Annotated in this window: 61 protein-coding genes (1 of these 61 running past the window's edge); 11 read left to right on the top strand and 50 right to left on the bottom strand. The window is 64.0% G+C overall.

The annotated features are described in order from the left end of the window. Positions 1–317, bottom strand: the 5' portion of a protein-coding gene (locus tag J1C49_RS06870) for an OsmC family protein (protein ID WP_227445074.1). The gene continues 109 nt to the left of window position 1, outside the view; 317 of the gene's 426 nt are visible here — the first part of the coding sequence; its start codon is at positions 315–317; the stop codon falls past the left edge of the window. Between the two features lie 211 nt (positions 318–528). Here J1C49_RS06870 and J1C49_RS06865 point away from each other — a divergent pair, with 211 nt between their 5' ends. Continuing rightward, the gene (locus J1C49_RS06865; protein WP_227445073.1) at positions 529–747 is read left to right on the top strand and encodes a tautomerase family protein; all 219 of its coding nucleotides are present in this window, start codon (positions 529–531) and stop codon (positions 745–747) included. A gap of 7 nt (positions 748–754) precedes the next feature. Here the strand turns inward: J1C49_RS06865 and J1C49_RS06860 are convergent, their stop codons facing one another. From J1C49_RS06860 to J1C49_RS06665, 41 genes are all read right to left on the bottom strand, one after another. Next, positions 755–2,422 (bottom strand): ribonuclease J, encoded by a 1,668-nt coding sequence (locus tag J1C49_RS06860; RefSeq protein WP_227445072.1) that lies wholly within the window; start codon positions 2,420–2,422, stop codon positions 755–757. Next, on the bottom strand, positions 2,419–3,198 hold the full coding sequence (locus J1C49_RS06855) for a type III pantothenate kinase (protein WP_227445071.1): 780 nt from the start codon (positions 3,196–3,198) through the stop codon (positions 2,419–2,421). The genes J1C49_RS06860 and J1C49_RS06855 overlap by 4 nt, the downstream gene beginning before the upstream one ends. Before the next feature lie 27 nt (positions 3,199–3,225). Next, positions 3,226–3,969, bottom strand: a complete 744-nt coding sequence (locus tag J1C49_RS06850) for a biotin--[acetyl-CoA-carboxylase] ligase (protein WP_227445070.1) — start codon at positions 3,967–3,969, stop codon at positions 3,226–3,228. 133 nt (positions 3,970–4,102) lie between these two features. Then, positions 4,103–5,548, bottom strand: a complete 1,446-nt coding sequence (gene nuoN, locus J1C49_RS06845; RefSeq protein ID WP_227445069.1) for an NADH-quinone oxidoreductase subunit NuoN — start codon at positions 5,546–5,548, stop codon at positions 4,103–4,105. Beyond that, positions 5,545–7,119 carry an NADH-quinone oxidoreductase subunit M gene (locus tag J1C49_RS06840; RefSeq protein ID WP_227445068.1) on the bottom strand — a complete coding sequence of 525 codons (1,575 nt, stop codon included), beginning with the start codon at positions 7,117–7,119 and terminating at the stop codon, positions 5,545–5,547. Before J1C49_RS06840 ends, nuoN begins: the two co-directional genes overlap by 4 nt. Before the next feature lies 1 nt (position 7,120). After that, positions 7,121–9,196: an NADH-quinone oxidoreductase subunit L gene (nuoL, locus tag J1C49_RS06835; protein ID WP_227445067.1), complete on the bottom strand. Its 2,076-nt coding sequence runs from the start codon at positions 9,194–9,196 to the stop codon at positions 7,121–7,123. 4 nt (positions 9,197–9,200) lie between these two features. Then, entirely contained in the window at positions 9,201–9,506 is a 306-nt protein-coding gene (nuoK, locus tag J1C49_RS06830) for an NADH-quinone oxidoreductase subunit NuoK (RefSeq protein ID WP_227445066.1), read from the bottom strand. Next, positions 9,503–9,982, bottom strand: a complete 480-nt coding sequence (locus tag J1C49_RS06825; protein ID WP_227445065.1) for a hypothetical protein — start codon at positions 9,980–9,982, stop codon at positions 9,503–9,505. Before J1C49_RS06825 ends, nuoK begins: the two co-directional genes overlap by 4 nt. Further along, positions 9,957–10,559 carry an NADH-quinone oxidoreductase subunit J gene (locus tag J1C49_RS06820; protein WP_227445064.1) on the bottom strand — a complete coding sequence of 201 codons (603 nt, stop codon included), beginning with the start codon at positions 10,557–10,559 and terminating at the stop codon, positions 9,957–9,959. The genes J1C49_RS06825 and J1C49_RS06820 overlap by 26 nt, the downstream gene beginning before the upstream one ends. Further along, positions 10,556–10,963 (bottom strand): carboxymuconolactone decarboxylase family protein, encoded by a 408-nt coding sequence (locus J1C49_RS06815; RefSeq protein WP_227445063.1) that lies wholly within the window; start codon positions 10,961–10,963, stop codon positions 10,556–10,558. The genes J1C49_RS06820 and J1C49_RS06815 overlap by 4 nt, the downstream gene beginning before the upstream one ends. Further along, entirely contained in the window at positions 10,960–11,454 is a 495-nt protein-coding gene (gene nuoI / locus J1C49_RS06810) for an NADH-quinone oxidoreductase subunit NuoI (RefSeq protein WP_227445062.1), read from the bottom strand. The genes J1C49_RS06815 and nuoI overlap by 4 nt, the downstream gene beginning before the upstream one ends. Further along, complete coding sequence (locus J1C49_RS06805) at positions 11,451–11,672, bottom strand: hypothetical protein (RefSeq protein ID WP_227445061.1); 222 nt, start codon at positions 11,670–11,672, stop codon at positions 11,451–11,453. The genes nuoI and J1C49_RS06805 overlap by 4 nt, the downstream gene beginning before the upstream one ends. 6 nt (positions 11,673–11,678) lie before the next feature. Continuing rightward, positions 11,679–12,716: an NADH-quinone oxidoreductase subunit NuoH gene (nuoH, locus tag J1C49_RS06800; protein ID WP_227445060.1), complete on the bottom strand. Its 1,038-nt coding sequence runs from the start codon at positions 12,714–12,716 to the stop codon at positions 11,679–11,681. A gap of 7 nt (positions 12,717–12,723) precedes the next feature. Further along, positions 12,724–13,113 carry a hypothetical protein gene (locus tag J1C49_RS06795; RefSeq protein WP_227445059.1) on the bottom strand — a complete coding sequence of 130 codons (390 nt, stop codon included), beginning with the start codon at positions 13,111–13,113 and terminating at the stop codon, positions 12,724–12,726. Between the two features lie 5 nt (positions 13,114–13,118). Continuing rightward, complete coding sequence (nuoG, locus tag J1C49_RS06790) at positions 13,119–15,161, bottom strand: NADH-quinone oxidoreductase subunit NuoG (protein ID WP_227445058.1); 2,043 nt, start codon at positions 15,159–15,161, stop codon at positions 13,119–13,121. Positions 15,162–15,569: 408 nt separating this feature from the next. Next, on the bottom strand, positions 15,570–15,962 hold the full coding sequence (locus tag J1C49_RS06785; RefSeq protein ID WP_227445057.1) for a DUF5333 domain-containing protein: 393 nt from the start codon (positions 15,960–15,962) through the stop codon (positions 15,570–15,572). Between the two features lie 176 nt (positions 15,963–16,138). Next, on the bottom strand, positions 16,139–16,483 hold the full coding sequence (locus J1C49_RS06780) for a hypothetical protein (RefSeq protein ID WP_227445056.1): 345 nt from the start codon (positions 16,481–16,483) through the stop codon (positions 16,139–16,141). Positions 16,484–16,680: 197 nt separating this feature from the next. After that, positions 16,681–17,979, bottom strand: coding sequence for an NADH-quinone oxidoreductase subunit NuoF (nuoF, locus tag J1C49_RS06775; protein WP_227445055.1), 1,299 nt, complete (start codon positions 17,977–17,979; stop codon positions 16,681–16,683). A gap of 15 nt (positions 17,980–17,994) precedes the next feature. After that, positions 17,995–18,216 carry a DUF5337 family protein gene (locus tag J1C49_RS06770; RefSeq protein ID WP_227445054.1) on the bottom strand — a complete coding sequence of 74 codons (222 nt, stop codon included), beginning with the start codon at positions 18,214–18,216 and terminating at the stop codon, positions 17,995–17,997. Between the two features lie 33 nt (positions 18,217–18,249). Further along, a complete protein-coding gene (locus J1C49_RS06765) occupies positions 18,250–19,173 on the bottom strand; it encodes a hypothetical protein (RefSeq protein WP_227445053.1) in 924 nt (307 codons plus the stop codon). Positions 19,174–19,590: 417 nt separating this feature from the next. After that, positions 19,591–20,427: an endonuclease gene (locus J1C49_RS06760; protein ID WP_227445052.1), complete on the bottom strand. Its 837-nt coding sequence runs from the start codon at positions 20,425–20,427 to the stop codon at positions 19,591–19,593. 83 nt (positions 20,428–20,510) lie between these two features. After that, positions 20,511–21,701: an NADH-quinone oxidoreductase subunit E gene (locus tag J1C49_RS06755; protein WP_227445051.1), complete on the bottom strand. Its 1,191-nt coding sequence runs from the start codon at positions 21,699–21,701 to the stop codon at positions 20,511–20,513. Between the two features lie 228 nt (positions 21,702–21,929). Next, positions 21,930–22,244 carry a hypothetical protein gene (locus tag J1C49_RS06750; RefSeq protein ID WP_227445050.1) on the bottom strand — a complete coding sequence of 105 codons (315 nt, stop codon included), beginning with the start codon at positions 22,242–22,244 and terminating at the stop codon, positions 21,930–21,932. Positions 22,245–22,299: 55 nt separating this feature from the next. Continuing rightward, positions 22,300–22,917, bottom strand: coding sequence for a hypothetical protein (locus J1C49_RS06745; RefSeq protein ID WP_227445049.1), 618 nt, complete (start codon positions 22,915–22,917; stop codon positions 22,300–22,302). Continuing rightward, positions 22,914–24,146 carry an NADH-quinone oxidoreductase subunit D gene (locus J1C49_RS06740; RefSeq protein WP_227445048.1) on the bottom strand — a complete coding sequence of 411 codons (1,233 nt, stop codon included), beginning with the start codon at positions 24,144–24,146 and terminating at the stop codon, positions 22,914–22,916. The genes J1C49_RS06745 and J1C49_RS06740 overlap by 4 nt, the downstream gene beginning before the upstream one ends. Then, positions 24,146–24,538, bottom strand: coding sequence for a nuclear transport factor 2 family protein (locus J1C49_RS06735; RefSeq protein ID WP_227445047.1), 393 nt, complete (start codon positions 24,536–24,538; stop codon positions 24,146–24,148). Before J1C49_RS06735 ends, J1C49_RS06740 begins: the two co-directional genes overlap by 1 nt. A gap of 9 nt (positions 24,539–24,547) precedes the next feature. Beyond that, positions 24,548–24,676, bottom strand: coding sequence for a hypothetical protein (locus tag J1C49_RS21705; protein ID WP_255670615.1), 129 nt, complete (start codon positions 24,674–24,676; stop codon positions 24,548–24,550). Then, positions 24,676–24,849, bottom strand: coding sequence for a hypothetical protein (locus tag J1C49_RS06730; protein WP_227445046.1), 174 nt, complete (start codon positions 24,847–24,849; stop codon positions 24,676–24,678). The genes J1C49_RS21705 and J1C49_RS06730 overlap by 1 nt, the downstream gene beginning before the upstream one ends. A 112-nt stretch (positions 24,850–24,961) precedes the next feature. Beyond that, complete coding sequence (locus J1C49_RS06725; protein ID WP_227445045.1) at positions 24,962–25,576, bottom strand: NADH-quinone oxidoreductase subunit C; 615 nt, start codon at positions 25,574–25,576, stop codon at positions 24,962–24,964. After that, a complete protein-coding gene (locus J1C49_RS06720) occupies positions 25,573–25,860 on the bottom strand; it encodes a hypothetical protein (protein WP_227445044.1) in 288 nt (95 codons plus the stop codon). The genes J1C49_RS06725 and J1C49_RS06720 overlap by 4 nt, the downstream gene beginning before the upstream one ends. A 32-nt stretch (positions 25,861–25,892) precedes the next feature. Further along, complete coding sequence (locus J1C49_RS06715) at positions 25,893–26,438, bottom strand: NADH-quinone oxidoreductase subunit B family protein (RefSeq protein WP_227445043.1); 546 nt, start codon at positions 26,436–26,438, stop codon at positions 25,893–25,895. Further along, a complete protein-coding gene (locus J1C49_RS06710; RefSeq protein ID WP_227445042.1) occupies positions 26,429–26,794 on the bottom strand; it encodes an NADH-quinone oxidoreductase subunit A in 366 nt (121 codons plus the stop codon). Before J1C49_RS06710 ends, J1C49_RS06715 begins: the two co-directional genes overlap by 10 nt. Positions 26,795–27,055: 261 nt before the next feature. After that, positions 27,056–27,439: a hypothetical protein gene (locus tag J1C49_RS06705; protein ID WP_227445041.1), complete on the bottom strand. Its 384-nt coding sequence runs from the start codon at positions 27,437–27,439 to the stop codon at positions 27,056–27,058. Then, the gene (locus tag J1C49_RS06700; protein WP_227445040.1) at positions 27,427–28,209 is read right to left on the bottom strand and encodes a crotonase/enoyl-CoA hydratase family protein; all 783 of its coding nucleotides are present in this window, start codon (positions 28,207–28,209) and stop codon (positions 27,427–27,429) included. The genes J1C49_RS06705 and J1C49_RS06700 overlap by 13 nt, the downstream gene beginning before the upstream one ends. Beyond that, on the bottom strand, positions 28,206–29,096 hold the full coding sequence (locus J1C49_RS06695) for a hydroxymethylglutaryl-CoA lyase (protein WP_227445039.1): 891 nt from the start codon (positions 29,094–29,096) through the stop codon (positions 28,206–28,208). Before J1C49_RS06695 ends, J1C49_RS06700 begins: the two co-directional genes overlap by 4 nt. Before the next feature lie 5 nt (positions 29,097–29,101). Next, positions 29,102–29,770, bottom strand: a complete 669-nt coding sequence (locus tag J1C49_RS06690; RefSeq protein WP_227445038.1) for a glutathione S-transferase family protein — start codon at positions 29,768–29,770, stop codon at positions 29,102–29,104. 112 nt (positions 29,771–29,882) lie between these two features. Beyond that, positions 29,883–31,823, bottom strand: coding sequence for a biotin carboxylase N-terminal domain-containing protein (locus J1C49_RS06685; RefSeq protein ID WP_227445037.1), 1,941 nt, complete (start codon positions 31,821–31,823; stop codon positions 29,883–29,885). A 196-nt stretch (positions 31,824–32,019) separates the two neighbouring features. Then, a complete protein-coding gene (locus J1C49_RS06680) occupies positions 32,020–33,618 on the bottom strand; it encodes a carboxyl transferase domain-containing protein (RefSeq protein ID WP_227445036.1) in 1,599 nt (532 codons plus the stop codon). A gap of 73 nt (positions 33,619–33,691) precedes the next feature. After that, positions 33,692–35,176, bottom strand: coding sequence for an AMP-binding protein (locus tag J1C49_RS06675; protein ID WP_227445035.1), 1,485 nt, complete (start codon positions 35,174–35,176; stop codon positions 33,692–33,694). After that, on the bottom strand, positions 35,173–35,538 hold the full coding sequence (locus J1C49_RS06670) for a hypothetical protein (RefSeq protein ID WP_227445034.1): 366 nt from the start codon (positions 35,536–35,538) through the stop codon (positions 35,173–35,175). Before J1C49_RS06670 ends, J1C49_RS06675 begins: the two co-directional genes overlap by 4 nt. Then, complete coding sequence (locus J1C49_RS06665; protein ID WP_227445033.1) at positions 35,538–36,701, bottom strand: isovaleryl-CoA dehydrogenase; 1,164 nt, start codon at positions 36,699–36,701, stop codon at positions 35,538–35,540. Before J1C49_RS06665 ends, J1C49_RS06670 begins: the two co-directional genes overlap by 1 nt. A 227-nt stretch (positions 36,702–36,928) precedes the next feature. Here J1C49_RS06665 and J1C49_RS06660 point away from each other — a divergent pair, with 227 nt between their 5' ends. Both J1C49_RS06660 and J1C49_RS06655 read left to right on the top strand, forming a co-directional pair. Beyond that, positions 36,929–37,411: a pyridoxamine 5'-phosphate oxidase family protein gene (locus J1C49_RS06660; protein ID WP_227445032.1), complete on the top strand. Its 483-nt coding sequence runs from the start codon at positions 36,929–36,931 to the stop codon at positions 37,409–37,411. Further along, positions 37,411–37,896, top strand: coding sequence for a CreA family protein (locus tag J1C49_RS06655; protein WP_227445031.1), 486 nt, complete (start codon positions 37,411–37,413; stop codon positions 37,894–37,896). The genes J1C49_RS06660 and J1C49_RS06655 overlap by 1 nt, the downstream gene beginning before the upstream one ends. Before the next feature lie 116 nt (positions 37,897–38,012). Here J1C49_RS06655 and J1C49_RS06650 read toward each other — a convergent pair whose 3' ends face one another. The 6 genes from J1C49_RS06650 to J1C49_RS06625 form a co-directional block, all read right to left on the bottom strand. Further along, complete coding sequence (locus tag J1C49_RS06650) at positions 38,013–38,747, bottom strand: alanyl-tRNA editing protein (protein WP_227445030.1); 735 nt, start codon at positions 38,745–38,747, stop codon at positions 38,013–38,015. Continuing rightward, entirely contained in the window at positions 38,747–41,173 is a 2,427-nt protein-coding gene (locus tag J1C49_RS06645) for a DUF3772 domain-containing protein (protein WP_227445126.1), read from the bottom strand. The genes J1C49_RS06650 and J1C49_RS06645 overlap by 1 nt, the downstream gene beginning before the upstream one ends. A 4-nt stretch (positions 41,174–41,177) precedes the next feature. Further along, the gene (locus J1C49_RS06640) at positions 41,178–42,212 is read right to left on the bottom strand and encodes a cysteine synthase A (protein ID WP_227445029.1); all 1,035 of its coding nucleotides are present in this window, start codon (positions 42,210–42,212) and stop codon (positions 41,178–41,180) included. 73 nt (positions 42,213–42,285) lie between these two features. Next, a complete protein-coding gene (locus J1C49_RS06635; RefSeq protein WP_227445028.1) occupies positions 42,286–43,422 on the bottom strand; it encodes an NUDIX domain-containing protein in 1,137 nt (378 codons plus the stop codon). After that, entirely contained in the window at positions 43,419–43,859 is a 441-nt protein-coding gene (locus J1C49_RS06630; protein ID WP_227445027.1) for a TrgA family protein, read from the bottom strand. Before J1C49_RS06630 ends, J1C49_RS06635 begins: the two co-directional genes overlap by 4 nt. Before the next feature lie 3 nt (positions 43,860–43,862). Next, positions 43,863–45,071 (bottom strand): cyclopropane-fatty-acyl-phospholipid synthase family protein, encoded by a 1,209-nt coding sequence (locus J1C49_RS06625; protein WP_227445026.1) that lies wholly within the window; start codon positions 45,069–45,071, stop codon positions 43,863–43,865. A gap of 125 nt (positions 45,072–45,196) precedes the next feature. Here J1C49_RS06625 and J1C49_RS06620 point away from each other — a divergent pair, with 125 nt between their 5' ends. After that, positions 45,197–45,718, top strand: coding sequence for a hypothetical protein (locus J1C49_RS06620; protein ID WP_227445025.1), 522 nt, complete (start codon positions 45,197–45,199; stop codon positions 45,716–45,718). Between the two features lie 273 nt (positions 45,719–45,991). Here J1C49_RS06620 and J1C49_RS06615 read toward each other — a convergent pair whose 3' ends face one another. Beyond that, positions 45,992–47,413 (bottom strand): deoxyribodipyrimidine photo-lyase, encoded by a 1,422-nt coding sequence (locus J1C49_RS06615; protein ID WP_227445024.1) that lies wholly within the window; start codon positions 47,411–47,413, stop codon positions 45,992–45,994. Positions 47,414–47,554: 141 nt separating this feature from the next. Between J1C49_RS06615 and J1C49_RS06610 the strand changes: the two genes are divergently transcribed. Continuing rightward, positions 47,555–48,058: a hypothetical protein gene (locus J1C49_RS06610; protein ID WP_227445023.1), complete on the top strand. Its 504-nt coding sequence runs from the start codon at positions 47,555–47,557 to the stop codon at positions 48,056–48,058. 63 nt (positions 48,059–48,121) lie between these two features. On the opposite strand, the gene J1C49_RS06605 is transcribed toward J1C49_RS06610, so the two are convergent. Then, entirely contained in the window at positions 48,122–49,354 is a 1,233-nt protein-coding gene (locus J1C49_RS06605; RefSeq protein ID WP_227445022.1) for an aminotransferase class V-fold PLP-dependent enzyme, read from the bottom strand. Between the two features lie 235 nt (positions 49,355–49,589). Here J1C49_RS06605 and J1C49_RS06600 point away from each other — a divergent pair, with 235 nt between their 5' ends. From J1C49_RS06600 to J1C49_RS06575, 6 genes are all read left to right on the top strand, one after another. Further along, complete coding sequence (locus J1C49_RS06600; RefSeq protein ID WP_227445021.1) at positions 49,590–50,030, top strand: TerB family tellurite resistance protein; 441 nt, start codon at positions 49,590–49,592, stop codon at positions 50,028–50,030. Beyond that, the gene (locus J1C49_RS06595) at positions 50,027–50,809 is read left to right on the top strand and encodes a PhnD/SsuA/transferrin family substrate-binding protein (protein ID WP_227445020.1); all 783 of its coding nucleotides are present in this window, start codon (positions 50,027–50,029) and stop codon (positions 50,807–50,809) included. The genes J1C49_RS06600 and J1C49_RS06595 overlap by 4 nt, the downstream gene beginning before the upstream one ends. 98 nt (positions 50,810–50,907) lie before the next feature. Then, positions 50,908–51,684, top strand: coding sequence for an amino acid ABC transporter ATP-binding protein (locus tag J1C49_RS06590; RefSeq protein WP_227445019.1), 777 nt, complete (start codon positions 50,908–50,910; stop codon positions 51,682–51,684). Between the two features lie 540 nt (positions 51,685–52,224). Beyond that, the gene (locus J1C49_RS06585; RefSeq protein WP_227445018.1) at positions 52,225–52,959 is read left to right on the top strand and encodes a transporter substrate-binding domain-containing protein; all 735 of its coding nucleotides are present in this window, start codon (positions 52,225–52,227) and stop codon (positions 52,957–52,959) included. Positions 52,960–53,146: 187 nt separating this feature from the next. Further along, positions 53,147–54,028: an ABC transporter permease subunit gene (locus J1C49_RS06580; RefSeq protein WP_227445125.1), complete on the top strand. Its 882-nt coding sequence runs from the start codon at positions 53,147–53,149 to the stop codon at positions 54,026–54,028. A 136-nt stretch (positions 54,029–54,164) separates the two neighbouring features. Further along, positions 54,165–54,971, top strand: a complete 807-nt coding sequence (locus J1C49_RS06575) for an ABC transporter permease (protein WP_227445017.1) — start codon at positions 54,165–54,167, stop codon at positions 54,969–54,971. The last annotated feature ends 816 nt before the right edge of the window (positions 54,972–55,787 follow it).

The following is a 55,787-nucleotide window of genomic DNA, read 5'->3' as shown; positions in this document are numbered from 1 at the left end:
GGCACCTGCGCCGTCACGGTCAGGTGGCTCTTTGTCACCGCAAACCCGCCATCCTTCTCTTCCAGCGTCACTTTCGCCTCGGTCGAAATATCGTCCGCGGTAAATCCGGCTTCACCGAGCACCATGGACAGCGCCATTGAGAAACACGACGCATGGGCCGCCGCAATGAGCTCCTCCGGATTGGTTCCCGGCTCATCTCCGAAGCGCTTGTTGAACCCGTAGTTCACTTGCTCAAGCACGCCGGACGGGGTGGAAATCGTGCCCGTGCCGTCTTTCAATCCACCCTTCCAGTTGGCTGATCCCTTGTTGGTTTTCATACTCCGGTCTCCCTATTGCCATGCTCATGCATGTTGGGAATGACCTAGCGCGTGAGACAGGTCGTGCCACCGGGCGTCACTTCCCCCACCCGTCCGTCCCCTGAGACAGACCGCGCCATGGTGGAAAGCCGGCCGGACGTCCGGTGATTTGAAACGTGGCTCCCCACGCCTTACGCTGCCCGCGCCGATACAAAACGGGAAAGGGGGCATCATGCCATCCATCGACATTCAGGTTCTGGACGGTGTTTTCACCGATGCGGAGAAAGCACAGATCCTCACACGGATCACCGAGGCCTTCGGCTCCGTTGCGGGCCAAACCATCGCTGCCGGCACCTCGGTCCGCATCCATGAAATCAGAAGCGGAAGCTGGTGCTACGCCGGGCAGGTCCTGACAACCGACATGGCCCGCGAGATGAAAGCACGCGGCTGAGCTGGGCTCAGGTCAGCCGCGAGACAACAACCGTCACTTCGGGCTTCTTGCCGATCTCGTTCTGCGATGTCTGCCGCACGATGCGCGTCAGCTCGTCCTCGAGCTTGGCATCGTCGCGCATCGTCTTTGCCTTGGCCCGGCCGAGGAATTGCCCCAGATCCGCTTCAAGCACCTCGACCAACCCGGCGCGGCTCCGCCCTGTTTCCGGCAAGCCCTTGATATCGCACCACGGATCGCCCAATGGCTCATCCTCTTCATCGAGGATCACGGTGACCGTCACATGCCCGTTCAGGGCCATGCGAATGCGGTCCCGCACAATCCCGTCAAGCGCACCGATCTGTACGGATCCATCAAGATAGGTCCGCCCGGTCTCGATGTAATCCACCACCTCCGGAGCATTTCCCGACAGCGACACCATCATGCCGTTGACCGCCAGAACCCCCTTGCGCCCCTTCTCGCCAGCGAGTTTCACATGCTCGCGCAGGTGCCGGTGCTCGCCATGCATCGGCACGACGATCTGCGGGTTCACAACCTCCTGCATGGTGACAAGATCGGGCCGGTTGGCGTGGCCCGAGACATGATACTCCCCGCTGGAATCGTCCACCACGTCGACGCCCTGCTCGGAGAACTGGTTGATGATCCGGATCACGCCACGCTCGTTGCCGGGGATGGTTTTCGAGGAAAACAGGAAGAGGTCACCCTCCTGCATCTCGATCCCGTGATACTTGCCGCGCGCCAGCTGCGCGCTCGCAGCGCGTCGCTCGCCCTGGCTTCCGGTCACCAGCAGCATCAGGTTTTCACGCGGGATCTGGCTCGCATCTTCCGGCCCGATCACCTTCGGAAACCCCTTGAGCACGCCGGTCTCCACCGAAGCCTCGATCATACGCCGCATCGCCCGCCCCATCAGGCAGATCGAGCGTCCCGCCCGCTCGCCCGCCTCTGCCAGGGTCTTCACCCGGGCGACGTTGGACGCAAAGGTGGTGGCAACCACCATCTGCTTCGCCTCGGCCACCAGCTTTTCCACCGCCGGGCCGACACTGGCTTCCGAGCGTCCGGGGGTGTGCGAAAAGACATTGGTCGAATCGCAGACCAAAGCCTTCACGCCGCCCTTCGATACCTCCGCCCAAAGCTCCGGATCCCACGGCTCGCCAACCAGCGGCGACGTATCAAGCTTGAAGTCGCCGGTATGGATGACCCGCCCATCGGGACTGTCGATCACCAAGGCAGAGCTTTCCGGGATTGAATGCGAAATCGGCAGGAACGAGACCGTGAACGGCCCTGCGGTTACCGTCTCGGGATACGCGGAGCAGGTCTGTACCGCGCCCGGTTCGATCCCATATTCGCTCAGCTTGCCGCGCGCGATATTGGCGGTGAAGGCCCGCGCATAGATCGGCGCGCCGAGATCCGCATAGGTGTGGCCCACCGCGCCCACGTGATCCTCATGCGCATGGGTGATGAACACCGCCTCGATCCGCGCCTTGTTCTGCTTGAGCCAGCCGATATCCGGCAGGATGAGATCGACCCCCGGGCTGCCATCCATGTCCGGAAAGGTGACGCCCAGATCGACAACGATCAGCCGCTCCTCTCCCGGCTGCCCATAGCCGTAAACATAGCAGTTCATGCCGATCTCGCCGGCGCCGCCAAGCGGCAGGTAAATCAGTCGGGACGTGCTCATGCTCTAACCTCGGTCTTGTTATGTTTGTGTATCACGGTCAGTCCGTGCATCGTCAGATCGTCTTGAAATGCGTCAAATAGGTCTGCGGATTGCTGAAACAACGGCGCCAGCCCGCCGGTCGAGATCACCTTCATCGGTCGCGCGCGCTCCTCCTTGATCCGCGCGCAGATCTCCCGGACAAGCCCCACGTAGCCCCAGAACACACCCGATTGCATACAGGCTACCGTGTTGGTGCCCACCACCCGCTGCGGGCGCGAAATGTCCACATGCGGCAAGGCCGCCGCCGCCTGGTGCAGCGCCTCGAGGCTCAGATTGACACCCGGTGCAATGACCCCGCCGATATAGGCGCCATCGGTGTCGACAACGTCAAAGGTGGTCGCGGTCCCGAAATCCACGACGATCAGGTCGCCCCCATAAAGATCATAGCCTGCAACCGTGTTGACGAGCCGGTCCGGACCAACCTGCGTGCCCGTGTCCACCCGGATATCCACCGGTAAAAGACAATCGGGCTTGCCCACCACGAAAGGCCGCGTGTCGAAATACCGATCCGCAAGAACCCGCAGGTTGAACACCACGCGCGGAACGGTCGAGGAGATGATCACGTCGGTGATCTCCGCATCGATCTTCTGAATTCCCATCAAGGTCGAAAGCCAGACGAAATACTGATCCGCCGTGCGCTGATGCTCCGTCGCCGTGCGCCATGTCGCAATGAAGCGCGCCCCGTCCCAGATGGAAAAGACCGTATTCGTGTTGCCGCAATCAATCGCAAGAAGCATGGGGGCTCCAGTCTCATGTCTATCGGGTTAGAAGAAGATATCCGCTGCGGTGACCGCCCGCCGCCCCGCATCCGTCTGTAGAACAAGGGCACCCTGCGGGTCCACCGTCTCGAAAATGCCGCTCAGGGTCTGATGGCCCATCCGGGCGGTGACCGGCGCGCCGATCCGCGCCGCCCGGTCGAGCCAGGCCGCCCGCACCGGTTCAAAACCATAGGTCACGAACCGCGCCTCCCACGCCGCATAGGCCGCCGCCAGCGCGTCGAGAAACGGTTCGGGCGCCACACGGATGCCTGTCTCCTCCAGCAGCGAAACCGGCTGCACCGCGCCGGTCTCCACCGCTTCCGGGTCCGGCGCAGCGATCAGGTTCACGCCCACACCGATGGCCAGCCCCCCGCCCGCGCCCTGCATGGCCTCCAGAAGGATCCCCGCCACCTTGCCCTCGTTCAGCAGCACGTCATTGGGCCATTTCAGCGCCAGCGCGGAGCGCGGCACGCCAACATGCTCAAACGCCTCATGAAGCGCAAGCGCCGCCACGAAGGACCGCAGCGCCACGCGCTCCGGTGCCTCGCCGTCAGGCCGCAACACCAGCGAGGCCGCAAAATTACCCGCCGGCGCCAGCCAGGGCCGTCCCCGCCGTCCCCGTGCCGCGGTCTGGCTGCGCGCAAGGATCCATTCCGGCCCGGCAAACCGCGCAAACCGCCGCGCCGCCTCCGCCTGTGTGCTGTCCACCGAAGCGAGCACCACCCGCCCATAGCCAACGGGCCAGGTCATGCCCACCCCACGCTTCTTCTGTCCGGAAATACTCCGGGGGTTTGGGGGTAGCACCCCCATGCCAAAACAAAAGCGACGCGCCCGTGGCGCGTCACCTCTGGATTGCCGGAAGCCTCTGTCCTGCGTGTTGCCGTCACTCGACCAGAACCGCCGCGGCGGCCTGTGCCGCCCCTTCGATACCGAAGAGGTTGACCACGCCGACAACCATGATGATCGCCGACGCCATCAGGAAGCCGTAGAGCACCGGCGGCGTGCCCGTATCCAGCGCATCCTCGCGATCCTCGCCGAAATACATGAAGTAGACAATCCGCAGGTAGTAGAACGCGCCAATCACCGACGCGATGACCCCGGCAACGGCCAGCCATGCCAGCCCGGCATCATAGGCCGCGCGCAGAACATAAAGCTTGCCGAAGAACCCGACCAGCGGCGGCACGCCCGCGAGGCTGAACATCAACACCAAGACCGCCAGCGCCTTGCCCGGCGCGCGCTTGGAATACATACCAAGGCTCTCGATATCCGTGACCGGCTGACCATCGCGCTCCATCGACAGGATGAAGGCGAAAGTGCCGATATTCATCGTCACGTAAATCGCCATGTAGATCAGCATCGCCTGCACACCCAGCACCGTGCCAGCGGCCAGCCCCATGAGCGCGTAGCCCATATGCGCAATCGACGAATAGGCCATCAGGCGCTTGATGTCGCGCTGCCCCATCGCGGCGACCGCCCCGAGGAACATCGACAGCAGCGAGATGAAAGCGATGACCTGGCTCCAATCCGAGACCACCCCGCCGAACGCATCATGCAGCACGCGCGCGAACAACCCCATCGCCGCAACCTTCGGCGCGGTGGCAAAGAAGGCGGTCACCGGGGTCGGCGAGCCCTCATAGACGTCCGGCGTCCACATATGGAACGGCACGGCCGACACCTTGAAGGCCAGACCGGAGATCACCAGCACAAGGCCGATGAGCAAGCCGATGGAGATCCCGTCCTCGTTGTTCGCCGCCTCGATGATGCCCGAAAACAGCGTCGTGCCGGAATAGCCATAAACCAACGACGCCCCGTAGAGGAGCAGACCGGAACTCAGCGCGCCGAGCACGAAATATTTCAGGCCGGCCTCGGTGGATTTTGCCGAGTCGCGACGCAGGGACGCCACCACGTAGAGCGCCAGTGATTGCAGCTCGAGCCCCATGTAAAGCGCCATTAGATCACCGGCGGAGACCATCATCATCATGCCGATGACCGCCAGCGCAATCAGGATGGGGAATTCGAACCGCAGCAGATCGCGCCGCGCCATGTAGCCTTCCGACATCACGAGGATCGCGGCCGCCGACAAGAGGATTGCCACCTTCGCAAAGCGCGAGAACGCATCGTCGATGAACATCCCGGAGAATGCCGCGTTGCTGCCGCTGCCGGTGGTTCCGATCCAGAAGGCCAGCGCCAGGAACAGCGCGGAGGTCACCCAGACCAACACCGGCGCCATCTTGTCCTTGGTCGTGTAAACGCCCAACAAGAGCGCGCCCATCGCGAAAACCGCCAGCAGGATCTCTGGCATGATGATGGTGAGATCAGCCTCGATCAATGGTCCGTTCCTTCTGTCGGGGCCATTTCGGCCACCTGGTTTTTACGCTCCAGCGCCGCTTGCGCGACACGGGTGTCATATTGCGAGACCAGCGCCGTGACGGACGGCCCGATCCGGTCGAGGATCGGCGCGGGATACACGCCCATCCAGATCGTCATCACGACCAGCGGGGCAAAGATCGCCTTCTCGCGCCGGGTCATGTCGGTGATGGTCTTGAGGCTTTCCTTGATCAGGTCCCCCATCACCACCCGGCGATAGAGCCAGAGCGCATAGCCAGCCGACAGGATAACCCCCGTCGCCGCACCCGCCGCCACCCAGGTGTTGACCTGGAACACGCCCATGAGCGTGAGGAATTCACCCACAAAGCCCGAGGTCCCCGGCAAGCCGACATTCGCCATGGTGAAGAGCATGAAGATCAGCGCATAGGCCGGCATCCGGTTGACCAGACCGCCATAGGCATCGATCTCGCGCGTGTGCATCCGGTCATAGATCACACCGACACACAGGAAGAGCGCTCCGGAAATGAACCCGTGGCTGATCATCTGAAAAATCGCGCCGTCGATGCCCTGCTGGTTCGCGGCGAAAATCCCCATGGTCACAAAGCCCATATGCGCGACCGAGGAATAGGCGATCAGCTTCTTCATGTCCTCCTGCACCAGTGCCACCAGCGAGGTGTAGATGATCGCGATCACCGACAGCGTGAAAACCAGCGGCGCCATCACCTCGGAGCCAACCGGGAACATCGGCAGCGAGAAGCGCAAGAACCCGTAGCCCCCCATCTTCAACAGGATCGCCGCCAGCACGACCGAGCCTGCCGTCGGGGCCTGCACGTGCGCATCCGGCAACCATGTGTGGACAGGCCACATCGGCATCTTGACCGCGAAGCTGGCAAAGAAGGCGAGGAACAGCAGCGTCTGGAAGCCGCCGACGATCTGCACACCCAGAAGCGAGAAATCCTCGGAGCCAAAATTATGCTGCAACAGCGCCTCGATATCGGTGGTGCCCGCGTCCGAGAACATCGCCACCATCGCCACCAGCATCAGCACCGAGCCAAGGAAGGTGTAGAGGAAGAACTTGAAGCTCGCATAGATCCGGTTCGCCCCGCCCCAGATCCCGATGATCAGGAACATCGGGATCAGCGACGCCTCGAAGAACAGGTAGAACAGCACCAGGTCCAGCGCCATGAACACGCCCAGCATGAGCGTTTCCAGCACCAGAAACGCGATCATGTATTCCTTCACGCGGGTCGTCACGTCCCACGACGCGGCAATGACCAGCGGCATGATGAAGGTCGTCAGCAGCACGAACAGAACGCTGATCCCGTCCACGCCCATCTTGTATTGCAGCCCGAGCAGCCATTCGGCCTCCTCGACCATCTGGAAACCGGTGTCGGCCGGGTCGAACTGGAACAGGATGAAGAGCGAGATCAGGAAGGTGATCGTCGTCGTGATCAGCGCAAACCACTTTGCATTGCGGTCCGCCGCCTCGTCACCACCCCGCAGCAGCACCATCATGATGATGGCCCCGATCAACGGGCCGAATGTGACCATGGAAAGAAGGGAGTTTTCCATATCAGTGTGCCCCTCCGAAGAGCGTCATCCAGGTGATGAAGATCGCGATCCCGATCACCATGGCGAAGGCGTAGGTAAAGATGTAGCCGGACTGCGCGCGTCCTGCGAGCCGGGTGAAGAAAGGGATGATCCCCATCGCAAGACCGTTGATCGACCCGTCGATGACGTTGCCGTCACCGCGCTTCCAGAGCAAACGGCCAAGGCCCTTGGCCGGCCGCACGAACAGGAAGTCGTAGACCTCGTCGAAATACCACTTGTTCAGCAGGAACAGGTAAAGCGGGCGCTGGTTTTCCGCGAGCCGCTTGGGCAGCGACGGGTTGAGGATGTAGAACCAGATCGCGGTGAACAGGCCGATCAGCATGGCCACGAAGGGCGAAAGCTTGACCCATGTCGGCACGTAATGCGCCTCATGCAGAACCGTGTTCTCCGGCCGGATATAGATCGCCGCATCGCCGGGCGGATCTTCCATCACGTATTTCAGCTCCGACGCCTTCGGGCTGCGCTCCGCCACGGCGGCCTTGAGCGCATCGCTCGGCTCTTCATAGTGACCGCCAAAGAACTTGATGACCTCGTTGGTCTTGCCGAAAAAGCTCGAATACCAGATCGCGCCCGCAAAGACGGCACCCACCGCCAGCACGCCCAAGGGCACCAGCATCACGGTGGGGCTCTCATGCGCATGCTCATGCGTGTGCTTGTCGCCGCGCGGCTTGCCAAAGAATGTCAGGAACATCAGACGCCAGCTGTAGAAGCTCGTCATCAGCGCCGCGATCACCAGCATCCAGAAGGCATAGCCCCCCTGCGAGCCGACAAAGGCGGATTCGATGACCGCATCCTTGGACGCAAAGCCCGCAAAACCGATCCAGCCGGTCAGCGGAATGCCCACCCCGGTGATGGCCAGCGTGCCGATCATCATCGCCCAGTAGGTCTTGGGCATCTTGTGGCGCAATCCGCCATAGTTCCGCATGTCCTGCTCGTGATGCATCCCGTGGATCACGGAGCCCGCGCCGAGGAAGAGCATCGCCTTGAAGAAGGCATGCGTGAACAGGTGGAACATCGCCACCGAGTAGGCGCCCACACCGGCGGCCACGAACATGTAGCCGAGCTGCGAACAGGTCGAGTAGGCGATCACGCGCTTGATGTCGGTCTGCACGAGACCCACCGTCGCGGCAAAGAATGCCGTGGTTGCGCCGAGGAAGGTGACAAAGGCCATGGCAGAGGGCGCAAATTCCATCACCGGCGACATGCGGCAGACAAGGAACACGCCCGCCGTCACCATCGTTGCGGCATGGATCAATGCCGAAACCGGTGTCGGGCCTTCCATCGCGTCCGGCAACCATGTGTGCAGAAACAGCTGCGCGGATTTGCCCATCGCCCCGACGAACAACAGGAAGGCAATCAGTTCAGCGGCATTCCACGTGGTCCACAGGAAGGTCAGCTGCGTTTCTGCCAGCGTCGGCGCGGCGGCAAAGATGTCGTCAAACTTCACCGAGTCCACGAGGAAGAAGATTGCGAAGATCCCCAGCGCAAAGCCGAAATCGCCCACCCGGTTGACCACGAAAGCCTTGATTGCCGCCGCGTTGGCAGACGGCTTGCGATAATAGAACCCGATCAGCAGGTAGGACGCGACGCCCACGCCTTCCCAGCCAAAGAACATCTGAACGAGGTTGTCAGACGTCACCAGCATCAGCATCGAGAAGGTAAAGAAGGACAGATATGCAAAGAAGCGCGGCTTGTAGCTCTCTTCGCCTTCCTTGAAGTTCTCGTCATGGGCCATGTAGCCGAAGGAATAGAGATGCACGAGCGCCGAGACCGTGGTGACAACGATCAACATGATCGAGGTCAGTCGGTCGAGACGGATCGACCAATCCGTGCTGAGCGTGCCGCTCTCGATCCAGCGCAACACCTGGATGTGCTGTGTCTCGGGTGAATGTGTGAAGAACACGATCCACGAGAACGCGCAGGCCAGAAACAAAAGCCCCGTGGTGATCCACTGTGCACCTCTGATGCCGGTGATCTTCCAGCCGAACCCCGCGATGAGCGCGCCCAGCAAAGGCGCGAAAAGGATGATGCTTTCCATGTCCTTACCCCTTCATCACGTTGACGTCTTCGACGTCGATGGTGCCCCGGTTGCGGAAGAAGCACACGAGGATGGCAAGGCCGATCGCGGCCTCTGCGGCCGCAACGGTCAGCACAAACAGCGTGAAGACCTGCCCCGTGAGATCGCCGTGATACCAGGAGAAGGCCACAAGGTTGATATTCACCGCCAGCAACATCAATTCGATGCTCATAAGCAGGATGATCACGTTCTTGCGGTTCAGGAATAGCCCGAAAATTCCAATGACGAACAGCACCGCCGCCACTGTCAGGTAATGTTCCAATCCGATCATTGGTCCCTCGTCATGCTCTGCCCCGCGTCGAACCGGCCCGGATAGAGGGCCGCGCATGCGCAGGGTTCTGTGTCCCGTGCCAGCGGCTCGCTGGGCACATGGATCGTGTCGAACGCTTCGGCCAGACGGTCGAAGCGAAAGAAATGTGGCGCGTCGGCGGCGCGTTGCAGCACCCGCGCGGCGCGCGCCCGCCGGTCATAGGGCAAGGGCGCGGTCATGCGCTCGGCACGCGCCCGCGCGCGCAACCCCTGTCCCGTCGCGCAATCCATCACGAGGATGTCGTCCGCCACGCCCTCGGCGCTCCAGGACCACATCCACGCCACGCGCCCGTGCCCAAGGTCGCGATGGCCATGCTCATGCGCGGCCCAATCGCGGGTCTCGCACAAAGCCTCATCGGACAGGGCCGGCGTTGCCGCCAGCGCGCTTATGACAGCGGCGCGCAGCACCGGATCAGAGCCCCTGCCCCGGCTTGACATCCTTGAGTTCCATCGCCTTGGCCGGGTCGCGCATCATCTGCGCGATCACGTTCTGGCGTTTGACGTCCGCGCGGTGGCGCAGCGTGAGCACGATGGCCCCGATCATCGCCACCAACAGGATCAGACCGGCAAGCTGGAACAGCAGGAAATACTGGTCGTAGAGGATCAACCCGAGCGCTTCGGTGTTATGGCGGTCAACCGGGGTCGGTTGCGCCAGTTGCCCGGCGGCCATCTCGCTCGACTGCCATGCGCCGAAGGCCAGCGCGAGCTGCATCAGGATCACAAGCCCGATCAACAGCGCCAGCGGCATGTAGCGCGCCATCTCCGCCTTGAGCTCCGCGAAGTCGACGTCGAGCATCATGACGACGAAGAGGAACAGCACCGCGACCGCGCCCACATAGACAATGATCAGCAGCATCGCGACAAATTCCGCGCCCATCATCACAAACAGCCCCGCCGAGCTCAGGAAGGCAAGGATCAGCCAGAGCACCGAATGCACCGGGTTGCGGCTGATCACCGTGAACAGGCCCCCTGCGACCACCCCGAGGGCAAACAGGTAGAAGGCGAATACCATCATGGCGTGTCGTCCTTTTTCTCTTCCATCACTTCGCGCGCAAGATCCATGGCGCGCGTCATGGCGGGAATGCCGGCGAACATCGACATCTGCGCGATGGTCTCGGCCACTTCTTCGGGCGTCGCACCCGCTTCGATCGCGTGGCGCACCGTCATGCGAAACGGCGTCTCCGCCTGCGCGCCCTGCATCGTGAGGCCCGCCAGCGTCAGCAACAGACGGGTCTTGGCGTCGAGCCCCTCCTTGGAGACCCCCTTGCCAAACCACATCTCCATGGAGTCCTTGGTCATGGTCGGCCAGAGCTTCTCGAACCCCTTGGGATCAAAGGAAGACAGCGCCGGATTGAAGGCCTTCGCCATCTCCTGCGCCTGCGCCATCATCAGCTCGAAGGGGGTTTTGCCATCACTCATCGGTAGGGCGCGTCCAGTTCGAGGTTATGCGCGATCTCCGCTTCCCAACGGTCGCCATTCGCGAGCAGCTTGTTCTTGTCATAGAACAGCTCTTCTCGGGTCTCGGTGGAAAACTCGAAGTTCGGCCCTTCGACAATCGCATCCACCGGGCAGGCTTCCTGGCAGAAGCCGCAGTAGATGCACTTGGTCATGTCGATGTCATAGCGCGTGGTGCGGCGGGATCCGTCCTCGCGCGGCTCCGCGTCGATCGTGATCGCCTGCGCCGGGCAGATCGCTTCGCACAGCTTGCAGGCAATGCAGCGTTCCTCGCCATTGGGATAGCGGCGCAGCGCATGTTCGCCGCGGAAACGCGGGCTCAGCGGCCCTTTCTCGTGTGGGTAGTTCAACGTCGCCTTCGGCCGGAAGAAATACTTCAGTCCCAGCTTCATGCCCTCGTAGAAATCCGCCAGAAGCCAATACTTCGCAGCGCGTCCGTAATCGATCTGTGTCATTCGTCGATCCCCAGCATTTGCTCGATATGCACGACATGTTCCTCAACGCCGCGCACATACCCGGCCATCGCGACGCTCATGCCCTCGGCGTTCTTGGCGCGCGCCTCCAGCAGGTCGAGCCGGCCCTTGATGGCGTTCAACTCGGCCCGGATGTCGCGCAGGTTTTCGAGGATCTGCACCCCGAGCGTGTTGTTGGTCTTGCTCTCAGCATCACTCATCGCGGATCAGCCCCCCATGCCCCAGCGCGCGTAGATGCCCCAGAACCACTCGAACTTGGCCGCGAAGGCGGTGAATACCACCCAGATCAGGCTGAACGGCAGGAACACTTTCCATCCGAGCCGCATGAGCTGGTCATAGCGGTAGCGCGGCGTGATCGCCTTCACCATGGCGAAGAGGAAGAAGAAGAACGCCATCTTCGCCACCATCCACAGCGGGCTGTCCGGCAGGAACGGGATGGGCGACAGCCAGCCGCCGAAAAACAGCAGCGAGGTCAGCGCACACATCAGGAAGATCGCGATGTATTCCCCGGCCATGAAGAGCAGGAACGGCGTGGAGGAGTATTCGACCTGATAGCCCGCCACGAGCTCCGATTCCGCTTCCGGAAGGTCAAAGGGCGGTCGGTTGGTTTCCGCAAGCGCGGAGATGAAGAACAGGAACACCATCGGCAGATGCGGCAGCCAGTACCAGCCGAAGAAACCGTAAGCCGTGTCCTGCGCCGCGACGATGGCGCCGAAATTCATCGAGCCGGTCGAGATGATGATGCCGATGATGATCAGGCCAAGCGAGACTTCGTAGGAAATCATCTGCGCGGCGGAGCGCAATGAGCCAAGGAACGGGTATTTGGAGTTGGACGCCCACCCCCCCATGATCACGCCATAGACTTCGAGCGAGGACACCGCGAACACGAACAGGATCGCCACGTTGATGTCCGACAGCACCCATGTGTCATTGAACGGGATCACCGCCCAAGCCAGCAGCGCGAGCACAAAGCTGGTCATCGGGGCAAGCATGAAGACCGGGCGGTCCGCACCGGCCGGGATCACAACTTCCTTGACCACGTATTTCAGCGCATCCGCAACGGTCTGGAGCAAGCCGAAGACGCCCACAACGTTCGGGCCGCGCCGCATCTGGACCGCGGCCCAGATCTTGCGGTCGCCGTAGACGAGAAAGAGCAGTGAAACCATCACGAAACCCACCACGGCCAGACATTGTGCCGCAATGATGACCAGCAGACCCAGCGGGGTGCTCAGAAAATCAGCCATTCGTCCCTCATACCATCGGTATCCCGTTTTCCGCACAGGCGAGCGCGGTGACTTCCGCGTCTATTGTCCTGAGCCCCGGGGGCAGTGCCGCCGAGATGGTGTAAACCGCATCTCCACGCCAGAGGCCACCCTCTTCCTTGACAGTCGTGCGCAAATGCCGCGCAAACCCATACCCCCGGATCAGCGCATATTGCGCCGCGGCGCATTCCGCATAATCCTCTACATCCGCGGCGCTGCGCACCTGTGGCATCACCACGAGGAAATTCACCAGATCCCCGTCAAGAAGCCGCGTTTCGATCCCCGCATAGACCGGCTCGACGGTTGCGACCCCGCCGGTTCCCCCGGTTTGCATACATCCCGTCAGAGCCAATGCAGAGACGAAGACCGCCCCCCGCATGGCTCTTACTCCGCCGCCATGGGCGCTTCGGACCGCTCCCGCGCCCGCCGCGACAGCTCCGCCATAAGCTCCGACGACCGCGCGATCGGGTTGGTCAGCCAGAAATCGCGGATCGCGTAGCGGAAGCTCGCATCCCCGAGACTGCCCGCTGGCTCGGCCTGCCAGTCGTTTTCCGGCACCGTGTCGATCTGTTGAAGATGCGGAACATCCGCCACCAGGGCCTTGCGCAATTGCGCAAGGCTGTCCCACGGAAGCTGCGCTCCGACCTCCGCCGACAACGCGCGCAGGATCGCCCAGTTTTCCTTGGCCTCGCCCGGCGCGAAACCGGCGCGCAGCGCGAGCTGCGGGCGGCCTTCGGTGTTGACGAAAAGCCCCTGTTCCTCGGTATAGGCGGCGGCCGGCAGGATCACATCCGCACGATGCGCGCCACGGTCACCATGACTGCCCTGGTAGATCACGAAGGCGCGCTTCTGATCGCCAACCGCTTCGCCGCCGCCGATCTCGACCTCGTCCGCGCCAAGATTGTAGATCACGTCTGCTTCCTGGATGGCGTCCATGCCGCGATCGTTGACCGCGCCGACATCGAGCGCACCGACACGACCCGCAGCCGTGTGCAAGACCATGAATTTCGACCCCGCAGCCTCGGCCATTTGCATTGCCGTGCCAAGCACCGCCGCGCCGTCGGCCTCGGTCAGCGCACCCTGCCCGACGATCATCACGCCGGGCGTGCCGCGCTTGTCGGAATGGTCCATGTCGCGCAGCTTCGCCAACGCGTCGCGCCCCTCGCCAAGCTCGGTCACGTCATAGCTCAGATCGACCGGCGGACCGATCCGCGCAACCGTGGCGCCCGCGGCCCAGGCCTTGCGGATGCGCGCGTTCAGCACGGGCGCTTCCTCGCGCGGGTTGGTGCCGATGAGCAGGATCATCTCGGCGCTGTCGATATCCTCGATGGCCGCGTTGCCCACATAGGCGGACCGGTTTCCGGCTGGCAGCTTCGCCCCGTCGGTGCGGCATTCGACAACGCCGCCCTGTCCCTCGATCAGGGCTTTCAGCGAATAGGCGGCCTCAACCGGCGCAAGATCGCCCACGAGACCGGCAAGGCTCTTCGCTCCCTTGACCGCCTCGGCGGCCTTCGCGAGCGCCTCGCCCCAGCCCGCCGGGCGCAGCTTGCCATTTTCGCGCACGTAAGGGCGGTCGAGCCGCTGACGGCGAAGCCCGTCCCAGACGAAGCGGGTCTTGTCCGAAATCCACTCTTCGTTCACGCCGTCATGGTTGCGCGGCAGGAAGCGCATGACCTCGCGCCCCTTCGTATCGACCCGGATATTGGAGCCAAGCGCATCCATCACATCGATGGATTCGGTCTTGGTCAGTTCCCACGGACGGGCCGTGAACGCATACGGCTTCGACACCAGCGCCCCGACCGGGCACAGGTCGATGATGTTGCCCTGCATGTTGGAGTTGAGCGTCTGCCCGAGATAGGAGGTGATCTCCGCATCCTCGCCCCGGCCCGTCTGACCCATCTGCGTGATGCCCGCGACCTCTGTGGTGAAGCGCACGCAGCGCGTGCAGGAGATGCAGCGCGTCATGTGGGTCTCGACCAGCGGCCCGAGGTCGAGATCCTCGGTTGCACGCTTGGGCTCGCGGAAGCGGCTGAAGTCGACCCCGTAGGCCATCGCCTGGTCCTGAAGGTCGCACTCGCCCCCCTGATCGCAGATCGGACAGTCCAGCGGATGGTTGATGAGCAGGAACTCCATCACCCCTTCGCGGGCCTTCTTGACCATGGGCGAGTTGGTCTTCACCACCGGCGGCGCGCCATCCTTGCCAGGGCGCAGGTCACGCACCTGCATCGCGCAGCTCGCGGCCGGTTTCGGCGGCCCACCGACCACCTCCACAAGGCACATGCGGCAATTGCCCGCGATGGAGAGACGTTCGTGATAGCAAAAGCGCGGGACTTCGATCCCGGCCACTTCACAGGCCTGGATCAGGGTCATTGCCCCGTCCACCTCGACCTCATTCCCGTCGATGATGATTTTGCGCGTATCGGACATGCGGTGGCCCTTCGGTTCCCGTGGCTGGCGGGACCCATCCGCAGATGGGCCGCGGTCCCGCGCCTTCTAGCGCGCTCTTGGGGACGATACCACCCGATAAGCGTCGCACCGACCGGGAAAAATCGCCGCAACCCCGGCGCATTACCGAAACACGGTCATTCACGTGGCAATATTGCGGGATTCGCACAGCGCTTCACCGCCCTCTAATATCGCCGAGACTGTTAGCGCGAACAAAGCGACCTTTAAAATGACGGCAAAAAGGCCCGCTTCGCCCGCCCGTCCGGGGGCTCCTGCCGGTGAGTCGGTGCCTCGGACGGGGCAACCGCGCCGGGATGGGCCGACCCCATGCCCGTCATCCGGCCGAGTCGGCGTGACTCGCCGGGCGCGTGTGCCGCGCCAATTGCCGACTCAGCGCAACAACACCCCGATCGCCGATGCCCGCGCGATCTCCGCTGCGCCGAACCGGCACAGCGCGGCGCTGTCGCCGCTATCGACGCCCTGCGACGCAAGATAGGCCTCCGCCTTTGCGCGCATGCGGCGCTTTTCGTTTTTCGAGGTCACGTAATCCTCGATTTCATCGTCCGAATAGCCGAGCGACCGCGCCTCGGCCTTGAGCGCATTCAGGGTCGACAGAGCGCGCAGCATCCGGGCGTCTATCCCGTCGCAGGTCTTGCGGATCTCGTCCGCGATGGCCACGGCCATCAAACCGTTATCGATGCTCGACACGCTGCTCAGCGGAGGCTTTGCAAGCGCCGGAAGGGCAAGAAACGCCCCCAATGTCATGAGGGAAACAAGGCGCATGGGATGCGACCTCCTGATACGAGAAATCCGCCCCACAGATAGGGAGGGCGGATCATGCTATGCAATAGCAGTCAGTTTTTTCCGTTCTGGATCAGCGTTTTGCCGCTGATCTGCGCAAGAGGCCTCCGCGGCAGGCATGACGGTCGCGGCCCGTCGTGGCCGCCCCGCCCACCGGCTCAGCGGTCTTCGCAGACGCCCATATACGTGATCTCGTCACCGTCCACCATGATGGCGGAATCCGGCGTGTTCGGTCCCACTTCCCAATCAATGTTGGAGGTGCCGAAATACTTGATGCAATGCTTGATCGCTTCGTATTGGGCCGCCGCGCGCGCCCCTTCGAAGCTGTTGGACACCGGGCCCACCGTTGCCATGAAATACTGCTTCTCCAGCCGTTGCTCCGAAGAGGCATTGCCCCGGTAATACTGCCCGTCGAAGGCGACGTCGCCGCCGCGACCGATGCCGAGCCAACCGCATCCGGAAACGGATGCCACGAGCGAAACGAGGATAAGTGAACGGATCATAATGAACCCCCTTGCGAAGAACGGCCAAAGACCGACCAGAAAAATACCCGCCGCGTATGACACGCAGATCGTCGGTATGCGGCAGCGATCCTTGGTAGCTTGACGCATCCGGCCCCCGCCCGTCAAGCGTTCAGGGCCGATGCAAAAAGGGCGCCCGTCTCCGGCCGCCCCCCTTTCCGCGTGCGCAGTCGCGTCGCTTACTCGGCCGCGACCGCCGAAAGACGGCCGGTCTTCTGTGCCTTGATGCGATCCTCGATCTCGTCACGGAAATTCTTGATCAGACCCTGGATCGGCCACGCCGCCGCGTCGCCAAGCGCACAGATGGTGTGGCCTTCGACCTGTTTTGTCACATCGAACAGCATGTCGATTTCCTCGACCTCGGCCTTGCCCTGCACCAGACGGTCCATGACCCGCATCATCCACCCGGTGCCTTCGCGGCAGGGCGTGCACTGGCCGCAGCTCTCGTGCTTGTAGAATTTCGACAGCCGCCAGATCGCCTTGATGATGTCCGTGCTCTCATCCATCACGATCACCGCCGCCGTGCCGAGGCCGGAGCCCAGCTCACCGCGCAGGTAATCGAAATCCATGATCGCGTCGCGCATGTGCTCGCCGCGCACACAGGGCACAGACGACCCGCCCGGGATCACGGCCTTGAGGTTGCCCCAGCCGCCGCGGATTCCGCCACAATGCTTGTCGATCAGCTCTTCGAAGGAGATGCTCATCGCTTCTTCGACGACGCACGGGTTGTTCACATGGCCCGAGATCGCGAACAGCTTGGTGCCCGCGTTGTTCTGACGGCCAAAGCCCGCGAACCAATCAGGCCCCCGGCGCAGAATCGTCGGCACAACGGCGATGGATTCGACATTGTTCACCGTGGTCGGGCAGCCGTAGAGCCCGGCTCCCGCGGGGAACGGCGGCTTCATGCGCGGCATGCCCTTCTTGCCTTCAAGGCTCTCCAGCAGCGCCGTTTCCTCGCCACAGATATAGGCGCCCGCCCCGTGATGCAGATACAGGTCAAAATCCCAGTCGGAGCCAGCAGCATTCTTGCCCAGAAGCCCCGCGTCATAGGCTTCGTCGATCGCCGCCTGAAGCGCTTCGCGTTCGCGGATATACTCGCCACGGATGTAGATGTAGCACGCATGCGCCTGCATTGCGAAACTCGCGATCAGACAGCCTTCGATCAGCGTATGCGGATCGTGGCGCATGATCTCACGATCCTTGCAGGTGCCGGGCTCGGATTCGTCGGCATTGACCACGAGATAACTCGGGCGACCGTCGCTTTCCTTGGGCATGAAAGACCACTTGAGACCGGTCGGGAAGCCCGCGCCGCCGCGCCCGCGCAGACCGGATTGCTTCATCTGGTCGATGATCCAGTCGCGTCCCTTCTGGATGATGCCCGCCGTGCCATCCCAATGGCCACGCTTCTTGGCGCCGTCCAGCGTCCGGTCATGCATCCCGTAGATGTTGGTAAAGATGCGATCCTTGTCGTCGAGCATACCCGATAAACCCCGTTATCCGTTCCCGTCGCCCCGGCTGTCGCGCCAGAGCCCGTATACCATCCAAAGTGCAACGCCAAACCCCGCAAGTGCCGCGAGATCAAAAAAGGCCAGGGCCCGAGGGCCCCACCCCATGGCGGCGCCAGCGGTGGTGACGATGAGCCAAGAAACAGCGACGCCGGCAATGACGAGCGCGATCCGGCGCCCCCGTTTGTCGTGCGCGTCATTCTGCGCCATCGTTCCTCCGTCGGCTTTTCCTGATCAGCGCTATCAGGACTTGTCGGTCTTTTCCAGCGGTTGGGCTGCGGCAAGCAGACGCTTTGCCTGTCCCGCCCAGTCAGAGCGCACTGCACCGCCCCGCGTCGTCGGCAACACGTCATCGATATATTGCGCCTGTGCCTTGGTCCAGCCCATGACCTGATCGAGATGCCAGATGCCGAGATCGTTCAATTCCTTGGCCAGCTTCGGCCCGATGCCCTTGATCACCGTCAGGTCATCCGCTTTGCCGGCGCGCGGCGCCTTGAGCATGGCCGGCGCGTTCCCTGCTGCCTTGGTCTCGGCGGGCTTCGTCTCAACTGGTTTGCTGTTGGGAGTCTGCCCGTCACGAGCCTGCACCGACGCGGCCTTGACCGGAGCGGCTGTCGCCGTGGCGGACGCGGCCGTGGCGGGCTTGCTCACGCTGTCCGCGGGTTTGACTGCCACTGTCGCGGCACGGGCCTTGACCGGAGCCGGTTCGGGCGCTTTGGGCGCCGCAGGTTTCGCTGCTGTCTTTGCTTCGGGTGCCGGCGCATCCACCTTGGCGGCGGCTTTCGTCGGCGCGGCTTTCGCAGGTTCCGACTTGGCGGGTTTTGCCTTGGCCGAAGGTTCGGACGCCGGCACAAGCGTCGAGATGGAGGCGCTGTCGCTTGCCAGAACCGGGCCTTTGGACGCCGCGACCGGTGCTTTCACCGGCGCCGTGGACGGCGTTGCCTTTTTCGCGGGTTTTGCAGCCGGTGTGGTCTTGGCCGCCTTGGGTGCGACCGGCGCATCGCCGGGCAAACGCGGCGCAAAGGCCATCGCCATCTGCCACGGTGCAAAGGCCACCTTCATCATTTGTTGGTTGAATTCCATGCCGATCCGGACCTGCTGGGTCCAGAGCTCGATCATCGGGGTCATACCGGGAAGGGGGGAAAATGTCGTCATCGGGGATTTCACGTCGCTCGCTCCTGCTAGTGCTTTGATCGCGTCCATGTCCGGTCGACCGGACGGCGCGGCAGGCCCTGCCCTCCCCGCAAGTCCCACAGGTTTTGGCCTGACATGATCCCCCGCGATCCGCAAGGCTCGTCAACGTCGCATCCGCGCCGTTTTGCCGGGCGCGCGACAAACCGCCACCGGCCTGCCCAATGCCGCGCCACCCGGCGCCACCCGCATGGCAAAGGTGAGGCCACCGGAATGGAAAAAGTGGCACCACCGGAATGGAAAAAGTGGCACCACCCGCAAGGCAAAAGTGGCATCACCCGCAAGGCAAAGGTGGCACCATCCAATTGAAAAAACGGGGGGCGCCGGTCTTGTGCCCGACGCCCCTTCCAAATGCGGCCTCCCAAGGTCGCGCCGATCAAGCGCACACCTGGTTCAATACATGTTGCCCTGATCGACCTTCTTGGAGAACGCCGTCTCTTCGCCCGACGCCAGCGTGGCCGCCTGCTCCACCCAGTTGTCGCGGGTCACTCGGCCCTTGAACCCTTCGAGATTGGCATCAACCCAAGCCACCTCATCCGCGGTCCAGGCGGCAATCTGATCGAAATGATAGAATCCGAGCGAATGGCACAGCTGTTCGAGCTTGGGCCCGATTCCCTTGATCCGCTTGAGATCGTCCGCGCCGCCTTCACGCGGCGCATCCAGCGCCACCGGTCGCTGGCCGACATCCGCTGCGGCGTCGGTATCGGCCGCGGCACCAGTATCGGCCGCGGGGGCCGGCGCAGCGCTTGCACCTTCGGCCTCATATTTCCAGCTGCCCTTGCGTTCGGCAAGCTCGGCCTGTCCAGCCAAGGGCTTGGAGGGTTTGACGAGCGACTCATCCGCCGGAGCGGCGGGAGCCGCTTCTGCCGCCGGAGCCGGAGCCGCCGCAGGGGCCGGAGCCGCGTCTGGCTCAGCCGCCGCAACCGGAGCCGCCGCAGCCGGAGCCGCCGCAGTCGGGGCATGATGACCCGCCTCTGACTCGCCCGGCGGCACGGCGCGCATCCCGGTATCCTGCCCCGGCACCACCGTGCCCGGCGCGGGCAAGGACCGACAGAACAGGAAACTGAACAAAAGACCCAGAACCACGGTTGCGATGCCTCCGATGAACACCGCCCCGATGAAACTCCAGCCCCCCAATACGAGCAGCAACACAATCGCGAGGAGCCCTGCTCCCGCGGCCATGGCCCAGCTGCCCAATGCGCAGCTCATGCCGCCATTCTTGTCACTCATCGGTCTCTCCCTATTCCTGTCGAGCAGTGTCACTCTTGCTTGACAGTGTTTCTCTTAACACGAATGGGTCAACCCGTCTTGTCTCAGGACATAAGACTTTTCGCCTGTTCCACCCAATTATCGCGCGAAACGCGGCCCTTGAAGCCTTCGAGGTGGTCATCGACCCATGCGACCTCCTCCGGACCCCAGGCCGCGATCTGCTCGAAATGATAGAATCCGAGGCTGTGCAACAGCGCTTCCATCTTCGGCCCGACCCCACTGATCTTCTTGAGATCATCCGCCTTGCCACCCTTGGGAGCATCCAGCGTCTCGGGTTTCCGGCCCGTCTCGGGGGCCGCGTCTGTCGCGTCTGTCGCAGGCTTCGCCTTCGGCTCGGCTTCAGGCGCCTCTCCGGGCGCTTCCGCACGTCCGTCAGAGGCCGCCCCGACATTGCGTGGCGCCGGCTCTTCGCCTTTGGTCCGGCCTCCCTGCGCCCCGTCCGGCCCAGCGGGCGGCATCATGTCGTCGCGAGCCGCGGAAGACGGTGCCCGCCCGGAATTGGCCGCTTCCGCCGGCTCACCCGTGGCAGGGTCGGTCCACGGGGCGCGGAACGGCACTTCGCTTCCGTCGATCCGCTTGACCGTGTCACCGATGTCATGGGCCAGCTGCGCGGAGGCGTTCAGCGTGATGCCCGCGTTGCGGAATTCCGTCAGGCTGCTCAGGCCCGAGGCCGGCTCCGCTGCAAAACGGCCGTTCTGCGGGCCAACCTGCGGCACCTCGCCCTTGGCCAGCGCATCAATCAGCGCCCCGAGTTTTTCGGCGGTCAGGTCTTCGTAGTAATCCTTGCCGATCTGTGCCATCGGCGCGTTGGCGCATGCCCCGAGGCACTCGACCTCTTCCCAGCTGAACTTGCCGTCAGCCGACAGCGCATGGGGCGCCTTTGCAATCTTGTCCTGACAGACCGCCACCAGATCCTCCGCCCCGCAAATCATGCAGGACGTGGTTCCGCAGATCTGGATATGCGCAACAGAGCCAACGGGTTGCAGCTGGAACATGAAGTAGAACGTGGCCACTTCGAGCGCGCGCATATAGGCCATATCAAGCATTTCGGCCACGTGCTCGATCGCCGGGCGCGACAGCCAGCCTTCCTGTTCCTGCGCGCGCCACAAAAGCGGGATGATGGCGCTGGCCTGACGGCCTTCGGGGTATTTCCGGATCTGCGCTTCCGCCCAGGTCTGGTTGTCGGCGGTAAACGCAAAACTGTCGGGTTGCTCGGGGTGCAAACGGCGCAGCATCGGTCGGCTCTCTTTCTCACGATCGGCACTGTCGTTGCGGCGGACAGCGCCGGTGGCAGGGTGTCTTCTTGTCAGATGCGCAGCGCCGGGTCGGTCCCCGCTTGCGGCATCTCGGGTCATACGCGCGGCGTCTTGCGCCGCAAGGGTTGCGCGACCGGCTCGCCAGCCCTGTGGCAAACCGGCATGCGCCGGGGTCGGTCACGCGCGGAACGCGATTCGCGATCGGGTTCAGGTCGCCTCGGCCACCTGAACGTCCGCATCGGGGGCGCAGGCTCCCGTCACAAGCCGCACACCGCCATTGCTCAGCATCACGGCCTCTTCGCGCGCAACGCGGTATTGGGCGACCTCGATCACCTTGGCGCGCGGCAGACCGCTCTGCAGTTCGACAGGCAGGTAATCGCTTTCGCCCACAAGGTCGCAGCCGATCGAGGCCAGCGCCGCGTCAAACAAAGCCAGGTCTTCCTGCGTCACGTCTTCCGGCGGCAGGACACAGCCCGCCGCTGTCATCAACCCTGCGGCCAGCAGCGCAATCCGTTTCGTCATCTCGTCCCTCCTTGGAGCCGTTGCCCCGGCCGCCGATCATCCGACCGGTCAGCCCTCAATTGCAGCCTTCGACAAGCTGTTCAACCTGGGTATCGGGGTCGTAGGTCACGATCCCGTCGCGTTCCAAAGCCTCATAAACCCGCGAGAACGCATCGTCCAGAACGCGGCGTTGCGGCACGTTGAAGCCGCCCTCCGCAAGATAGGCGGCCTGTCGCGCTTCACGCATCTGCACAAAGGGCGCGTTGTCAGCGTCGGCAGCCCAGGTGTATTGGCAATCGCGCTCCCGCAGGGTCTCGATCACCGTCTTGCGCGTGGCCGCCAGCACGTCCTCCGGCGCCGGGTCTACCTTGATGCCCGCAGCGCGCCGCTCGGCCGCCAGCGACGCCTTGCGCTCCGCCATCGCCGCGTCCAGCGTTTCGGCGCTCACGACCGGAACGCAGTTGACCAGCGCCACGCCGATTGGCTCAAGCCCGCCTTCCAGCGTTTCGGCGCGCCCTACACGGCTTTCACACAGGAAATCGGCGCTGCCATTGCGCACCAGAAGGTCGTAGCCGCCAAAACCGCCCGAGGGTCCGATCACCGTATAGCCCAAGGTCTCGTCAAAGCGCGGCAGCGTCTCCGCATGCGCGCAATGGGCCAGAACGGCCACCCCGACGAGACAGGCCCGGATCATCTATCGATTTCTCCAAACACCACGTCGAGCGTTCCGATGATCGCCGCCACATCGGCAAGCTGGTGCCCCGAGGCGATATGGTCCATCGCCTGCAAATGCAGGTAGCCCGGCGCGCGCAGCTTGGCCCGGTAGGGTTTGTTGGACCCGTCCGCCACGAGATAGACCCCGAATTCACCCTTCGGCGCCTCGACCGCGGCATAAACCTCGCCCGCGGGCACGTGGAACCCTTCGGTGTAGAGTTTGAAATGGTGGATCAGGCTTTCCATCGAGGTCTTCATGTCGCCGCGCGCCGGCGGGGTCAGTTTGCCTCGGGCCAGCACATCGCCCTGCCCTTCAGGCGCGCGCAGCTTCTCGATGGCCTGCTGCATGATCTTGAGGCTCTCGCGCATTTCCTGCATCCGCACGAGGTAGCGATCGAAGCAATCGCCGTTCTTGCCGACGGGGATCTGGAAGTCGAACTCGTCATAGCATTCATAGGGCTGCGCGCGGCGCAGATCCCACGCAAAGCCCGACCCGCGCACCATCACGCCCGAGAACCCCCAATCCTGGATCTCCTCTTCGCTGACAACGCCGATGTCCACGTTGCGCTGCTTGAAGATGCGGTTCTCCGTCAGCAGCCCGTCGATATCGTCGAGCACGGCAGGGAATTCCTTGATCCATTGCTCGATGTCGTCGATGAGGTCTGGCGGCAGGTCCTGATGCACGCCACCGGGCCGGAAATAGGCCGCATGCAGACGCGCACCGCAGGCCCGCTCGTAGAACACCATGAGCTTTTCGCGCTCCTCGAAACCCCAGAGCGGCGGCGTGAGCGCGCCCACATCCATGGCCTGCGTGGTGACGTTGAGAAGATGCGACAGAATGCGCCCGATCTCGGAATACAACACCCGGATCAGCGACGCGCGCCGCGGCACCTCGGTCCCGGTGAGCTTCTCGATCGCCAGACACCAGGCGTGTTCCTGGTTCATCGGCGCCACGTAGTCGAGCCGGTCGAAATACGGCAGGTTCTGGAGATAGGTCCGGCTCTCCATGAGCTTCTCGGTGCCACGATGCAGCAGCCCGATATGCGGATCGCAACGCTCGACGATCTCCCCGTCAAGCTCAAGCACAAGCCGCAAAACGCCATGCGCCGCAGGGTGCTGTGGGCCGAAATTGATGTTGAAATTGCGGATCTTCTGCTCGCCCGTCAGGGCATCTTCGAAGCCACGCTTGTTCGGTAGATCGCCGTCCATCACGCCTGTTCCCCGTCATCGAGGCGCTCGCAAGTGCGAAACACCTTCGTCAAAAGTTGCCACGTCCCATCGACGCGGACAAAACCCAAGTGATCCTCATAGCGCACCGGCGGCACGGCGACGGTCAGATGCACCCGACCGATCTCGCCCCCCGCCGCGTCAACGCTGAGGATCTCGCAAACCGCCGGGCCGGACTGCCCCACACGCCCGCGCACCCGTTCGAGATAGGCCGCCTTGTCCCAGAAGGTCAGGGAACCGTTCTCGATCATCGTCATCGCAAAGCGCTCGTGACACAGGGTCTCGAACACGGCCGCATCTGCGGCCCAGACCGCATCGCAATAGGCGGTCGCCGCATCATACAGGCTGCTCAGAGGGGCGTCGGCCGTGGTCATCGCGCTGCCCTACCGTCTCTGGCCGGGGCGCAACGGATCACGCCGCTTGTCGGCCTCGACCGCAATCGCATCCCGCTCGGGCTGCGCATCACCGCCCGCGCCCAACAGCTCCTTGAGCATCTCGATCAGCTTTTCCATCAGCGGCGCTCCATCTCTTGCAATTTCATCGCCATGACCCAAAGCAACACCAGAGGCGCAATCGGGATCAGGGCGGCAAAGGCCCAGTTCTTGTTGACACCAAAATGCGGCAGCAGCTTCAGCAACGGGATGACCGTCAGGGCCGAAACCACAAGCCAGACAAGAAACTCCATCAGATCCCTCCCCCAGCGCTGTGCGCGCGCTTGAAAAACCGTCGACGCAGGCCCGGCACCAGGAAAAGGAACGGGCCCAAAAGGACAATCCAGAACGCGCGCTCGAACGGGGTCAAGATGCCTTTTCCTCCGTCTTCTCGTCACCCGGGAGCACATATTGCGCCCCTTCCCACGGGCTCATGAAGTCGAACTGGCGATATTCCTGCACAAGGCTGACCGGCTCGTAAACCACGCGCTTCTGCTCTTCATCATAGCGCACTTCGGTATAGCCCGTCGTCGGAAAATCCTTGCGCAGCGGATGCCCGCGGAAGCCGTAATCGGTCAGGATGCGCCGCAGGTCCGGATGGCCCGAAAACAGGATGCCGAACATGTCGAACACCTCGCGCTCGAACCAGTTGGCCGACGGGTGCACATCGACGATGGACGGCACCATGTCTTCTTCGCGGATCGACACGCGCAGCCGGATGCGGTGGTTCTGATACATCGACAGGAAATGATACACCACGTCGAACCGCTTCTTGGGGCGCGCGGGGTAATCCACCGCCGTCAGATCCACCAGCGACGAGAACCGGCAGGTCGCATCGGTCTTGAGGAAATCCACGAACCCGCGGATGTTCGCCGGGGCCACGTCGATATTCAACTCGCCATGGCTCACATCCCAGCCAAGCACGCAATCGGGGCGCTTGGTCTCGATATGGGTACCGAGTTCCTTGAGAGCTTCAGTCATGGTGTCGTCTCCAGAAGCACCTGATCGTAAAAGGTTGCGCGCGCATCATGGCTTGTAAAGAACCGCACCATGAAATCCGGCAGCACCGTCCGTGCGGGGTCGTCCCCGGCAAAAGCCCGGACCGAGCCCATGTCGTCCCACGTGGTCAACACGGTCACCGCAGCAGGATCACCCTCCCGCGCAACGAGAAATTCTACCGCCCGGAAGCCGTCGATGGCGCGCACCTGGTCGAGCACGCGTGCGCGGTAGGTTTCGACCCACGCCTCCACGTCGTCTCTGCCCACACGGGCCTCCCATTTGCGCACAACGGCCCCTGTCATCGCACAAGCGTGCCGGTGCGGCGAATCTTTTTCTGCAGCGCCATGATCCCGTAGAGCAACGCTTCGGCCGTCGGCGGGCAGCCCGGCACATAAACGTCCACCGGCACGATCCGGTCACAGCCCCGCACTACCGAATAGCTGTATTGGTAGTAGCCGCCGCCATTGGCACAGGAGCCCATCGAGATTACGTAACGCGGCTCCGGCATCTGGTCATAGACCTTGCGCAGCGCCGGCGCCATCTTGTTGGTCAGCGTGCCGGCGACGATCATCAGGTCGGACTGGCGCGGGCTGGCGCGCGGCGCCGTGCCGAAGCGCTCCATGTCATAGCGCGGCATCGCGGTGTGCATCATCTCCACCGCGCAGCAGGCAAGCCCAAACGTCATCCAGTGCAGCGAGCCGGTGCGGGCCCAGTTGATGATATCCTCGGTCGAGGTCAGCAAGAACCCCTTGTCCTGCAATTCGCGGTTCAGGGTCTGCGTGGCAACTTCGCGATCGCCACCAACCCCGGTGATCCCCGAGCCGGTATCGGTCATCACTCCCATTCGAGTGCTCCCTTTTTCCATTCATAGGCAAAGCCGATGGTGAGCACGCCCAGGAACACCATCATCGACCAGAACCCCGTCATCGAGATGTCCTGGAACGAGACCGCCCAAGGGAACAGGAACGCGATTTCCAGATCGAAGATGATGAACAGGATCGCCACGAGGTAGAAGCGCACGTCGAATTTCATCCGCGCATCGTCGAAGGCGTTGAACCCGCATTCATAGGCGCTGACCTTTTCGGGGTCCGGGTTGCGCACGGCAACAATCACCGCCGCAAGGATCAGAACGAGCCCCAATGCGATGGCAATGCCAAGAAAGACAAGTATGGGCAGATATTCCCGGAGAAGATCGTCCACGTTTCCGCTCCCTAGATCGGCCCTGCATCCGGGAGGCGCCCGGGCATGGCATGAGTGCGCGCATCACGCGCGCGTTGGCTGAGCCTTGATCTATCGGGGCTAGGGGGAAGGGTCAACACAGGCCGCGCCGCAATTCTGCGCAAATGTGAGCGCTCACAGCGTCACAAGGCGGGAAATTTATTGTTTTGTTTCAGAGACTTTTGCATAAACACCCACCCACAAGGGAGCAAGACCGCGCCGATGCGTCGCGGGGCCGCTGTCTCACCCGCTTGCAGCCATCACCACAAGCGCTGCACAAAACTGCAGCAGAAGAAGCGGAAACCAGAGCCGACGCTCCGCCCGCGATGGCGTAAGCGCGTTTGCAACGGTGCTGAGCGCGGTCACACCGACAGAGACCCACCCTGCCCAACGTGGCCAATCCAGCGCGACGAGTTCCGCAACCGACAGGATGGCCGCGGCCTGAAGCGCCACCACGACAAAAGACACCGCCGCAAGGACCCGTCCGGTTTTTGGCAGGCGGCCCGCGACCTGCCCGCCCTGCGTCAGCCGGCCCCAGGGCGCGCCTGCCACAAGCGCCACCTGAAAGCACAGATTGCCGATGGCGATCACCGCATAGAGTGCGGCCGCCGCGGTCAGGAGCCCCATGGCGGCGGGCGCTTGTCAAAGAAGGCCGCAATGCCCGCGCGCGCCTCATCGCTCTCCCAGCGGGCGGCCAGCGCGTCAATGGCATGATCGACCGCAGACGGATCGACCCGGCCCGCCAGATCCATCAGCAACGCCTTGGCGTCACGCACCGCCCCCGGCGCGCAGGCGAGATAGGGCGCGACCTCCGCCTCCACCGCCGCGTCGAGCGCATCGGACGGCACCGCGCGGGTCAGCAGCCCAAGCCGCACCGCCTCCTGCGCGCCGAAGAGCCGGGCATTCATGAACACCTCCCGCGCCCGCACCGCCCCCATGCGCGCGAGCACGTAGGGACCGATATTGGCCGGAATCAACCCAAGCCGCGTCTCGGTGAGGCCCATGCGGATCGTATCGGCGCCAATCGTCACGTCACAGACGCAGGCCAGCCCCACGCCGCCCCCGAACGCATTGCCCTGCACCCGTCCGATCAGCGGCTGCGGCAAGGCGTAAAGCGCCCCGAGCGCCGTTGCGATCCGCGCCGATTCGCGGCGGCGCGTTTCCGGGTCCATGTCGAACTGTTCGCGCATCCAGGCGAGGTCGCCCCCGGCGCAGAAGCTCTTGCCTTCCGCAGCCAGCACCACAACCCGCACCGCCTCATCGCGCCCGAGCGTGCGCGCCTCGGCCTCAAGCGCGCTCAGCATCGGCGCCGACAGCGCATTGTGTTTCTCGGCGCGGGCCAGCCAGATCGTGGCCACCCCGCGGTCGTCGCGCGTTACCCGGATCGGATCCGTCATCGGTTTGCTCCTGTGCCTGTGCCTGTGCCCGTGCCCGCCTCGCGCAGGCCACGGGCCATCTCTGCGGCCCGCAGGATCACATCGCGGTCCAGCCCGGTCTCGAAACCGCGCGCGACGAGCGCATCATGCACCGCCTCCGTGGCAACATTGCCGGCGGCCCCCGGCGCATAGGGGCAGCCGCCCAAGCCCCCCACCGCCGCATCGAAAACGCGCAGCCCCCGCTCCAACGCCACGGCCACATTGTCGAGCGCCCGCCCGGCCGTGTCGTGGAAATGCCCCGCAAGAGCGTCGGCCGGACAGACATCCAGCACCGCCGCCAGCATCGCGTCCACCGCCTCCGGCGTGCCACGCCCGATCGTATCGCCAAGGCTCACCTCATAGCAGCCCATGGCGCGCAGCGCCTCGACCACGCGCACCACCGCCTCCGGCGCCACCGCCCCGTCATAGGGGCACTCGACCACACAGGACACATAGCCGCGCACCGGCAATCCCGCCTCCTGCGCCGCCTGTGCCACGGGACCGAAACGCGCCAGGCTATCCTCGACGCTGGCATTGATATTGGCCCGCGAAAATCCCTCGGAAGCCGAGCCGAACACCGCCACCTCGTCGGCGCGGGCGGCGAGCGCACGCTCCAACCCTGTCGCATTGGGTGTCAGCGCCGCATAGGACACGCCGGGCGCGCGCGTGATACCGGCCAGCACGGCGGCGGAATCGGCCATTTGCGGCACCCATTTCGGGCTGACGAAAGACGCGCATTCGATCCGCCGGAACCCGGCACCCGAGAGGCAATCGACCAAGGCGACCTTGTCCGCGGTGGCGATTGCCGCAGGCTCGTTCTGGAGCCCGTCACGCGGACCGACCTCAAAGATTTCAACCGTTTCCGTCACAGTCCTCACGCCTCCGGCACCGGGTAGAAATCCTGCGTGTAAAAGCGCTGCGGCCCTTCACGCTCCACCGCGCGCCGATAGGCAGGCCGGGCCGCGCAGCGCTCGCGATATGCCATGATCCGCGGAAACGCGTCCATCTCCACGTAGAACGGCGCGGCAAACAGATTGAACCCCATCATGATATCCGCACCCGAAAACCCGGAGGGCAACAGCCAATCGCGGTCGGCCAACCGCTCCTCCAGCCCGCGCAGCGTCTGGCGCAGCCGGGCCACGGTCAGCTTGACCACAACCGGCGACGGCTTGGCCGGCGGGCGCAGGAACACCATCTGCAGGTTCAGATTCTCGATCAGGCTGGCCTGGGTCTCGGCAAAACCGATCCATTGCAGATAGGCCGCCCGCTCGGCATCGCCCGGCGCGCGGTCCAGCGCGGGCGCCATGGTCTCGCATAAATATTGCACGATGGCGCCGCTTTCGCTCATCTCGATCCCGTCATAGGCGATGGCCGGGATGCGCACCGCCGGTGACAGGCGCGGCAGATCGCTTTCGGCCATTTCACGCGTGCCGATCCGGTGTTCGACAATCTCCAGCCCGCCGAACCGGTCCGGCCCGATCTCCTCGATCAGCCAGAGGACGCGGAAGGACCGCCCGTATTGTACGTGGTGCAGCGTGATCATGCGCTTGTCTCCTTGCTTGCCCCGTCACGTCGGACCCCGGGGCCAATCGGGCCATACGCAGTCACCCTGCGCCCCGAGGCGCGCAACCCCTGTCCCGTCGGTCCGGGCCGCATCATGCCGCGTCTTCCTCAAGCCGGATCAGCGGCGCCCCGGCCTCGACCTGATCGCCTTCGGCCACCAGCACTTCCGCCACCGTCCCGTCCCGGGCGGCGGTGAGCGTGTGCTCCATCTTCATCGCTTCAAGCACCGCAAGGCGCGCGCCCGCGGCAACCGCCTGCCCCGCCTCGACCATCACCGCAACCACCCGTCCCGGCATCGGCGCCAGTGTCAGCCCGGCATCGCCGCCCGCCGCGGTGTCGCGCGCCAGAAGGTCGACCCGCTCGAAGGCAACGCCGTAATCCGCGAAGACCGTGACCCGATCCGCATCGGCAAACCCGCCGTGACCCGGCGCATCGTCAAACCACCAGCGCCCGCCGCGATGCTCTGCCTGAACCGTCGCCTCGCCAATGGTGCAGGCGATCCGCGACGGCGACGCCACCCGCAGCACGATCTCGATCACCGCGCCCTCGCGGGCCAGCGCCACCGGCCGCGCGAGCGGTGCCCAAAGCGCGAATCCCCGCGACCAGTCACCCGGTGCATCCAGTCCGGTCGCGATCAGCGCCGCCTCCGCCATGATGGCGGGCGAGACCGCCGCGCGGGCCGTGAGCGCATCGAGATCCCGCCCGATCAGCCCGGTATCCACCGCGCCCGCGGCAAAACCTGCATGTTCGGCAAGCGCTCCGAGAAAGGCGAGATTGGTCACCGTTCCGGCGACCTGTGTTTCGCGCAAGCCACGCGCGAGCTGCCGCAACGCCACCGCCCGCGTGGGGCCATGCACCACCAACTTGGCGATCATCGGGTCATAATGCGGAGAGATACGGTCGCCCGAGCGCACGCCGCTGTCGGCGCGCAGGCCGTCCGGGAAGCGCAGATGCGCCAGCCGCCCCGTGGCCGGAAGGAAGCCCGCCGGCACGTCCTCCGCGTAAAGCCGCGCTTCGAACGCGTGCCCCGTAATGGCGAGATCCGCCTGTTGCGCGGGCAGCGGCTCGCCCGCCGCAACCCGGATCTGCCATTCCACCAGATCGATGCCGGTGATCGCCTCGGTCACGGGGTGCTCGACCTGCAAGCGGGTGTTCATCTCCATGAACCAGAACCCGTCCGGACGCAGGCCGTCCGACCCGTCGACGATGAATTCCACCGTGCCTGCGCCCTTGTAGCCGATGGCTTCGGCCGCGCGCACTGCGGCGGCCCCCATGGCGGCACGCATTTCCTCGGTCATGCCCGGCGCGGGCGCTTCCTCGATCACTTTCTGGTGCCGCCGCTGGAGCGAACAGTCGCGCTCGAAAAGATGCACCGCACGCGTCCCGTCACCGAAGACCTGAAGTTCGATATGGCGCGGCTGGGTCACGAATTTCTCGATCAGCACCGCCTCATTGCCGAACGCGGTGCGCGCCTCCGCCTGTGCCCGGGTCAGCGCATCCGCGAAATCCTCGGGCCGGTCCACCAGGCGCATGCCCTTGCCGCCGCCGCCGGCGACCGCCTTGATCAGGACCGGGTAACCAATCCGCGCGGCTTCGGCTGCCAGATGCGCGGGCGCCTGATCGGCCCCGTGATAGCCCGGCACAACCGGCACCCCGGCCTTCTCCATCAGCGCCTTGGCGGCATCTTTCAGCCCCATGGCGCGGATCGCCTTTGCGGAGGGTCCGATGAAGGTCAGCCCGGCCGCCTCGACCGCATCGACGAAATCGGGGTTCTCGCTGAGAAACCCGTAGCCGGGATGGATCGCCTGCGCGCCAGTCGCCTGCGCCGCCGCGATGATCGCGTCCCCGCGCAGGTAGCTCTCCGACGGTGCTGCGCCGCCGATCGGCACGGCAAGATCCGCCTCGGATACATGGGCTGCCTCAGTGTCGGCATCGGAATAGACCGCCACCGTGCGCAGTCCCATGGCCCGGGCCGTGCGGATCACACGCAGGGCGATCTCGCCCCGGTTGGCTATCAGGATCGTGTCAAACATCATGGCCTCACCCCGGCGATGGGCGCGTCGGCAAGCGCCGCGCCGTCGAAAGGCGCGCCTGCGGCGCCCTCTTTTTGGTTTTGATTTTGAGTATTTATGGACAGAAGAAACGCACGCGCCGCCCCAGGGTGGCTGGTGGCGGTCATGCGCATGGGATGTGCATGACCTGTGCATGGGTTGTGCATCGCGGTTTTCCTCACATGCGGAACACGCCGAAGCGTGTCTCCCCGATGGGCGCGTTGAGGGCGGCGCGCAGCGACAGCGCCAGCACGGCGCGGGATTTGCGCGGGTCGATGATGCCGTCATCCCAAAGCCGCGCGGAGGCGTAGAGCGGGTGGGACTGGCGTTCGAACATGTCCATCGTCGGTTTCTTGAAAGCGGCCTCTTCGTCGTCGGACCAGCTTTGGCCCGCACGCTCCAGCGCATCGCGTTTGACCGTGGCCAGCACGCCCGCAGCCTGTGCGCCACCCATGACGGAAATGCGGCTGTTGGGCCAAGTCCACAGGAAGCGCGGCTGGTAGGCGCGCCCGGCCATGCCGTAATTGCCCGCACCGAACGAGCCGCCGACCAGCATGGTGATCTTGGGCACGGATGTGGTGGCCACGGCGGTCACCATCTTGGCGCCATGGCGCGCGATCCCTTCGTTTTCATATTTGCGACCGACCATGAAGCCGGTGATGTTCTGAAGGAAAACCAATGGGATGCGGCGCTGCGAGCAGAGCTCCACGAAATGCGCGCCTTTCGCTGCGGCCTCGGAGAAGAGCACCCCGTTATTGGCGATGATGCCCACCGGCAGGCCATCGACATGGGCAAAGCCGGTGACCAGAGTTTCGCCGAAGCGCGGCTTGAATTCGTCGAACCGCGACCCGTCGACAATCCGCGCGATCACCTCACGGATGTCGTAGGGCGTGCGCAGATCCGCCGGCACAACGCCGAAGAGCTCCTCCGGGTCATACGCCGGATCCTCCGGCGGCAGGCTGTCTGGAGAGGATTGGTGCGGCAGGCTCGACACGGCCTGACGGGCAAGCGCGAGCGCATGGGCATCGTCCTCCGCCAGCATGTCCGCCACGCCGGACAGGCGTGTGTGCACGTCGCCGCCGCCAAGGTCCTCGGCGCTGACAACTTCGCCGGTGGCCGCTTTCACCAGCGGCGGCCCCGCAAGGAAGATCGTGCCCTGCTCCTTCACGATGATCGTGACATCGGACATGGCCGGCACATAGGCTCCGCCTGCCGTGCATGAGCCCATCACAACGGCGATTTGCGCGATGCCCTTCGCTGACATCCGCGCCTGGTTGTAGAAGATGCGCCCGAAATGATCCCGGTCCGGGAATACCTCGTCCTGGTTGGGCAGGTTGGCACCACCGCTGTCCACGAGATAGACGCATGGAAGGTGGTTTTCCTCGGCGATTTCCTGGGCCCGAAGGTGTTTCTTGACCGTCATCGGGTAATAGGTTCCCCCTTTGACGGTCGCATCGTTGCACAGCACCATGACCTGCCGCCCCTCGACCAGCCCGATGCCCGCGATAACGCCTGCGCAGGGCGCCGCGCCATCGTAGAGCCCGTGCGCCGCCGTGGCACCGATCTCCAGGAAAGGCGAGCCCGGATCGAGCAGCGCCGCAACACGGTGACGCGGAAGCATCTTGCCACGCGACAGATGCCGCGCGCGGGCCTTTTCGCCACCGCCCGAAGCGGCCAGCGCAGCGGCCTGCGCGATCTCTTCAAGTGCGGCGAGATGGGCCTCCCGGTTGGCCCGGAACTGGTCTGATCCCGGGATCACGGCGCTTTGCAGTTTCATGGTTGTCCCTTTCGGATGACGGGCGAAGCCAGCGCCCGCGCAACGCGGCGCGGTGGGCGTGTGGTTGCGCGGCTCATTGATGCGTCCTTGCGGTTTGGGTCGCCTCAGCGATGGCGCGCTCTTTCAAGGCCTTGCGGATCACCTTGCCGGTCACGGTCATCGGCAGCGAGTCAAGAAAGGCAATTTCTCTTGGATACGAGTATCTTGCAAGCCGATCCCGAACCCAGCCCTGTAAGGTTTCCGCGTCGACGCTTGCGCCCTTCCGGAGCACCACATAGGCCTTGACGATCTCGCCACGAAGCGCGTCGGGTTTGCCCACGACCCCAACCGTGGCCACTGACGGGTGGGTCAGCAGGCAATCTTCGATCTCGGCCGGGCCGATGCGGTAGCCGCCGGACGTGATCACATCGTCCTCGCGCCCCACAAAACGCAGCCCCGCGCCGGAGCGGATCCCGCGATCGCCGGTGAGCATCCAGTCCCCACGAAACTTCTCGGCGGTTGCGTCCGGGCGGTTCCAATAGCCCAGAAACATCGAGGGCGCGCCGCGCCGCACGGCAATGTCGCCTTCGCCGTCCGTCGGCTGACCGTTATCGTCGATGACCTCGACATCGAAACCCGGCACGGGGCGACCCATGGCGCCGGGTTCCGGGGCAAAACGGCTTGCGCAGGACGAGACCACCATGTTGCATTCGGTTTGCCCGTAGAATTCGTTGATCGTCACCCCAAGCGCCTCGCGACCCCAGGCGAGCATTTCGGCTCCCAGGGGTTCACCGCCGGACGCGACGCTGCGCAACCCGGCGATCCGCGCGCCGTCAGCCTTCAGAAGACGCAAGGCAGTTGGCGGGAAAAAAGCATTGCGAACAGATGCTTCCGAGATAATTCTCATGCATTCCCCGGAGCTGAATTTCTCCATCCGCGCGGCGACCACCGGCACGCCAAGCGCGAGACCGGGCATGGCCACATCGAACAATCCCCCGATCCACGCCCAGTCCGCCGGGGTCCACAGACAGTCTCCGGGCTGGCCAAGGTCATCATGGCTGATGACGACCCCGGGAATATGCCCGTCGAGCACGCTGTGCCCGTGCAACGCGCCTTTGGGCGCGCCGGTGGTGCCGGACGTGTAAATCAAAACAGCCGGTGTCTCGGGGCCCGCGTCCGCATAGGGAACGGGCGGTCCGGAAACGCCAGCCTCCGATGCGATCCAAGGCTCCGCCAGATCACCCAGCAACGCGCGGCCTTCAGGGTCCGTCAGAACCAGCGCGCAGCCGGCATCCTCCAGACGGCTTTGAAGCGCGCCGCGCGCGAACAGCTTGAAAAGCGGCACGGAAATCGCGCCGAGCTTCCAGATCGCCAGATGGGCCGCCGCGCACCACGGGCTCTGGCTCAGCAGCACGCCAACCCGGTCACCCGCCGCAATCCGTATGCGGAGCGCGCGCGCGAGACCGTCGGTCCTCTGCGTCAGTTCGCCGATGCTCACGTCGCGGCGCGGCCCGTCACTGAGATCAATGATCGCAAGCTGATCGCGGGGCTTTTCAAGGATTTGCGCGGCCATGTTCATGTTTGCGGCTCGCGTCCACCTGAGCCCGGCACCATGCCTTCGGAGTGGGGCCCCCAGCCTTTGACCATCTGCCCAATGCCGTTGACATAGTACGCGTAGTGACGCGAAAGATCGCGCGGCGTTGGCCCACAGGACACCACCAGCCAGACCCCACGCTCCTCGCCCGGATAGGCCACGCAATCACCCACCGACGCCCCTGCGCCGGTGCCATCGCGGGCCCGGTCTTCAAGGTAGCGCTGTGCGTAGGCGTTGATCACATCCGTCTCCGTTATTGTTGCCGCGATCCAGCCCCAGCGGAAGCCGAGCAGCGCGGTCGCCACGACCAGCAGCGCCACCGGGGTCCACCAGACCCAGCGTGGCATCAGCCCATCGACGCCAGAAGCTCGCGACCGACCAGCATGCGGCGGATCTCGGACGTTCCCGCACCAATCTCCATCAGTTTGGCATCGCGGAACAGCCGCGCCACGGGCGCGTCGCTCAGGAAACCCGCCCCGCCCATGGCCTGCACCGCCTGATGCGCCTGCTTCATTGCCTCTTCGGAGGCGTAAAGACAGCAGGCCGCCGCGTCCTGCCGGGTCACATCGCCCCGGTCGCAGGCCTTTGCGACCTCGTAGACATAGGCGCGCGCGGAGTTCATCGCCGTGTACATATCGGCGATCTTGCCCTGCATGAGCTGGAAGGACCCGATGGGTTGGCCAAATTGCTTGCGCTCGGCCATATAGGGCATGATCTCGTCCATGCAGGCCGCCATGATGCCAAGTCCGATCCCGGCCAGCACGACGCGCTCATAGTCGAGCCCCGACATCAGAACGCGCACACCCTTGCCCTCTTCGCCGAGGATGTTGTCAAACGGCACTTCCACGTCGTCGAAGACAAGCTCGGCGGTGTTGGAGCCGCGCATGCCAAGCTTGTCGAAATGCCGCGAGGTGGAGAAGCCGGTCATGGATTTCTCGATCAGGAAGGCCGTGATTCCCTTGGATCCGGCATCCGGGTCGGTCTTGGCATAGACAACCAGCGTATCCGCATCGGGACCATTGGTGATCCAGTATTTGTTGCCATTCAGGCGAAAGTGGTCGTTGCGCTTCTCGGCCCGCAGCTTCATCGACACGACATCTGATCCCGCGGAGGGCTCGGACATGGCCAGCGCGCCCACATGCTCTCCGGAAATCAGACCGGGCAGATACTTGCTTTTCTGCGCCTCGCTGCCATTGAGCTTGATCTGGTTGACGCAGAGGTTGGAGTGGGCGCCATAGCTCAAAGAGACGGAGGCTGACGCGCGCGCGATCTCTTCGATGGCAACGGTATGGGCTAGATAGCTCATGCCCGCGCCGCCATAAGCCTCGTCAACCGTGATCCCCAGCAAGCCCAGATCGCCCATTTCGCGCCAAAGCGGCGCCGGGAACTCATTGGAACTGTCAATCTCCGCGGCCATGGGTTTGACGCGCTCCTGCGCCCATTTGTGCACCATCTCGCGCAGCGCATTCACGTCCTCGCCAAGATCGAATGACATGCTGGCCATAAACATCGCGACCGCCTCCCCTTGCGGACCAAGCCTTGCGCGATCGCGCAGGACAATTATTGAACAACTGTTCAATTGTAGGCGAAGACGCCAGGCCGGTCAACTCCTGTGACCAGGCCACTGCCCTGATTGCGGCGCCGTTCGCGCGCCCGCCCGGGTGGAACCAAAAGCACGGCGCAGCGGTTGCCCTTTCAAGCCGGAACGGCATCATGCCCACAGACAAGGAGAACGTCATGACCAATGCATTGACCGAAACATTCTGGGACCGCCTCGATTCCGTGCAGGCGGCGATGCTGGATGCTGGCGGTGGGCGCTTCGTGCCGATGGCACCTTACGCGGATGCCGAAGCCGGCGCGATCTGGTTCATCACCGCCGACGGCACCGACGTGGCCAAGACGGCTGCATCGGGTGGCATCGGCAAGATGATGATCGCAGACGCGAGTGCCAATCTCTACGCCGATCTCGAGGGGCGGATGCATATCGTGGACAATCCCGAAAAGCTGTCCGAGCTGTGGTCCATGGCAGCGTCGGCCTGGTTCGAGGAAGGCCGGGACGACCCGGATATCCGGCTCGTCAAGCTGACCCCGACCACGGCGGAAATCTGGGCGACGGACGGCGCCGCCGGTTTCGTGTTCGAGATCGCAAAGGCCAAGATCGCCGATACGCAGCCCGACATGGGCACACATGGCGTGGTCAATTTCCGGGCGGCCGCCTGATGGGTCGGACCGGTGCGCGCCGCCCGCTTGGCCTGCTGACCGCTGCGCTTGTGGCGGTTGGCACCGTTTTGCCCGCTTCTGCCGAACAGGTCGGCGAGGTTGGCGTTGACTGGGTCGGCAACGACATCATCATTGAAGCCATCGCGGATCCCGATGTGCAGGGTGTGACCTGTCATATCGCATATTTCGAACGGGGTCTGTTTGACCGGCTGAGCAAGGGCAACTGGTTCGAAGATCCGTCCAACGCCTCCATCGCCTGCCGGCAGACCGGCCCGATCGCACTCGGGGACATCTCGCGGAGCGCAAGCGGTGAGAATGTCTTCAGGACGTCACGGTCGATCGTTCTGAAATCGCTGCGCGTCAAGCGGATCTACGACGAAGCAAACCGCACGTTGATCTATGTCGCGCATGCTGCGGAGCTCACGGACGGATCGGCCAAAGTGTCGATTTCGACCGTGCCACTGTATCAACCCGGCACGGACTGACCCGCCGCTCGGGCCTTGGGCGCGGAATTGAGGAAAACCTTTTGCCGGACGGAACACCGTCCGGCTTCTTTCATGGTGTCACGGCCGACAGGCGCGGGGTCCTCAGCGACATCGGCTCAGTCGTCGAAGCTGATGGAGACGCGCCGGTTCTGTTTGCCCTTGTTCTTGACCTGATCGATCTTGAGTGCGCCGATCTCGCCGGTCCGCGCCACATGCGTGCCACCGCAGGGTTGCAAATCGACCTGATCCGCCTTCGACCCGATCCGCACAAGACGGATCCGGCCTGCACCTCTCGGCGGCTGCACCGACATCGTCTTGACCAGCGCCGGGTTGGCATCGAGCTCGTCTTCGCTGATCCACTGCTCCGTGACGGGAAGATCCTGATCCACCAGAGCGTTGAGCGCGGCTTCGAGCGCGTCGCGATCCTGTGGCGGATCGGGCATCAGGAAATCGAGCCGTCCCGTCCCCGCGCCGATCTGGCCGCCGGTCACCGGAAGCGGGATCACGACGCTCAGAAGGTGCAGAGCCGTGTGAATCCGCATGTGCTTGTGCCGCCGCTCCCAGTCGAGCCGCTGCATCACCTCCGTGCCCACGGGCGGCAAGGCGGCCGGTTCCGCTGGCACAAGGATCGACGCACCGGGATGCGCGCCTGTCTTGTCCTTGACGGCCGTGGCGATCGACAGGCTGCTTGTGCCGAAATCGATCCATCCGCTGTCGCCGGGCTGGCCGCCTCCGGTGGGATAGAACAGAGCCGGTTCGACGATGAAGCCCCCCTCCGGGGTGTGCGCCGTGACGCGACCGGACGTTTCGCGTGCATAGGCATCTGCGGTGTATAGCGGCGTTCCTGTCATCAAACCACGTCCTCCTGGCCTTCTTCGTCGCCCCCTCTCTGGGCGCGGATATTCGCCACGTTGGGCGTGCGATCCCTTGGCTCCGAGTCTGTCTCCGTCGGTGGGGGCGTGGGCGCGGATGGCGCGGCGTGCAGTGCTTCGGGATTGCGCAGCCAGATGTCGCGCTGTGCAAACGGGATCTCGATGCCTTCCTCTGCGAATTTCTCGACGATCTGGTGGCGCATTTCCGTGCGCACCCCCAGACCGGCCGTCACATCGCGCAGAACCGCCCGGATTTCGAAATCCAGCGAGTCCGCCCCGAACCCGGCAAAATAGACATAGGGCGCCGGGTTCATCAGCACCATGTCGTGGTGCCGCGCGATATCGAGCAGGATTTTTTCGACCTTCCGGGTATCGGTCCCATAGGCCACACCCACCGGCACGATGATCCGGCCCAAGAGGTTGCCACGGGTGTAGTTGCGCACCTGCCCGGAGACCAGATCGGCATTCGGAACGATCACGTCGAACTTGTCGAAGGTTTCGATCCGGGTGGAGCGAACGGAAATGCTTTTCACCGTGCCGTGCTGCCCTCCAACCTCGATCCAGTCCCCTTCCCCGATCGGGCGTTCGATCAGCAGGATGATCCCGGACACAAAATTCTGCACGATGTTCTGGAGGCCGAAACCGATGCCGAGCGAAAGCGCACCGGCTATGAAGGCCAGCGAGGTCAGGTCGATCCCCGCAGCGGTGATCGCAATGATCGCCGCCAGGGCAACACCCACATAACCAAGCCCCGCGACAATGGCGTTCTGCCCGCCTTGGTCGATCTTGGTCTTGGGCAGAACCGCGGTGCGCAGACCGCCCTGCATCAGGCGGGTGAGCATATACCCGAGGAAAAAGACAATGATGATGACCAGAAGGTCGCTGGGCTGGAAACGCGTATCGCCGATCATGAAGCCGTTCTGAAAGCGGCTCCACAGCTCGGTCAGGTCGGCCACGCGCGCGCCCCAGATCAGCGCGATCACCGGCAGCGCCCCGAGGATGATGAAGAAGCCGGCAAAGACCGTCAGAAGGCTGTTGGCCTCTTCCGCGTTCTTGCCCGTGACCAGTTCGTAGATGTCGTTGATCAACCGCTGCAGAACGAGGATCAGTGCCACGACCGCAAGCGTTTCGATGGCCGGGAACGTCATCGCCTCGCCGATGCCGTTGAAGCCGATCGCAGCGAGCACCGGACCCGCCACACCGATGATCATCGCGACGCGCCCGAAGACCCGCGCGATGCGAAGCCGGAACAGCCCTTCGTCCTCGGTGTGTTCATTGTCAAGAAGGACACCGGCGGCCGCGCTGTTGCGCACGCGACCAAGCCGGTACAGCAGCAGTCCGGCCAGAACCAGGATCGGGAAATCGATGACGGCGCGGGTCGCCTCGCTGAAATCGTCGAATGACACCAAGGTGTCCAGGATGCTTTCCAGAACCAGCACCACGGCAAGCGTATTGGCGATCCGGCGCGCCCTGCGGCGGTCCTTCGCGTCCAGAGGCAAGGTGGCGATATCGTCGCGTGGATGGAAAGACTGCTCTGCCAGCCAGCGGATGGCCAGAAGTATGCCGACCCAGACCGGCATGCCGAACAAGAGCAACTCAAGCCGTGGTCCGACGACTTGCGACAGGCTCAAGCCATAGGTGATGAGCGCAAAGCCCACGACGCCGATCACGATGCGCCCGAGGGAGAGCACGAAGCTCCACACGCCCGTGCCCGCCCGCGTATGGTTCCGCATATACTCGACGAACCGGCGCATCCATCGCTGTGACAGGATGATGAGCACCAAGCCAATAAGCACAAACAGGATCACGGCCGGCAACTGCGCGCGCAGATCGGCCAGCCGTGTCGGAGACGACAGGTTCCGCGTGATTTCATCGCCCGTGGCCTCAAGCGACGTTGCGAGATCGCCAAGCGCAGAGACCCAGTGCGCAGGATTGAGAGGGCTCGGGCCGAGCCGGAAAAGCTGGTCCGTTTGCCGTTCGCGGATGGTCGTGTCGATCTCGTTGATCAGCCCGTTGGCGCGTGTGAACGCCTCTTCGGCCTGCACCACCGGCGCGCGAAGGGCCGCGAGCTGGTCGTTCAGCTCCGCGCGGCGTTGCGCGATCTCTTCCGGTTCGGTGGCGCCCTCCTCCGGGACCGGGCCGAGAGCATCGATCTGCGCCTGCAAGGTCGCGATTCGATCCGCATTGATTTCCTGCGCTTCGAGAAACTTGTCACGGAAGGTGGCAATGTTGCTGCGCAGCTCTTCTAGGGCCTCCGAAGAGGCCTCCCCGTCGACAAGCACGCTTTCCGCGCGCGACGCAAGATCGGTCCACTCCTTGTAGCTGTCCGCCAGATCGTCCTGCGCAAAGGCTGCGGACACCGTGAGCCAAAAGGCCACGAGCCCCCAGGTGATAACCCTGAGCATCACGTCAAACCTCTTCGAAAACGCCGGGTATCGTGGATGGCCCGGTTTTGAGCCAGGGCGGCACAGGCAGGTTCTTGGATTTCAGGAAATCCGGATTGTAGAGCTTGGACTGGTAGCGCGTGCCGTAATCGCACAGCACCGTGACGATGGTATGGCCCGGTCCCATCTCGCGCGCCATCGCCATGGCACCGCCGATGTTGATCCCGGTGGACCCCCCCATGCAAAGCCCTTCGTCCGCAAGAAGGTCAAACACGATCGGCAAGGCCTCTTCATCCGTAACCTGGCACAGGTAATCGGGTTTGAACCCTTCGAGATTGGCGGTGATCCGGCCCTGTCCGATGCCCTCGGAAATCGAATTGCCCTCGGCCTTGGCTTCGCCCTCGGTGTACAGCGTGTAGATCCCCGACCCCATCGGATCGACGATGCCACATTTCACCCCCTTGGGTTGCAGCGCCGCCCCCACGCCCGCCGCGGTGCCGCCGGAACCCACGGCACAGATGAACCCGTCCACCTTGCCGCCGGTCTGCTCCCAGATCTCGGGGCCCGTGGTCTCGATATGGGCCTGGCGGTTGGCGGTATTGTCGAACTGATTGGCCCAGATCGCGCCGTTCGGCTCGGTTTTGGCCAGCTCCGCCGCAAGACGGCCGGAATACCGCACGTAGTTGTTGGGGTTCTTGTAGGGCGCGGCCGGCACCTGCACCAGTTCTGCTCCGGCCAGCCGCAGCATCTCTTTCTTTTCCTCGGACTGGGTCTCGGGGATGACGATCACGGTCCTGAACCCCATGGAGGCGCCCACAAGCGCCAGGCCGATCCCGGTATTGCCCGCAGTGCCCTCCACGATGGTGCCCCCCGGTTTGAGATCCCCGCGCGCAATCGCGTCACGGATGATGAAAAGCGCCGCCCGGTCCTTGACCGACTGGCCCGGGTTCATGAACTCGGCCTTGCCCAGAATCGTGCAGCCGGTCTCTTCCGAGGCGCGGCGCAGTTTGATGAGCGGCGTGTTCCCGACGGCTTCGGCCAGGTCCTGGGCAATATGCATCGCGACGTTCCTTCGTTCTCACGCTTGGACATTGGACATTTCGCACGGGTGTAGGCGTGGCGGCGGGGTATGGTCAAGCAGACTGCCGCAGCTGTTCACGGTGACGTGCAAGCCAGAGCAGCATCATGGCCAACGGCGCGGCGTTGATCTCGCCGCTGTCGACAAGCGCCATCGCCGCGTCAAAACTGAGCACATGGCTGCGGATATCCTCGTGTTCATCGCTCAGACCGGCAATGCCTGGTTCGTATTGCTCCAGATCCGCCAGCCCGAGATAGAAGTGGAAGAACTCGCTCGAATACCCGGGCGAGGCATAGGCGCGGGTCATGAAGCGCAGATCGTACAGGCTCAGCCGCGCCTCTTCCTGCGCTTCGCGTCGCGCGGTCTCTGCCGGATCTTCCCCCGCATCGACAAGTCCCGCGATCGGTTCTAGGACCCAGGGCATTGGGTCGGCGCGCTGGATCGGACCAAAGCGCAGCTGTTCGATCAACAGCACACGGTCCGACGCGGGATCGTAAGGCAGAACGAGGCTTGCATCGAACGCGCCAAAGATCTCGCGCGACATGGGGTCCGTCCACTCCCCGTCGAAGCGACGATGCCGCAGCGCGAGCGCACGCAACCGGAAAAAGCCCTGATACCCTGTGAATTCCTCAAGGATTTCCACCGAGCCCGGCCCCGGATCACGGCGCAAGCTGCATGGGGCGCCCTGCCGGCCCATGACGCGGCCCCAGGCCCGCGCCCGGATAAACGGCAGGATCGCGGCCACGTCACCGGCGGATTGCGTCTCGAAACGCGCCATGACTTCGCGCGCCGTCTCGACAGTAATCTCACCCCAGAGCGTTTCCCAGTTCGCAAGATCGAATGGGGCGCCGGGCTCCCAGACCCCGTCATATGGAAAATAGACCTCGGCCGACAGCGTTTCGCCATCCGGCGCATGCACGGTCAACGGACGCAGATCGTAGCAGAAGCCGCCCTCATAGAAATTCAGCCGCGCGACGTCTTCTGGCGTCGGGTCACGCAAGACAACGCCCTTTGCCACCGCGCCCGGGCGTTCGAGGATCATCGGGAACGGCTGCTCGGCAACCCAGTGCACCGCATGATCGGGAAGATCCACTTCCGTAAGCGCGATCTCCGCGCGCGGGCGTCCCAGCACAAGTTCCAGCAACGGCACATGCCGCAGCGTGCCGTAAAAGAACATATCAGGCGCGCTCATCCCCGGCGCAGCGCCGCGATTTCAGTGACAAGGCCAATGACGATCGCCCCCACCAGAAGCATCGTGATCAACGGGGCATCAAGCAGTTCAAGACCGTAATCGGCCATGATCTGGAAAATGTCCGACAAGGCCTCGAACGGACCGGAGTAACGGTTGCGGTTGGCCAGTTCGACCATTTGCGCCACCGCCTGCACAAACAGGCCCCAGAACACCAGCGCCACAACCCCGGTGAAGCCGTTGGAAACCCCCGCCGCCATGCCGCGTCCGGCCCTGCGCCCGATCACCACCCAGCCCATCACCAACCCGAGTGCCAGGTTGACCCAGATGAAGTTCCCGAAATCGGTGCCTTCGGGACGGAATGTCATGATCCTCTGGGAAGCGAGAAGGGCCAGAACGGCCATTCCCAGTGCGGCAACCAGTTTCGGAAAGGTGGGCATGTGTCAGGACGGTCTCGTGATGGTGATCTGTGTCACATCACAGTTTCCGCTGTGGAATGTTGCCGCGCAAGACGTCAGATAAAAATTCCACATCCGCCGGAACCTGTCGTCAAAGCCCAGCTTGGCCACGTCATCCCACCGCGCGTTGAACGTGTCGTGCCAGCGGCGCAGGGTCTGGCTGTAACTTTCGCCGAACTCGACGGAGCGCGCCACGGCAAGACCGGCCTTTTCGATTTCCTGCCGAAGCACCACGGGCGAGGGCAACATGCCACCGGGGAAGATATATTTCTGAATGAAATCAACGCCCCGTTTGTACACCTCCCACCGGCGGTGCTGCACCGTGATGATTTGCAGCGTCGCGTTCTTGCCCGGTTTGAGCCGATCCCGCACGGTTTCGAAATACACCGGCCAGTATTTCTCCCCCACGGCTTCGAACATCTCGATCGAGGCAATACCGTCGTAAGAGCCGCGCTCGTCGCGGTAGTCCTGCAGCTTGAATGTCACACGATCCGAAAGACCTGCGCGCGCGATGCGCTCCTGTGCGTATTTGAACTGCTCTTCGGAAATGGTGAGCCCGGTCACCCGCAGGCCGCGTTCCTTGGCGGCATATTCGGCGAACCCGCCCCAACCACAGCCGATCTCAAGCACATGGTCGCCCGGTTTGGCACCCATCTGGTCAACCATGGAGGCGTATTTGGCAATCTGCGCCTTCTCGGTGCTCTCCTGTCCGGTTTCGAACAGCGCGGAGCTGTAGGTCATGGTGTCGTCCAGCCACAGCCCGTAGAAGTCGTTGCCCAGATCGTAGTGGTAAGAGATGTTCTTGCGCGCCTGCTTGCGTGAATTGGATTGCAGCCAGAACCGCAATTGCTCGTAGGCACGCACCAGCCCCATGCCGGGAAATCCGTCATAGAGGTCTTCATTATCCGCATGCACAAGGTCCATGAAAGCCATCAGGTCCGGCGTCGACCACCACCCGTCCATATACGCTTCACAAAACCCAAGATCGCCCTCGCGGATCAGCCGCGCAAAGATGTCGGGGTTGTGGATATCAAGCTCGGCCACAGGTCCGGGGTTCTTGCCCTCGGCCCGGAATCGGCGGCCATCCGGCAACACGAAATCGAGCCGCCCGTTGTTCATGCCCCGGGCCATCTCGAAGACGCGGGAAAAGTAACGTGGCAAATTCGCTTGGTTTTTCACATCGGTAAGGATCATCGGGCGCCTGTTTTCTGAATTGCGTGACAGATTAGACCCGATGGCCCCGCTGACAAGCGTAAACGTTTGGTTAATCGCAGGAATTGGTGTTTGATGTGGATAACAATCGCGCAAAGGAGGCGCAGATGATCCGAATTTCACCTTTTGCTCTGGGGCTGGGGCTCTGTCTGGCGCTGACCGGCTGCGAGACTGTCGAACAGATGATACCCGATTTCGGCGGCCAGGGAGGTGGCGCGGCAGCGCAGGACAGCGCACAGGACCAGGCGTCCGGCGCCGGGTCCGGCGGCAACGCGACCGCTCAGGACGACGCTGGCAGCGGTGAACAACAGGCCGCCGCAGCGGCGCCCGGATCGCTCAGCATCGCTGAACCGGCCCCGCCGGAAGACAGCCCGCAACCGGCCGCGCGCCTGCGCGGGACGGGTTGGAAAGCGCGCGTGTCGCCCGATATCCCCTACTTCAACCTCGGCGGCGGCGCGGTGCCCACCTATTCCGACAGCGACCTGTCAGAACGCACCGGGTCGCTTGGCCGGGGCGAAGGCGGGTTTGTCGAAACCTGTCGCGAGGATGCCGCCGTGTGCCGGGTTGCCACGGGGTCCGGCGAGAGCGTCTGGGTGGAAATCACGCGGCTCTCCGGCGTCGCGAACTGAGGCCGGGAAAGCCCTTTCTCGCGCGCGTTTGGACTCGTGCGCGTCACCCTGACGAAATCCGGGCGCGGCTTCGTCGTCGCGCCTCGCGCGCGGCAGACGCGCACATCCCCGTGCCCATACGGGTCCGAACGGATCGCCGGCCTTTCGGTCTGCGGTAACAAGAATACACCGGCCCCTGCCGGGTTGAAGATCCTCCTGTAACGCCCCGTGATGGCATCGAAAACGCCCTTTATTCCAATGGGGCCAAGAGGCATCTGTCATCCGGTCAGCCGGTTAGAAATCCCGCGATTCGTAAGCGCTCAGCGCGCGCTTGCGCCCGACATCCGCCGCCACGATCGGCGCAGGGTAAGCGTCCTCAGGCGTCATGCCCCATCGCTCAGGGATCGCATCGAAATAAGCCAGCGCCTCATCGGAAGGGTTCGATTTCTCTTCCGCGATCCAGCGGCCCACATAGGCGCGGTTCTTGTCGAACTTGTCGAGCTGCGTGACCGGGTTGAACACCCGGAAATACGGCGTTGCGTCCGGCCCGGAGCCCGCAGACCATTGCCAGCCCATCGCGTTGGACGCCGGGTCCCAGTCGATCAGGCAGTCCTCGAACCATTTCTGACCGATGCGCCAATGGCACATCAGGTGTTTGGTCAGATAGCTGGCCACGATCATCCGCGCGCGGTTGTGCATCCGGCCCGTCACATACATCTCGCGCAGTCCGGCATCCACGAAGCGTATGCCCGTGCGCGCTTGTTTCCAGGCCTTGACCTCCGCCTTGCGTTCATCCTCGTTCCACGGGAAGGCGTCCCATTCCTCGCGCCAGTTTCCCGTCAGCAGCCGCGGTGTATGAAACATCAGGTGATAGGCAAATTCGCGCCAGACCAACTCCTTGAGAAAGGTCTCCGCGCCGGGCTTGCCCTCTTCCATCGCGCGCCGCCCCGCATGCCAGCACTGCGCGGGGCTGATTTCGCCAAGGCTGAGGTTTTCGCTCAGGTTGGAGGTGCCGTCGCTGCCCGGTTGGTCGCGGCTGTCATCGTAGCCCGCAACGATAGCGGCGATGAAATGACCCAACCGCCCCTGCGCCGCCGCTTCGCCAAGCCGGACGTAAGGGCGCACCACCGCGGCTCCGCGACGCATTCCGGCCCCAAGGTCCCAGCGCGCCGGATCCTCGCTCTCCGGCCAGTGTTCGGGTGTTGGAAGCGTTCCGGGCGCGGGCAATGGCTCCGGCACATCGCGGCCGCGCACCGCCTTCCAGAACGGAGTATACACCTTGTAAAACGCGCCCTGCTTCGTCTCGACCGTCCAGGGTTCGAACATCAGATGCCCGGCAAAACTGCGGGCCTCGATCCCGTCGTCCCGCAGCGCGGCCTTCACCTCCGTGTCGCGCGCCACGCTGTCCGGATCATAGGCGCGCATCCACCACACCGCCGAGGCCCCGGTCTCGGCCACCAGTTCTGACAGCACCGCCTTCGGCGCGCCGCTGCGACAGATCAACCGCGAGCCCTTCTCCGACAGGCTCTGTGCGAAATGGCTGACGCCAAGACCGAGCCGCCATTGTGGCGCCGTTCCCAACCCGTCCACAAGCGCATCGCGTATAAAGACCGGGATCACCGGCCGCCCGGATTTGGCCGCCTCCGAAAGGGCGGCATGATCGGAAAGCCGCAGGTCCCTGCGAATCCAGACGATGATGGGCGCGCGGTCAGCCAAAACATGCTCCTGCCTAAGTTCTGTCGTTCCTGCGCAACCTAGAGCGCGGGCCGTCAAGGCAAGCGCTTGTTGCACGCGCCCTTGATCCACACCGCGCCTGCGCCACCTTGTCGGCTGCCGCACTCATCACAGGACAGCGCCATGACCCGCCTCATTCCGATTGCCGCCCTCGGCGTCGCCTGCCTTGCCTCCGCGGCTCTGGCCGATCTCGACGTACGCTTTGTCGAAGGGGCCCCCACGGACCGTTTCAGCATCACCAATGCCAGCGGTTGTGCCCTCGGGCCGATGGAACTGCAGATCGATCTCAGTGGCTCCGCGGCGGGGTTGATCTTCGACACCACAGAGCGCGGCATGGGCGTGCAGGTGTTTCAGCCGTTCCGTCTGGTCGAGGGCGCGGAATTGGTATCCGGCACGCCGGATGTGGGCGATGGCGACCGCTCTGTGACGCTGTCGCTCACCGGGATGGCTCCGGGCCAGACCGTGGCGTTTACAATCGACGTCGACGACACTGCGGGCGCGCGGGAAATCACCGTATCGGGTGAAGAGATCACCGGCGCACGGGTCTCCGATGACGCAACCGGCAACAGCGCCGCGTTTGACGGCACCGGGCGCGCGCGTTTGCCTCTGGCGCCCTGTCTGAGCTGAAGACGGATTTCCGAGCCTCGCTCCGCAGAGGGCTTGAACCCGTCTTCAACACCGACGGCCCGGTCAGAGCACCGCGTCCAGCGCCTCGATCAGGCGCGTCACCTCGTCTTCGGTTGTGTAGTGGGTGAAGGACAGGCGCAACACGCCTCGCGCGGGATCCACACCCATGGCCGTCAGCACACGGCCTGCATAGAAATCCCCGCCCCCCGCCATGATGCCGTGGGCTGCGAGTTCGGCGGCGACCGCTTCTCCCTCACGTCGCAGCGCAAGCGCCACGGTGGGCGCGCGGCGCGCCGCGTCGGACGGGCCAATGAGCCGCACGGCATTGCGGGACTTCACCGCATCGAGAAGAGGCTGCAACAGCCGCTTTTCATGGGCGCGCATCATGTCATGGACCGCCCGCGGAGCCACCCCGTGATGGCGTGCAAGGCTCTCGATGTAATCGACCATCCCGGCACTGGCAGCCACCTGCGCATGATCCGGACCGGCCGGCGTGAAGCGCTTGTAAAGCGTGTCGCCGTTGAACACATGTCCCTGGTTCGGCAAGGCCATGCCAAGCGCGCGCCGGATCACCATGATCCCCTGATGCGGCCCGTAGGTCTTGTACGCCGAAAACAGGTAGATATCGGCCCCCATCGCACCGATATCGGCAAAGCCATGCGGCGCGTAGCTGACACCGTCGACACAGACAAACGCCCCGGCCGCATGGGCCAGCGCGGTGATCTCGATCACCGGGTTGATCTCTCCGACAACGTTGGAACAATGCGGAAAACACACCAGCCGCACCTTGTCATCGAGCATCGCTTCAAGATCATCGGGGTTCAGGGTGCCCGTCGTCGGGTCCACCCGCCATTCCCGGATCTCGATGCCCTCATCCGCCAACCGCCGCCAAGGGCCGGTATTGGCTTCGTGGTCCTGGTTGGTGACGATGATGGCTTCGCCGGGTGCCATGAACCTCCGAAAGGCCTGAGCCAGAACATAGGTGTTCTGCGTTGTGGACGGCCCGAAGCTGACCTCGTCGGTTTCGACCCCGAGCAAGCCTGCAAGACGGCTGCGCGCCTCATCCATCTCCGCGCCGGCAAGGCGGGACGCCTCGTAAGGCGCGTAGGGCTGGACCTTGCGCTGTGTGTAGAACCGGTGCAGCCGGTCAACCACCGGCCCACAGGTATAGGACCCGCCAGCGTTTTCGAAAAAGGCCTGCCCTTCCAGGCTCGGCTCGGAAAAGGCCGGAAACTGCGCGCGCACAAAGGCCACGTCCAGTTCCGGTGGCAGGTTGTCCGGGGTCTGGTCTTGCATGGTCCACTCCTCACGGTTTCGCCCATAGAAAGCGCGCGTCCAAAGCGGCGTCAAGCCGCCTTCGCACAGGCGCTTCCGGCCCAGGGCCCGGTCGGTTTGGCTCCCCGGTCAGACGGCGGGTGCCGGCACGGCCGCGCGTCGCGGAGGGTGCCGTATCGTCGCCCCCGGTAGGCGAGTCGACGCGAATTGCCGTTCGGGACTTTCCGCCAGCCTGCCCCGCGCTTATATCACAGGCATGTTCAGTGATTTCCTAAGACGGCTGACAGAGCCCGATCCCGCGCCCCTGCAAGACAGCGATGCCCGTCTGGCGTTGACCGCGTTGCTTGTTCGCGTTGCCCGCTCAGACGGTCAATTCGACGCAGACGAAGCCGCCCGGATCGACCGCATCGCCGCCACCCGCTACGGGCTCTCGCCCTTCGAGGCTGCCAAGCTGCGTGGCGAGGCCGAAGCGGTGGAGGCCGAGGCCCCCGATACCGTCCGCTTCACCCGCGCGATCAAGGACGCGGTGCCCTACGAAGACCGGATCGGCGTGATCGAGGCCCTGTGGCAAGTGGTGCTGGCCGATGGCAAGCGCGAAGCCGAAGAAGACGCGCTGCTGCGGCTGGTGGCCAACCTGCTCGGCGTGAACGACCGCGACAGCGCCCTCGCCCGCCAGAGGGTCGACAAGGCCGGATGATCGCAAGCCTGCCGATGTACTGGAACGCGGGCACCGCAACACGGTGGCGCGCGTTCTGGTCCGAGGTGCAATCCTGCGCTGCGCGTGATGGGCTCGCATTACCCGATCTGACCCCGCCGGAGGATCTGCCGCGCGACTGGCGCGCGCATTGGCGCTCACCGGATCTGGCGCTATCGATGACTTGCGGTCTGCCCTTCCGCACCGCGCTCAAGGGGGAGGTGACCTATGTGGGCACGCTCGGTTTCGGACTCGACTGCGCGCCGGGGCACTATTATTCGCGCGTCATCATGAACCGGGCCACATGGAAGGCGCGGCGCGACAAGACTGCGCGACCCACCCTCACCCTCGCCTACAACGCAGCCGACAGCCAATCCGGCTGGGCCGTCAGCCAGCACGCGACGCCGTTTTCTGCGCCACTCCGGTTCACGGGTTACCTGCACACCGGTGCCCATGCCGCCTCGCTGGCTGCCGTGGCCGAGGGGCGCGCCGACATCGCCTATATCGACGCGGTCACATGGCAATTGCTGAAACGCTCCGACCCGCGCAGCCGCGAGATCCAGCTTGCCGGGCGCTCCGTCACCACGCCGGCGCTGCCGCTGATCACCGCAAGGCATACCGACCCCGAACCGCTGCGCCGGGCCTTGCGCGACGCGGTCCTGCGGTTTGAACCCGACGATCCCTACGCGATGGGAGGCCCTCTGAGCTTCACGGTGCTGGACCCGGAGGATTATCATGCCGTGCCGGTTCCCGCGCCCCCGCCTGCTGCCGAGCCATCATAAACCCGAAGCGACACGCCGCTCACCCCTTGCATTTCACGCGCGATTACGGATTGACTGGCCGCATCTGACAGCAGACGCCCGAGCATTGGACAGCCACCGTGACCCAGACCGCCCCCGTCATCGAGATCCGCAACCTGCACAAGGCCTATGGCGCGCTCGAAGTGCTCAAAGGCGTCAACGTGACCGCCCCCAAGGGATGTGTGGTGTCTTTGATCGGCTCTTCAGGATCCGGAAAATCGACGCTTCTGCGCTGTTGCAACCTGCTGGAAGACAGCCAGCAGGGTGAAATCCTGTTCAAGGGCGAACCCGTCACCTGGCACGGCACCGGCCACAATCGCAAGCCGGCAGACCCCGCGCAGGTGCTGCGCATCCGAACAAACCTGTCGATGGTGTTCCAGCAGTTCAATCTCTGGGCCCATATGACGATCCTCCAGAACGTGATGGAGGCGCCGGTCACGGTGCTGGGCCGCGACCGCGCAGAGGCCGAGGCAGACGCCCGGCGCTACCTCGACAAGGTCGGGATCGGCGACAAATGCGATGCCTACCCCGCGCAGCTTTCCGGTGGACAGCAACAGCGTGCCGCCATCGCCCGCGCGCTGTGCATGGAACCCGAGGCGCTGCTCTTTGACGAGCCCACCTCCGCGCTGGACCCGGAACTCGAACAGGAAGTGGTCAAGGTCATCCAGTCTCTGGCCGAGGAAGGCCGGACCATGCTGATCGTGACCCATGACATGCGCCTTGCCGCGGACGTGTCCGACCATGTGATCTTTCTGCACGAAGGGCTGGTTGCTGAAGAAGGGGCGCCGGAGACGCTGTTCGGGGCGCCCAAGACCGACCGGCTCAAGGGGTTTCTCTCCGCCACCATGCCCGCCTGACCGCCCGCGACCGCATGTGCTGCATCGCGGGAGCCTGATGCACCCTGGCCGCTGTCCAATCGCAAAGGCCGCGAGCCCTGCATCCGCCATTCCGCCTGACCCAAACGCGGATGCCGCCGGCCGTCCCAGCACGACCCGCGCGCCTGCGCCTGCCTGCGCCTGCCGGCCCCGGCCCCGGCCCGTCTGACCCGCTTGCCGCTACTCCCCGAGCGTCAGGATCCGGCACAGCACGGAAACCCGACAGCCAGAAGCGCGCGACGCTTCGCTTCTTTGGGCGTCAAATATCCCGGGGGAGCCGAAGGCGGGGGCAGCGCCCCCTCCACCGAAGCCAAGCGGTGCCACGGTCTTGACGGCGTGCACATTGCTCCGGCATCTTGCGCGCTGACGCAAGGGAACGCGCCGCCACGACCGGCCATGACACGCTTTCCCTCTTGCACTCTCCGGGCTTCTCGATAACCCTCCATCGCCATATTCCACGCAGCCAATGACGTGGGCTGAAAACCGGCGCCGCCGATCGGCGCCACCTATGGGAGACACACCATGAAATCGCTATTCCTGAGCAGCGCCGTTCTGGCCTTTGCGGCCACGATGTCCATGGCAGACGGGCATTCCGTCGTTCGCCTCGGCACCGAAGGCGCCTACCCTCCGTACAACTTTCTCGACGACAACGGCGAAGTGGCCGGCTTCGAACGCGAGCTGGGTGACGCGCTTTGCGAGCGCGCGGAGCTGACCTGCGAATGGGTCACAAATGATTGGGATTCGATCATTCCCAACCTTGTAAGCGGCAACTATGACGCGATCATCGCGGGAATGTCGATCACCGCCGAGCGCGAAGAGGTGGTGGATTTCACACAGAACTACACCCCGCCCTCACCCTCCGCCTATGTCGGTATGTCCGCGGATATCGACCTCGAAAACGCCGTGATCGCGGCCCAGACCGGCACCATCCAGGCAGCGCATATCGCCGAAATGGCGGGCGCGACGCTGGTCGAATTCCCCAACCCCGATGAGACCATCGCCTCCGTGGCAGCCGGCGAGGCCGATGCGGTTCTCGCCGACAAGGACTTCCTCATCCCCGTGGTCGAGGAATCCGGCGGCGCGATGATGTTCATCGGCGAAGATGTGCCGCTTGGCGGCGGGATCGGCATGGCCTTCCGCGAGAGCGATCCGGAAATGCGCGCAAAATTCGACGCCGCTATCCAGTCGATGAAGGATGACGGGTCGCTCAATGCTCTGATCATCGAGCATCTTGGCGAGGACAGCCCGCGCTTCTGAGTCGGGTTGTGGCCGCGCGAGCGGCCCGCCCCCTGTCGCGCTCCATATACCCAACGGGGCAGGCCCGCCCTGCCCCGTTTTCCCAAAGGACGGGTCCGGCACTGCGATCGGACAGACTTGCGCTCTGCCACCAGAAACGCGACAAACCATGAAGATCTGACCCCATCACGGGCAAAGGACAAAAGTCATCTTCTCCTTTTGTGCACAACCGGACACGCTCAGCGGCCTGACATGGCTGAGTTGCTACCTCACCACGGGCAAGCACATGGCGTTCTATGCCTCGTTCGGCACGGTGCTCTTGTTGCTGGCCATCACCGCGCCGGTGGCGCTCATGTTCGGATTTGGCGGTGCGGCCGCGGCACGGTCTGCTTTTGCCCCGCTGCGCTGGGTCGGCAAAGGCTATATTGCCATCGTGCGGGGCGTGCCGGATATCGCGTTTTTCCTGTTCTTTGTCATCGCGCTCGACCAGGCTTTCGAGTGGATCCGACACAAGGTCCGCTGTCCCGACTGGGATCAGCCCATCCGGCAGGGGTCCGATTTCGTTGTCTGCGATCTGGCCAAATTGCCCTTGGGCAACGCACCGCAATGGGTGCATGAATCCTATGGGTTCCTGCTGGCCGTGCTCACCTTTGCCATCGTGTTCGGGGCTTTCGCGGCCAATGTGTTGTTCGGCGCGATGCGCGCGGTCCCGCGGACACAAATCGAGACCGCAGAGGCCTATGGCATGACGCGGCGCCAGTGTTTCTGGCGCATCCTCGTGCCGCAGATGTGGGTCTATGCGCTGCCGGGCCTGTCAAACCTCTGGATGGTTCTGATCAAGGCGACCCCTTTGCTGTTCCTGCTTGGCGTCGAAGACATCGTGTTCTGGGCGCGCGAACTGGGCGGCGCCAAGACGCCGCGCTTCACCGATTATCCGCATGGCGACTGGCGGGTGTGGTATTTCCTGGCCTTGCTGGTGTTTTACCTGGCTTTCACGCGCGTGTCGGAACTTGTGCTGGACCGGATCATGGCACGTCTGACCCATGGTCAGGCCACCGTGGCGGGTGAAGCCGCAAGGAAAGCGGCATGAGCCCGTCCGTCCGCCTTGCATACCGCTGCCGGGGCATGATCCGGGGGCGCTGCCCCCGACGCGCCACGGCGCGTCTCCCCCGGGATATTTCGGGCCCAAAGAAACACGCGCTGGCCCGGTTTGACGAGGCCGCGTCATGAGTTGCTGGGAAACGCTGGCCGATTACGGGTTGCGCTCCCTTGGCATTGGCGAGCGCCTGCTGCCACGGGATAATTTCACGCTGTGCCAACAGTTTGTGCTGATTGGCTCGGGGATGATCTGGAATATCTATTTTGGCGTGATGGCATTGGTCAGCGGGTTCTTCCTTGCCACGGCGGTGGCCGTGGGCAAGGCGTCGCGGGTGCGTGTGCTGCGCAAGCTGTCGGAATGGTTCATCTTTGTCTTCCGGGGGTCACCGCTCTTTATCCAGTTCTTCTTTGCCTATTTCTGTTTCCTGTCCCTGAAATCGGTCTCGCCGATCTTCGATCCGCTGACAGCGGCCTGGGCGGGCGCGTTGATCGTGTTGTTCCTCAACACCGCGGCGTATTCCGGCGAGATCTTTTACGGCGCGTTGCAATCCATCCCCAAGGGCGACATGGAAGCGGCGGATGCCTACGGGTTTTCCGGCTGGCCGAAATTTCGCAAGATCACCTGGCCAACCATGCTTCGGCTGGCGTGGCCGGCCTATACCAACGAGGCGATTTTTCTGTTTCATGCCACGACCTTGGTGTTCTTCTCAGGGTTTCCGGCATGGCAGCAGCGCGGGGATGCGCTTTATTACGCCAATTACTTTGCCGACAAGACCTTCAACCCGTTTGTGCCCTACCCGATCCTTGCGGGCTATTTCATCCTGTTCACGCTTGTTGTCATTGGCGTTTTCGGAGCGATCAACAAGCGGCTGAACCGTCATTTGCCGCAGGAATCGCGCGCGCGGGTCAAGCTGCGGATGACCATGATCCGCTAGCCCCCGGTGGCACGCATCGGGCCGCCGGGCGGGTATGCACAATCCATGCACAATCCATGTGTATCGCATGCGCAGCATGACCCGAGGCGCATGCGCGGTGGTCCCGTGGCCATGCGGCACGTCGGGGCAGTCCTTCCGGCGGCGCGCAACGATGGCAGGGGGCGCGCCGCATCCGACCATTATGCGCCATGGAGCCAAGTGCAGGACAGCCGCGGTGCGATCATCGGGGGTGCGGGGCAATCCCGTGGGCGGGCGGCACGGCGCGGCGACACGGCAGGGCGCTTCGCGAGCAGCCCCCGGCCCGATCGCAGGCGGTTCGGTTTGGTCCGGCGGCGGGATGGGATCAGAGAGGCCGGTTGAAGGCGCTGGTCAGGCCGCGCGCGATGCGACTGCGATCCCGATTGCGGTGGCGACGGAAGGCTGAGTGGCGCGCAGCGCGAGGCCAAGCGGGATCGCAAGGCCGCAAGGGTTTGAGATCGGGCGTATCGGGGCAATGCCGCAGAGGTCGGCCCGGTCCGAGCGGATCCGGTGTAGTAGGAGGTGATCTGCTACGGTGTCGTTTGGGCGGTGCGGTACGACGTGGTCCGCCACGGTGCGAGGTGGTCCACCACGGTGCGAGGTGGTCCACCACGGTGCGAGGTGGTCCGCTAGGGTGCGAGGTGGTCCGCCGCGGTACGAGGTAGTCCGCCGCGGTGCGACGTGGTCCGTCGCCGTGCAGCCTGGTGCGGTGCGGTGCGGTGCGGTGCGGTGCGGTGCGGTGCGGTGCGGTGCGGTGCGGTGCGGTGCGGTGCGGTGCGGTGCGGTGCGGTGCGGTGC

Origin of the sequence: Cognatishimia sp. F0-27, from assembly GCF_020667845.1 — a bacterium.
Classification (GTDB): Bacteria; Pseudomonadota; Alphaproteobacteria; order Rhodobacterales; family Rhodobacteraceae; genus JAFMPQ01.
This window is presented reverse-complemented; position numbering and strand designations above follow the sequence as displayed.

Coding starts and splice junctions, on each gene's coding strand:
- nuoL (WP_227445067.1), bottom strand. CDS start 9,196: ATGGAAAGCATCATCCTTTTCGCGCCTTTGCTGGGCGCGCTCATCGCG.
- J1C49_RS06595 (WP_227445020.1), top strand. CDS start 50,027: ATGATCGCAAGCCTGCCGATGTACTGGAACGCGGGCACCGCAACACGG.
- J1C49_RS06605 (WP_227445022.1), bottom strand. CDS start 49,354: ATGCAAGACCAGACCCCGGACAACCTGCCACCGGAACTGGACGTGGCC.
- J1C49_RS06585 (WP_227445018.1), top strand. CDS start 52,225: ATGAAATCGCTATTCCTGAGCAGCGCCGTTCTGGCCTTTGCGGCCACG.
- J1C49_RS06575 (WP_227445017.1), top strand. CDS start 54,165: ATGAGTTGCTGGGAAACGCTGGCCGATTACGGGTTGCGCTCCCTTGGC.
- nuoH (WP_227445060.1), bottom strand. CDS start 12,716: ATGGCTGATTTTCTGAGCACCCCGCTGGGTCTGCTGGTCATCATTGCG.
- J1C49_RS06690 (WP_227445038.1), bottom strand. CDS start 29,770: ATGATCACGCTGCACCACGTACAATACGGGCGGTCCTTCCGCGTCCTC.
- J1C49_RS06770 (WP_227445054.1), bottom strand. CDS start 18,216: ATGGCGCAGAATGACGCGCACGACAAACGGGGGCGCCGGATCGCGCTC.
- J1C49_RS06840 (WP_227445068.1), bottom strand. CDS start 7,119: ATGGAAAACTCCCTTCTTTCCATGGTCACATTCGGCCCGTTGATCGGG.
- J1C49_RS06630 (WP_227445027.1), bottom strand. CDS start 43,859: ATGCCCACCTTTCCGAAACTGGTTGCCGCACTGGGAATGGCCGTTCTG.
- J1C49_RS06735 (WP_227445047.1), bottom strand. CDS start 24,538: ATGACCACGGCCGACGCCCCTCTGAGCAGCCTGTATGATGCGGCGACC.
- J1C49_RS06635 (WP_227445028.1), bottom strand. CDS start 43,422: ATGAGCGCGCCTGATATGTTCTTTTACGGCACGCTGCGGCATGTGCCG.
- J1C49_RS06780 (WP_227445056.1), bottom strand. CDS start 16,483: ATGATCCGTTCACTTATCCTCGTTTCGCTCGTGGCATCCGTTTCCGGA.
- J1C49_RS06600 (WP_227445021.1), top strand. CDS start 49,590: ATGTTCAGTGATTTCCTAAGACGGCTGACAGAGCCCGATCCCGCGCCC.
- J1C49_RS06855 (WP_227445071.1), bottom strand. CDS start 3,198: ATGCTTCTTGCGATTGATTGCGGCAACACGAATACGGTCTTTTCCATC.
- J1C49_RS06700 (WP_227445040.1), bottom strand. CDS start 28,209: ATGACGGATCCGATCCGGGTAACGCGCGACGACCGCGGGGTGGCCACG.
- J1C49_RS06665 (WP_227445033.1), bottom strand. CDS start 36,701: ATGTTTATGGCCAGCATGTCATTCGATCTTGGCGAGGACGTGAATGCG.
- J1C49_RS06755 (WP_227445051.1), bottom strand. CDS start 21,701: ATGCTGCGCCGTTTGCACCCCGAGCAACCCGACAGTTTTGCGTTTACC.
- J1C49_RS06705 (WP_227445041.1), bottom strand. CDS start 27,439: ATGGGGCTCCTGACCGCGGCGGCCGCACTCTATGCGGTGATCGCCATC.
- J1C49_RS06680 (WP_227445036.1), bottom strand. CDS start 33,618: ATGAAACTGCAAAGCGCCGTGATCCCGGGATCAGACCAGTTCCGGGCC.
- J1C49_RS06675 (WP_227445035.1), bottom strand. CDS start 35,176: ATGAACATGGCCGCGCAAATCCTTGAAAAGCCCCGCGATCAGCTTGCG.
- J1C49_RS06860 (WP_227445072.1), bottom strand. CDS start 2,422: ATGAGCACGTCCCGACTGATTTACCTGCCGCTTGGCGGCGCCGGCGAG.
- J1C49_RS06825 (WP_227445065.1), bottom strand. CDS start 9,982: ATGTCAAGCCGGGGCAGGGGCTCTGATCCGGTGCTGCGCGCCGCTGTC.
- J1C49_RS06745 (WP_227445049.1), bottom strand. CDS start 22,917: ATGATCCGGGCCTGTCTCGTCGGGGTGGCCGTTCTGGCCCATTGCGCG.
- J1C49_RS06815 (WP_227445063.1), bottom strand. CDS start 10,963: ATGAGTGATGGCAAAACCCCCTTCGAGCTGATGATGGCGCAGGCGCAG.
- J1C49_RS06645 (WP_227445126.1), bottom strand. CDS start 41,173: ATGCTCAGGGTTATCACCTGGGGGCTCGTGGCCTTTTGGCTCACGGTG.
- J1C49_RS06685 (WP_227445037.1), bottom strand. CDS start 31,823: ATGTTTGACACGATCCTGATAGCCAACCGGGGCGAGATCGCCCTGCGT.
- J1C49_RS06785 (WP_227445057.1), bottom strand. CDS start 15,962: ATGCGCCTTGTTTCCCTCATGACATTGGGGGCGTTTCTTGCCCTTCCG.
- nuoI (WP_227445062.1), bottom strand. CDS start 11,454: ATGACACAGATCGATTACGGACGCGCTGCGAAGTATTGGCTTCTGGCG.
- nuoK (WP_227445066.1), bottom strand. CDS start 9,506: ATGATCGGATTGGAACATTACCTGACAGTGGCGGCGGTGCTGTTCGTC.
- nuoG (WP_227445058.1), bottom strand. CDS start 15,161: ATGTCCGATACGCGCAAAATCATCATCGACGGGAATGAGGTCGAGGTG.
- J1C49_RS06820 (WP_227445064.1), bottom strand. CDS start 10,559: ATGATGGTATTCGCCTTCTACCTGTTTGCCCTCGGGGTGGTCGCAGGG.
- J1C49_RS06740 (WP_227445048.1), bottom strand. CDS start 24,146: ATGGACGGCGATCTACCGAACAAGCGTGGCTTCGAAGATGCCCTGACG.
- J1C49_RS06610 (WP_227445023.1), top strand. CDS start 47,555: ATGACCCGCCTCATTCCGATTGCCGCCCTCGGCGTCGCCTGCCTTGCC.
- nuoF (WP_227445055.1), bottom strand. CDS start 17,979: ATGCTCGACGACAAGGATCGCATCTTTACCAACATCTACGGGATGCAT.
- J1C49_RS06850 (WP_227445070.1), bottom strand. CDS start 3,969: ATGACCTGGCCCGTTGGCTATGGGCGGGTGGTGCTCGCTTCGGTGGAC.
- J1C49_RS21705 (WP_255670615.1), bottom strand. CDS start 24,676: ATGGAAAAGCTGATCGAGATGCTCAAGGAGCTGTTGGGCGCGGGCGGT.
- J1C49_RS06715 (WP_227445043.1), bottom strand. CDS start 26,438: ATGGGAGTGATGACCGATACCGGCTCGGGGATCACCGGGGTTGGTGGC.
- J1C49_RS06625 (WP_227445026.1), bottom strand. CDS start 45,071: ATGATCCTTACCGATGTGAAAAACCAAGCGAATTTGCCACGTTACTTT.
- J1C49_RS06725 (WP_227445045.1), bottom strand. CDS start 25,576: ATGACTGAAGCTCTCAAGGAACTCGGTACCCATATCGAGACCAAGCGC.
- J1C49_RS06655 (WP_227445031.1), top strand. CDS start 37,411: ATGGGTCGGACCGGTGCGCGCCGCCCGCTTGGCCTGCTGACCGCTGCG.
- J1C49_RS06620 (WP_227445025.1), top strand. CDS start 45,197: ATGATCCGAATTTCACCTTTTGCTCTGGGGCTGGGGCTCTGTCTGGCG.
- J1C49_RS06670 (WP_227445034.1), bottom strand. CDS start 35,538: ATGCCACGCTGGGTCTGGTGGACCCCGGTGGCGCTGCTGGTCGTGGCG.
- J1C49_RS06660 (WP_227445032.1), top strand. CDS start 36,929: ATGACCAATGCATTGACCGAAACATTCTGGGACCGCCTCGATTCCGTG.
- J1C49_RS06865 (WP_227445073.1), top strand. CDS start 529: ATGCCATCCATCGACATTCAGGTTCTGGACGGTGTTTTCACCGATGCG.
- J1C49_RS06795 (WP_227445059.1), bottom strand. CDS start 13,113: ATGCGGGGGGCGGTCTTCGTCTCTGCATTGGCTCTGACGGGATGTATG.
- J1C49_RS06750 (WP_227445050.1), bottom strand. CDS start 22,244: ATGACGAAACGGATTGCGCTGCTGGCCGCAGGGTTGATGACAGCGGCG.
- J1C49_RS06805 (WP_227445061.1), bottom strand. CDS start 11,672: ATGAGTGATGCTGAGAGCAAGACCAACAACACGCTCGGGGTGCAGATC.
- J1C49_RS06640 (WP_227445029.1), bottom strand. CDS start 42,212: ATGCATATTGCCCAGGACCTGGCCGAAGCCGTCGGGAACACGCCGCTC.
- J1C49_RS06650 (WP_227445030.1), bottom strand. CDS start 38,747: ATGACAGGAACGCCGCTATACACCGCAGATGCCTATGCACGCGAAACG.
- J1C49_RS06730 (WP_227445046.1), bottom strand. CDS start 24,849: ATGGAGTTTCTTGTCTGGCTTGTGGTTTCGGCCCTGACGGTCATCCCG.
- J1C49_RS06760 (WP_227445052.1), bottom strand. CDS start 20,427: ATGAGTGACAAGAATGGCGGCATGAGCTGCGCATTGGGCAGCTGGGCC.